Raw genomic sequence first — 49,148 nt, 5'->3', positions numbered from 1 at the left:
TACCGCTGAGTTTGATAAGCAAAACAATCGTCCAGAAGTGTATTGGCGTGATATGAGCTTTAAACAACAAACCGAAATTTATGATGAGCTATATGCTGAGGCATACAAAATAGATTGGTATAACGATGCCCCCCAGCCCGAAATCACCAAACCTTGGCAACGCTGGACCCCTGAGCCTGAACGTAAAGAAACCTTAAATTGGAAATACAAAGCCAAACGGTTATTTATCCAGCTAACCTGTGGGATACCTTAAGTACTATTCTAAGCTAAAAACTGTCTAGAGAAAGCTTGGAAGTCAAAAGCACTTTATTTCATCGATATGAATAATGCGCTTGTTGTCATTTAGTTATCGGTGGATTGTTAGCAAATTTAAAATAATGCCGTGCTTTTCTAAGTTTACGAATTGCGAATATCCCCCATAAAGTACCAAAAGGAAATAATAGCAAGGCGATAACTGCAATAAGCCAAACACAATTAAACGCTAATTTACTATTTTGATAGAGCTTAAAACATACAATGAACTGGCTTAATACGAGCATAAAGTTCTGAAAGTTTGAGGGGCGAAATAGCAGACCGTTTAGTGTTGTAAACAAAGAAGCACAGAAAGTAACTAATAGGGCAAAACACCACATCATAAACAACGCTTTTAAAGTAAAAAAGCTTGTTTTAGCTGTTTCGTACATTGCGATTTCGTCTTTAGAGTATCGATTAAGGGCACTGATACCACCTTGTACCGCTGATAGAGGTTTATAGTTAGGCGTTTCATTATTAATGTATTCCAAGATTGAGTCTAATGCGTTTGAATTTACATACTCTTTTAGTGTTTCTTGTTCTTCTTGCCATAAAAATGTGTTGTTTAATAATATTATTGATTGAGTTCCCAGCCCTACAGTTGAGTATTTTGCATGGGGTTTGCCATCACCGACCGCCTTAATTAAAGAGTAAAATGCATTAATCAAATATAAGCTTACTTTGAAGTGAGTTTTTTTATTGAGTAGTGTGTGTTTCTGGCTGAATTGATTCCAGCGCTGATATTGAACATGTTCATCGTCTTCAGATAGTATATCGTCACATATTTGTAATATGTCATCTAGGTTTTCAATTGTAATTTGCTGGTTATCTGACAAGTCAGGAGTTGGTGTTTCTTCTAAAACATTTTGTTCGTTTTTGTTAATTAGATTGTGAAATGAGTTCTCAATAAATACTTCATGATGCTGATGGCAATTAGTATATGATTTACCCGCGCCTTGCTGATCTGCAAGGTATTCGTTTTTATTAAAAAATGGAGTTTTCTCACCAGGTAAATGAGCTTGCTCATCTTGTTTTGATAAAAACGTTTGGTCTTCGTATGTGGCTATTTCCTGATTCATAGCACTTTTTGCGTGCTGAATAGCGCTTTTGTATGCATTGTGAAGTGCAGAAAACTCCGTAGCCTTTTCGTCAGGGCGAATAACTTTGACACGAGCAGCATAAGCTTTTTTAATTAAATCAATATCGCTTGTTGGTTCTATTTGCAGTAATTCCCAGTCAATCATTAGAACCAACGTTCGCTATCAAACGAGTCTAAAGCTTCGCTAAACACTACCTGAGCTTGTTGTATCTCTCTTGGGTTTTGGTTATCTAGTATATGTTCAAAACGAGAGATTAGTTGACCAACGTCTTCTCTTTTAGAACCAAGAGAGCAACTGTAAATACGTTCGGCTCTTGCTACTAATGAGCGATTTTTTTCGCTGTCTCTAGGGTGAAACTTTAGCTGACTTAGCGTTGCTTTAGCACGACTGATTTGCTCATCAGTTAATGCGCCTGGGGCGTTATTAATTACTTTGTTGTAAGTTTTTCCGGTACTTTTTACTTTAACGTCGACCTCTAGCAGTCCGCTCATATCGTAGCTGTAACGAACTGTAACAGGTTGTTTTCCTACTTTGTCTTTGGGCACGCTTATTTTTAATTCACCCAAACAAATATTTCTATGTACTTGTCTGTGTTCGCCTTGATATATGTTAACTCGCATTGTCGTTTGATAGTCTTTGGATGTGTATAAATCTCGTTCAACACTAATAGGTACAATAGAGTTGCGTTCAATAATTGGAAGCATTTGGCCTGGGTTATCAAAATCATCAAGTATCTCAGTGCCCAGGGTAAAGGGACATACATCGGTTAAAACAATGTCATCCAAGGCTGTGTTTTTTTCTACCAGTCCAGCTTGAACACCAGCGCCTATTGATACGACTAGCTCGGGGTTTAAATTGCAAGAAGGTAAACGCCCAAAAAGTTTACTCACCATAGATCGCAGGGCTTTAAGCTTGGTGGCCCCTCCAACTAAAATTACGTCATCAATGTCATTAGGGTGTAAGTTGGCGTCGCATAGGGCTTGATTAATAGGGTGTTGCGCCCTGATTAACAGAGGAGTTATTACACGATAAAACCAATGTTGCTCTATTGTAAGTTTATATGTTTTGTTTTGATACGGTAGTTGTAGTTGATGAACTAAGTCATTGTCAATATTGCACTTTATGATTTCTAACTTCATAAATGTTTGTTGTCGTTCTTCGCGAGAAAACTGTTGTTTATCAAAGCTATTATCTAAACATAGCTGTTCAAACATAGCATAAACGAAGTCTTCACCACCTAGGTAATTATCTCCGGCACTAGCATGAACCTCCATAACGCCCTCAAAGTACTCTAATATTGAGACATCAAATGTTCCGCCACCCATATCTAAAATCATAAAGGTACCTCGCTGGCGATCATTTAAACTATAAGCCATAGCCGCTGCTGTTGGTTCGTTTATTAGCCTTCTTACGTAAACTCCTGCCAGCTCACCTGCCAATTTAGTTGCGTATCGTTGGTTTTCGTTAAAGTAAGCAGGAACACTAATTATTGCCTCTGTTACTTTTTCGCCTAAAAATGCTTCTGCGTCTTCGATAAGTGAGCGCAAGATAAAAGAGGATAGCTCGGGGGCAGTAAACGCATGACTACCAATTTCTATCGAATGCTCTGTGCCCATAATGCGTTTGAAGACTGCAACTGTATTCAGCGGGTGACTGATCAACCTCTGTTTGGCGGTGGAACCAACGATGATATTGTTTTCATCGTCAATAGTGACGACTGAAGGAGTCAAAAATTTATTTAAACGATTGGGAATTTGTATTAACTCTGCGCCTTTCCAAACGCAACATGCGCTATTAGTTGTGCCTAAATCAATTCCTATAATGGCCACGTTCAAGTTCCTTTTGAATTATTGAAAGTTCAACTTTGGATACCGTTATTATCAGCGTAAAAGGCGCTATCAATAACTATGCAAGTAGGTTAAATGTAACACGTGATAAACCGCCGAAGTAGGCAGAAAATTAATAATTAAAAGCATTTACTACCATCTGGTTCAGCTGTCATTTGAGCATGTTGGTTTAGCTAAACGTTGAATTTTTTGTCTTTTGACATAAAAACAAGATTGCCTTACTAATTTTTTCATATTTAAACTTAAAGGTTAAGTTTTAATTGTTTTGGTTTTTATTTTAATGAGCCTTTTTAAATATCAATAAACCAAGTTTTCATTAAGTGTGGCTATGATCATAAATTTATAATCATCATATATAAAGACTTAAGATTGCGATTTTAATGTGGTTTTTTAATTATTAATGTGGAATGTTTAAGTTATATTGTTCTGTTTTTTGGTATAATAAAAGATGTTTCATTTTTACTTTTAATAGGTTTTTTATTGCCATATTATCAATAAATTTTTTGTTATATTAATGTTGTTTTTTTGAAATGGTTTGTATAATTCTGCGCGGGATAAAAAATAAACATTAAAAGGATGAAAATGAATACTTTATTAAAAAAAGTTTTAACTACACTAACTCTTTCTAGTACTTTGATATTAACAGGTTGTATGACAACTGATTTAAAAGTTAATGACAAATACGAACAACCAATCAATTTATCTACTAATAACCCAGCTTTGATTTTTCCGGTTTCATTACATGGCGTGCCAGGTAACAGCAGTGAAGTTGGTTTAGCTATTACAGCGGGTGTTGCTGGTCAATATGGCGCTTCAGTTATTTCTGCTCAGCAGCTATACAGTGTTGTAGGCAACCTTTCTTGGACTTTAGGTGAAAGTATTCGCCGTGGTGCAAATAAAGGTGACTATAAAATAAATTACTACGGCGAAAGAATTGCTACTGATTTACAGTATTCTATGGAAAAGTTAACTAAAGCACTTAAAAGCTCGGGTGTTATAGATGATAAAGACTTTTCTTTTGAAAATGTAATTGTATTGCACGTAGATAGCACCGGTGGTATCCCAGTACCAGGCGTAAGACGCGTAACGGCTTTTGGTGGCGTAATTAACGTTAAAGATTTAGAAGTTGTGTCTTTTATTGAAAAAGATCTTGTTTTAGCAAATGATCATGACGCTATATTGGCTCAAATGCCTTTAGAAATGAATGCGATTGTTAAAGAGTTAACAAGTAAAAAATAATTGCTTTGGCCTTTCTAAATAAATTTTAGAAAGGCTTTTTATTCTATATAATCATTGTTGCAATAATAAAAACATCAAGATTTTACATATTAATTATTCCTCTTTTCACCTCGCTTAATTAGAAATAAATTTATTTAACTTTAAAATTTATTATAGTTTACTTTTTAACAATACTGCTCCACTTTGCTCACTCCCTAAATGATCGTCTTTATTATAAATAGGGCAACTTTTGAGTGATAAACACCCACAGCCAATACATCCATCTACGCGGTCGCGTATACGTTGCATATACGCTATGCGTTCATCTAGTTGAGCTTGCCAGCGTTTTGAAAGCGCAGACCAATCTTTTTTAGTGGGCGTACGGTTATCGGGGAGTGAGGCAAGTGTATTTTTAATATCGTCTAGTGTAATGCCCATGGCTTGTGCTGCTTTTATTACGGCCACTCGGCGAAGTGCATCGGGTTTGTAGCGGCGTTGGTTACCGTTATTTCGCCAGCTTTTTATTAATTGCTTGGTTTCGTAAAAGTGTAATGTAGACACCTTCACACCACTTCTTTTTGCGACGTAGCCTACTGTTAAAGTAGCGTCGATAAGTTTTTTTTGCTCAGCAAACATTAATTTTATTCCATGTATTGACCTCAATATAACTTGAGGTTTTAAGCTTTCTTCAACATTAAAAAAGGAGCTGAACAAATGCAACAAAAACTTAGTCGTAACACCGTTATTATTTATTCATCGGCACGACAAAATGGTAACACAGCCGCGCATGTTAAAAGTTTTGCTGAGCAAAATGAGCTGCATGTTGTGTGTTTAGATAAATTTAAAATACCGCCTTACAGTTACAGTAAAAACTACAGTGATGATGAGTTTTTCTCGCTTTTTGAGTCACTTTTACATTACGACCATTGGGTATTTGCCTCGCCAGTTTATTGGTACAGCACCACAACACAAATGAAAACATTCATAGATAGAATTACCGATTACATGGATGACGAACATTTAAAACCAAAGTTGCGTTTACTGCGCAGTAAAGATTTTTCACTGTTGTCTAATGCATCGTCAAGTGAGGCGCCAGATGCCTTTGTTGCGATGTTTAAAAATACATTTAGTTATTTAGGGATGCAGTTTTTAACGCACCACCATAAAAGTTCGCAAACTTTAGCGTGAATAACTGCCTTTTGTTCAACGCATCTGGTACTTTATTTATAAGCAAAAAAACAAACGGATTGTTTATGAAATACTTACTGTTATTTTTAATATTAAGCCCATTATCTTTCGCTAATGAGCAGCCTATTAGTGGTTTTGGTTATTATTATAACGTGCCAGAACATGCGCAAATTAATAATTCGACTCAATTCAAAATAGCGTTTGATGTGGCCGATGCCGCTAAAAAAGGGGAGCAAAATAATGCAATGAACTCACTTGCTCGCTTTATCAATATGCATGTAGCACATGGCGTTAAACCAGAGAACATTAAATTAGCGTTAGTTATTCATGGTGGTGCAAGTGAGGATGTTTTATCGAACGATGAATATAAAAAACGCTTTAACGTTAATAATAAAAACGCAAGCTTAATAAAACAATTATTGGCAAACAACACGCAGGTATTTGTATGCGGGCAGTCGGCTACGCATTTTAAAGTAGCGCCTAAACACCTAATACAGGGTGTTACCATGTCTTTATCTGCTATGACCGCGCATGCTCAACTTCAGCAGCAAGGCTACACTTTGAATCCATTTTAATGAAAAAAGCTATTTTATGTTTTGGTGACTCAAATACATGGGGGTTAAACCCCGTAACGGGAAAGCGTTTTGAGGGCAAGGTTAGATGGCCGTTGGTGTTAGCTGAAATGTTGGGCGATCAATTTACAGTAATAGAGGCGGGACAACCTAACCGTACGCTTGTAAATAACCCGCCATTTATTGGGGAGTTATCGGGTGTAAGTTATTTAAAGCCGCTTTTAGAAGCGCACTCTTTGGCTGTTATAATTATTGCCTTGGGTACTAACGATTTAAAACAGCGCTTTAAATTAACGCCTGAGCAAATAGGTCAAGGCTTAACAAACTTACTAGACAGTATTGAAGAGTTTTATGAAGGTAATAAACAACCCAAGCTTATAATTTTAAGCCCTGCTTATGTAAAGTGTGTAGGGCAATATAAACATGTTTACGAGGGCGCACCGAGTAAAAACGAGGCATTAAAAAAAGAGTTTGAAAATATTGCCCGTGCTAAAAAAAACTACTTTTGTGACTTACAGCAAAGTATTACTGTTTCAGCTATTGATGGGGTGCATATTGATGCTGATGGGCACGCTAAAGTAGCGGCTTTGATGTGTAATTTAATAAATGAAGCTTATGCGTAATGAACGCTAACGTTTAAATTATGAGTATGCTATTTACTATGAATATTGTGAGCTTATTTGCATTTAAGGCTGATTATGCAATGATGGAGAACACACTGATAGTGAATGCTTTATAGGCAATAAGGACATAATGAAAAAATACCAACAAAAGTCATTAATTGCAGTTTTAACCGGTGTTTTGGTTTTTGTAGTGGGTAGCTTAGTTTTATTGTATTTTGCTGGGCACAAATTAGCAGCTGCAATACAAAAAGATGCAAAACAAATTGTTAGCCACATAGATGCAGCTGTCAGCGAGCGTCGTCAAATTCTTTTTCCTTTAAATTCATTTAATTTCTCAGAATGTAGCAACGAAAACCTCCTTGAAATGCGACGTGCACTTTTTGATGCCAAGTATGTTGTAGATATTGGCTTTTTTAAAAATAATCAGCTTGTCTGTACAACGGGCTCGGGTGTACTAAAAACCCCCATAAACGATAGAACCCCCGACTACATTCGCAACAACCTCGAAAGTAATAACGACAATAACATTAGAGTTCGGTTTGAGCCTAAGTTGAAAATTTTACTTTTTGAAGAACGAATAATGCAGGTCGTGATAGTTAGGCAGGGTAACTATAATTTAATTATGGATACCGCGGCTATCAGTCGCAGCAATATTGCAGCTCCGTATTGGGAAATTACTTATAAGTCGGGTTCAGATGCATTTCATTTGGCGGGTAAAAGCGGATTAAGTAAAGAGCTTGCAAACCACAAACAAATACCATTTGAAACCGCATTTATGTGCAGCGAAAAAAATAAAGGATATTGTGTTGCAGTTAGAACGCCATGGAGTGAGTTTTTCGCTGACAATCAATTTTTGCTGATTATTTCTCTTATATTAACCTGCCTAACGGGGGTGTCGAGCGCGCTAATAGTGGATTATCAAATAGCCGCTCGTCGCTCTACTAATAATAGAGTGCGTAAAGGCTTAACAAAGGGCTCATTTTATTGGACTTACCAACCTATTATTTGTTTGCACACAGGTAAAGTAATTGGTTGTGAGGTGCTAGCTCGGTTTAAAGACAAATACGGGTCGCTTTACCCTGATGAATTTATTCCGGTGATACGCAAGAATAATTTAACGTGGTCGTTTACCCAATCAATGGTAGCAAAAGTAATTGAAGAGCTTACAGTATTAGATGATTTACCAACGGGTTTTAAAGTGTCTATTAATATATTTCCTTGTGATGTAGAGCTGGGCAATGTATCGCTGTTGACACAAGAGCCTGCACTTATTAATTCGCGATTTACTATTTGCTTAGAAATAACAGAAGACGAGTACCTCGATACCAGTATTGCCCATGCGCATTTTAGAACATTGGTTGAGTCTGGTTTTAACTTGTCGCTTGATGATTTTGGAACGGGTTACTCCAATTTGAGAAACTTACAAAATTTAAGTTTTCATCAGTTAAAAATAGACCGCACCTTTGTTCAAGATATAGCAACACAAGGTTTAAAAGCGTCTATGATCCCGAATATTATGGAGTTAGTGCGTAAGTTTAACTACACCTGTGTAGCTGAAGGAATAGAAACAACAGAGCAAGAGACTATGTTAAAAACAGCTGGTGTGCATTACGGTCAAGGGTGGAAATATGGCCGGCCAATGAAGGTCGATAAATTTAAACATTATATTGCGCAGCATGCGCTTTAAAAAAGATCGACGATCTTTTTTAAAGCGTATAAGCAGTTAAATTTATTATAAAAACAGGCTAATTAGAATGATTAGATCAATATTTACAATGCTTTTGTTACTGTTAATAACAGGCTGCGCATCACAATACCCAAATCAGCAAGTTGTCGGAAAGCAATTTCCAACAATCACTGGTGAAAGTTTAGAGAAAAAAGAATTTGTTATTCCGAGTGATTTTACCACTGAAAAAACCTTGCTGCTTATAGGCTATAAACAAGACAGCCAGTTTGATATTGATCGCTGGTTAATTGGCCTAGATATGGCCGGTGTAACACTCCCTACTTATGAGCTACCTACCATTGCGGGCATGGCACCACGTATGTTTAGTACGTTTATTGATAATGGTATGCGCAAAGGTATTCCAAAGGAGCTGTGGGGCGGAGTTATTACCATTTATGAAGATGGAGAGGCAGTACAAAAATTTACGGGCAATCAAAACCCAAATAATTCTCGTGTAATTTTAATTGATAAAGCAGGTAAAATTTTGCATTTTTACGACCGTGGTTTTTCGGTTGACGCGCTTAATAAACTTAAAGAAAAAATAAAATAAAGGGAGCTAAGCTCCCTTTGTTATTAAGTGGATTTAAAATTCGTAACTTATACTAAAGCGCGTAGTACGAGGCATAATATAGCGACCGTTTGGTGCGTCGGCATTACGTGGGTCACCCTCAGTAATACCTTGCTCATCAGTTAAGTTATCAATAGCTACTTGAAGCTTTATACCTTCCATTGGCTCTAAAATTAAGCCTAAGTCTACTTTTTCGTAGCCATCAAGTGTCACTGTGTTTTCGTTGTTACCAAAACGGTCATCAACTGCCGAAAGTGTACCGTATAACGTGGCGTACATACCTTGTAGCTCAAAGTCGTAGCTTGGCGTTACACGCACTTGCCATTTAGGCTGGCGCTGCGATGTATTGCCTTCATTTGTAGGGCTTTGCGTAATTTCGGTTTCTTGTAGTGTGGTATTTAAATTAACCGAAAAACCCGACTGATGATTAAAGTTATAATCAAGCTCAACACCATATGCTTCATTTGTTAAAATTTCAGCAGGTACGCCTGGGCGGCGTACAAATGTGTCGCCTTTTACTTCATTCACAAATAAAGTGGCGTAAAAGTCGGTAGAGTCTGAAATAAGTTTGTAGCCAAATTCACCTTGAGTTACTTCTTTAATTAGCTTTTCGCCGCCTTCATAAGCGCTAAAGTTATCTCTAAAGTCGTCAAAGTAAGGCATTTTATAGCCTCGGTTAACACGGGCAAATACGCCCATATCATCGTTAATAGAGTAGTTAATACCGGTTGTCCACGAGGTCTTACTTTCATCGTAGTTAACAGTCTTTGTGATTATACCGTTTAGGCCTTCATCAACACTGTATTCTACTTCATGGTTTTCGTGGCGAATGCCTACATCTAAGGTAAAGTCGTCGGCAAATTTATATTGAGTGGTAATATAAAATGCGTTGGTGCGTGCATCACCTGTTGAACTTATATCGTAGTTAAAATCGCAGCCGTCGGTGCTTTGATTACACTCAATACCAGTCAACGACTCACCGCCTGCTTCTAATACGTGGTAAGCCGTATTACCTAAACTCCACCAATCGTTTGCCGATGTGCTTGCTGTGTAGTAACCAAACGAGGCTGATAAGTCATCAAATTGCTTTGAAAACGCTAAATCGTTAGTAAATGAGCTAATTTCTTTAAGTACAACCCAGCGTCCAAGTTGTTGCACCGGGGTGTCGCTTGCGTACTCTGTATTGGTTATTGCGCCAAACGCGGTTTGGCCGTTATCAGCAACGTCCCCAACTGTTGTAGCAGAGCCGCTAGGCACTAAGCCAAATGTATTCGCATCGCCTTTAGTGATGTTAAAACGATCTGATAATTGCCAACCATTATCAAACTCTAATTTAATGCTACCGCCGGAAACATGTCCATCCCAGCCTCGGCCATCACCTAGGTCTATATCATGTGCTTGTGCATCAGGCCCGGTGAATATTGTTGCTTGGCGGTTTAATGTGCCAAGTTGTGTGTACCCTGCATCTATCCCTTCTATATTTAATGGGGTAGGTAGGTACCATGCACCGTGGTCATCTGTTTGGCGAGTGTAAAAGTTAAGCTCACCGTTATCTAAATCTTTAGTTATATTAATTGTGAATTGGCTGCCTTTCTCAGAGGTAAAGCCTGCATCACGAATACCGGGTGAGCTTTTAACATATCCACCTACCATAAAGTATAAATCGTCGGTGATTTCGCCGCTCATAACTGCATCTACACGCTGTAAGTCGTAATCTGATGTGGTGTATTTAAATAAGCCTTCGGTATCTTCGCTGCCTCTTTTTAAGCGAAAATTTGTTGTTAAACCTGGTTGCCCGTTAGATAAAACAGGGTTTGGACCACCGCGTAAGGCTTCCATTGTCTCTATAGTTTCATCAATTCTAAACAACGATGAATTTTCTAAAAAAGATAATGTAGGGGCAGGGTAAACAGGCGAACCTTCAAGACTTAGCGTTAAAAACGGGGCGTCACCGCCGCCAGGAAAACCACGTACAAATACATTCGCGCCCGACTCACCACCCGAGCTTTCTACCCATACACCCGGCACGGCTTTAAAAAGGTCGGCGGTGCTTTTAGGTGACAGTTTAATAATTTGCTGGCTATCAATATTTGTTACAGCGTAGCCGGCATCAATTTTTCTGATACCAACGCCAGTGGGCGTGCCTGAAACAACAATGCGCTCAACCTTGGTTTCTTGTGCTTGCTCTTGGGCAAACGCAGCGTGTGAGCTTAGGGCTAAAGTTATGGCACACGCTAGTGTGCTTTTTGCTTTATTGAATTTCATGTGTGATCCCGTTTTTAGTGTGTTAAACAGTGTGTTTTTACAGCGCCATTAGTAAAAGTTAATGTAAACAGGCTGTATATGGTGAAACCTTAGAGATAAATGCAAACGTTTGCAATACTTATTTGTAAATTATTTATGAATTTAATTTGTTGGATTATTAAGCGTAATACCAAATAAATTGATTTTTTGTAGCTGGAACGCGCCAGTAAAAATTAATAATGCTATATTGTCAGCTAGTTACAATTTATATTAGCGAACTCAAAGCGGCTCAAGGTTTTCATGAACAATAAAAAAATTAAATTAGCTGATTTAGCGAAATTAGCAGGCGTATCTACCTCTACCGTTTCGCGCGCATTAAATGACAACCCATTGATAAAGCAAGAAACACGCGACAAACTTCAGCAGCTCGCAAAAAAGCATAATTTTAGCCTAAACACGGCAGCCAGTCGTTTGCGCACCCAAAAAACAAATGTAGTTGCTGTTATTATTAACCTTGATGTGCAAACAGAGCAGTCAATTAGTGATCCGTTTTTATTAAAAGTAGTCAGCGAAATTAACCTAGCACTAAATCAACAAGGGCTAGAGCTTTTATTATCTAATTCCATAATGGCGCAACACGATTGGGCCAATTATTTTATTAACGGACGCAGAGCCGACGGAATCATTGTTGTTGGACAAGGTAAAGACCAGCGCAATATAGAGGCTGCCGCTAAAGCTGGTATTCCATTAGTGGTGTGGGGAGACCCTAAAACAACTAGCAGCTACCCTATAGTAGGCAGTGATAATTACCTGGGCGGCATGCAAGCAACGGCGCATTTAATAGAGCATGGTGCTAAAAATATTGTGTTTTTAGGTGACCCAGAACACGGCGAAATTAGCGAAAGACACCGCGGCTACGCTGCTGCGCTTTCAACACATAAACTAAAGCAACACGTTGTTTCAATTGATATTACAAGTGGTTCTGCTTATCAAGCAGTAAACCATTTACTGCGTGAAAAAGGCCTGTATTTTGATGCTATTGTTGCCTGTAGTGATATGGTTGCACTCGGGGCAATGAAAGCCTTAAAAGAGCGTTATGTGAGTATTCCAAACGATGTTGCTCTTGTTGGATTTGACGATATTGCAATGGCAGATATAAGCCACCCATCACTTTCTACAATTAAACAAAACACCCAGTTAGCTGCCTCTTTGATAGTTAAAAAGTTGATGCAACAATTTTTAGGCGAAAAAGTAGAGTCTCAAGTTATTGATATAGAATTAATAACTCGCCAGTCTAGCAAGCGCTAATTTATAGCTATGTGTATTAATTGTTAAAGTTAAAATGCAAACGATTGCAATGAATTTTATTCTACACTACACTCAAGCTTCACTGACACACACACGCTAATACCCTAAGGTCATTAGCTTATAAAGTTACAATGCATTGCGTTGTAAGTAGGGCAAGCTATGAGTAAAACAAAAATCACACTGGCAATTGCTGCAAGCTATTTTATTTTTGCAATATTATTAAATAGCGTAGGTACCGTTATTTTGCAGGCAATAAATACGCTAGGCGTTAGTAAAACAGAAGCATCGGTACTGGAAGGATTTAAAGATTTATCGATTGCGATAATGTCTTTTGCTCTTGCATCGTTTATCCCTAGGCTGGGTTATAAACTCGCTATGCTTGGCGCATTAACTGTGGTTGCAGCGGCCTGTGTAAGCACCGCAATGATTAGCGACTTTTATATGTTTAAAGCGCTATTTGCGGCTATTGGCTGTGGTTTTGCTGTAGTAAAAGTCTCTGTTTATTCAATTATTGGCCAAGTAACAGACGATGCAAATAGCCATTCGTCGTTATTAAACACCATAGAAGGTATTTTTATGGTGGGTGTATTAAGCGGCTACTGGATTTTTACGGCATTTATAAATCCCTATGAGCCTAGTGCATGGCTAAATGTATATTATGTACTGGCGGCACTTACTTTAGTTGTGATTGTAAGCGTTGTAGCTGCACCTATTAAGCCTGCGCTTCAAAGCGATAAGAGTAGTTCGAGCTTAAGTGACTTTGTGGCCATGTTAAAGCTAACTTACCAACCACTTGTTGTTATTTTTATTATAAGTGCTTTTTTATATGTACTTATAGAGCAAGGAGTTGGAACTTGGTTACCAACCTTTAATAACCAAGTATTACAGTTACCTGTAGCTATAAGCATTCAGTTAGCTAGCATATTTGCCGCCGCTCTTGCGCTGGGTCGATTAGTTGCAGGGCAGGTGCTTAAACACATTAATTGGTTTTTTGTTTTATGTGGCTGCCTTGTTGCGATGGCATCACTTATTATTATTACGTTGCCGCTTACTGAAAACTTACCAACTGCTACTGCTGCGGTTAAAAGCTTATTTGACGCTCCGTTAGCGGCATTTATTTTGCCTCTTATTGGCTTTTTTATGGCACCTATTTACCCAGTATTAAATTCTGTGATGTTAAATGCGCTACCAAAATATCAGCATGCGGCCATGACTGGTTTAATCGTTGTATTTTCTGCATTGGGTGGCACAACGGGTTCAATGATCACAGGCTATGTGTTTGAGCACTTTAGCGGGCAACATGCATTTTACCTTTCTTTAATACCCATTAGTTTGATTTTTATTAGCGTGATTATTTTTAAAAAACGCACCCATGCCATTTCTCAACATACAGCTAATGCTTAAATTTTTAGGATTGTTATGAATTTTTTTGATAGCCAATTATTTAAAGATGTACAAACACAGCATATTTTTAGTGACTGTAAAACATTTGCAGATGCTACCGCACGTACCAATTGGCAAAGTGCGTGTGAAAGTTACGAGCAAGTAGCACCACTCAGCAACATTGATCTTAAAGAGTTTGTAAACGCTCACTTTTTAACAACCTCGCTATTAAAAATGAGTACTGAGGTAAATACTTCAAGTGTAAAAAGTTACATCAACTCGCTGTGGGATGGTTTACGCCGCGAAGCAGACACGCCTAAAGCCGATTCATTATTAGCACTTAAGCACAGCTATATTGTACCGGGTGGGCGTTTTCAGGAAATATACTATTGGGATAGTTACTTTACAGCGCTTGGCTTAATTGACGCTAATAAAGCCGACATTGTTGAAGATATGCTGCAAAACTTTATTGATTTAATAAACGATTTTGGGTGCATTCCAAATGGTAACCGTCGCTACTATTTATCTCGCTCCCAGCCGCCAATTTTAGCGCTTATGGTGCAATTATTATGGCAACATGTGCACTGCAAATCGAATAACTTAGCCTGGCTTAAAAGTTGTGTTACCGCGCTTGAAAAAGAGTATGCGTTTTGGATGCAAGGTGCAGATAATTTAAATACTGACCAAACAGCCGTTAAGCGTGTAGTAAAGCTCAATTGTGGTGGCGTTTTAAATCGTTACTGGGACGATGAGGCTGCTCCTAGGGCCGAGTCGCTTAGGGAAGATTTAGAGTTAGCCCATGATTTTGCAGATCATGAAAAGCCTGATTTTTATCGCAATATTCGTGCCGCGTGCGAATCGGGGTGGGATTTTAGCTCTCGCTGGTTAGCCGAGCCGCTTTCGCTAAGTTCAATACAAACAACAGATATAGTGCCAATTGACTTAAATTGCTTAATGTACAACTTAGAAAATCAGCTTAGTGAGTTTTACACTTTATTAGGTAATAACACGCAAGCCGAGGTATTTAATACCTATGCCGCTAATAGAAAACAGCTTATAAATAGGTACTTATGGAGCGATGAGCATCACTTTTTTGTTGATTACAATCACAGTAAAGCGAGTCAGTCTGACGTATTAAGCGCTGCAGCAAGTACAGCCCTGTTTGTAAATGTGGCTTGTGATGAACAAGCTAAGCAGGTTGCTAAACTTATAGAGCAAGACTTTTTAAAAGATGGTGGTGTAGTGACCACTATTACAGATACGCCACAGCAATGGGATAGCCCAAATGGTTGGGCTCCGCTTCAATGGTTTAGCGTAAAAGGGCTTAATAACTACGGCTTTAGCGGCCTTAGTAAGCGTATTATGCAAAATTGGTTAACTATGGTCGAGCAAGACTTTGCTCAAAATAAGTGCTTACTAGAAAAGTATAATGTGTGTGAGCCACAGCTAAAAGCAGGTGGCGGAGAGTATGCAGTACAGCAAGGTTTTGGTTGGACAAATGGCGTAACTTCGCGCTTTTATACGCTCTGTGATGACTGATCAGAGCAGTTGTTTACTATACAAAATTCAAATGAATTTATTTAATTAATTGATTTTTAATAAATTAATATTACTTATAAATTTTTATCGTTTTCATTTAATACCAAAATCGCATTGTAAGTTGTTTTTAAATTAGGTAGTGTGGTGTAAATGTTTCAAGGATGAAATTTATGCTCAAACCTCACACTGTATTTGTAAAAACAACCTTTCAATCTTCTTTTCATTGTGAAAGCTATACCATTATACTAAAAACAATGCAGGCTATTTTTGGTGACATAAAAATGGATGATGCATTACCTAAACAAGACGCACGCGACAAGTTTGATTTATATTTAATTGATGGTGCTAAAAATAATTGGTTAGATTTACTTCCTGCTGATTTACTCTGTTTGGCTAAAAAGCATAAGGTTGTTTTATTTAATGTAGAGCAAGAAGCCGTTTGCGAAAAAAATTTATTAATGAACCACATAAATGGCGTTTTTTATAAATCGGACGCCCCAGAAGTTATTTTTAAAGGGTTAGTTAGGGTCACATCGGATGAATTGTGGTTTACCCGAAAAGTAATTTCTAAAGCGTTTAGCGATATTTTATTAGTTGCTTCATCTTTTAATTCTTTACAAGACGATATTAGTTTAAAGCAGGATGACTACGCTCATTTAACTAAGCGAGAAAAATCGGTTATTCATTTAATAGCTCAAGGGGCTAGTAATAATATAATTGCGGATAAACTTAATATAAGCGATCACACTGTTAAAACGCATTTATACAGTGCTTTTAAAAAAACAAATTCACGCAATAGGGTAGAGCTTGCAAATTGGGCCCAGCGGTATGTGGCAGTATTATTGCCAATGGCAAAGTAGCTAGTTGCGGCAAAAATTCAGTAACCATTAAATTATAAAGGCTACATTAAGTAGCCTTTATAATTTTAAATTTAAATATTACGCTGCTTTTTGAGCCCACAACCCTTTATCGATTCCTTTTGTAACAAGGTCGGTTAGTGCTTTTTCTATTGCTTGAGTAACGCATATACTCATGGGTTCGTTGTCGCTAAAGCCACCTTCAGCTTCGGCTAGGCGCTTGTAACTTACATATCTAAAAAAGCCTGCTCTCATTTCTTGGCTTAATACCTTTTTGCTGGTGGCAACGCTCAAGAGTACTTGCCCTGTTCGTACGTCTACAGCACGTAAATATATTGATATAGCATCTTCTCTGTAAAGTTCAGAAGCACCAATACCAAAATATTCCATCCCTAAACCACCTGTTTTTACGTTGGTATCGTAGCTTATAATACCCCCTTCTAAAATTATTTTAGCGGTGGTTAATGGAGGGAGTTCAACACTGTTAGGGTTTTCTGATTGGGCTGCTCTAATTATTTTTCTTTCTGTTAATATATTTTGCAGACCTTCACGTTCGACCGGCGTAAACCAATCTGACTCATGAAGCGCTTGCACTAAAATAGAATTAGCCCCTTGTGTTACGGCAGTAGAAAAAGAGCTTACATTTGTTTGTGGTTTGTATTGGCCTGTTTGATCTCTAAATGAGTAAACTGATACGGGTATACTGCCTGCTGGTTTTGGTAAGTTTTTTAAGTCGCTAAATATTTCTGTCGGCTCAAGGCTCATGGCACTTTGTTGAGAAGGCGGAATTAATTTGCCCAGTGTTGAGCATCCGCTTAACAGTAATAGTATTGCTATTGTTATTATTTTTTTCATTATCCAAACCTCGGTACTTCAATAATCACGACGGTGTCATCAATAATATTTGTTATTTTGACTGTAATGGTATCAGCGGTGCTGGTGATGACTTCAATTTGATAATCGCCACTCATAAAAATTGAGTCTTGGTCAAAAATACTATCTTCTATGTCTTCTCCAAAGGCCATGTCTGTTATTTCACGAACCATACGGTTTAGATAGGTGCGCTCAAGCGAGTCCTGAAATTGCTCAGCATAGCCTTTTTCGATTGAAGGCGCTTTGTGTTTATTTTGAGCTTGCGCTTTACTCAATAACATATTGGCATTGAGTGGGTTGCCACCAAAGCTAGGGTTTATAGGGGTGTAAACCATTTCAGTTGCTGATGCGCAAAAGGATAATGTTGTTATTATTGTAAATATTATTTTTTTCATTTTACCATCCATTTAAAGCCATATCTTTAGAAGATGTAGCCATGTTTGAGCGAGCCATTGCATCAATTACCGTATAGACCGCTTGTTCAACGCGTGCGTCTAATGGCTCTAATCTGCGTCCTAAATAGGTTGCATATATAGTTTGATTGTTCATTACAAGAGTAAGCTTTGTGCCAGCTTTGGGTATTACCGTTTCTTTGATTTCAATGTTAAAACCAGCGGTTGAAGGCAAGTCTCGCCAGTAATTTGAAAATTCATAGTAAAATTGATGACCAAATCGGCTAATGCTTCTATCAAGTAATAACCCGTCAATTTCAAGTTCATCTGCAGCAACACCTGGAGGGGCCAAATACAAAGCGAGTAAGAGCAGGAGATTGATTTTTTTATTTATTTTCATAGTTTAAAATAGGGGAGTTGAAGCTCCCCTTTATTGTTATTAATTACATTTGTGTAATTGTGGCTGTATTACCGTCACCAATTTGAGTAACCGTTACGGTACTATTAACACCAATAACACCCCCTTCAACAATATTGTCATTGCCTAGCTGAGTGACATTGAATGTGACGTTCTCACCACCTACTAAAAACGGTGATTGTTCAGTACCTACAACCCAGTTATTTTCACCTTCTTGTGAAATATCTATGCTGTGGCCACTGCCTTCTACCATCATGTCGATAAGGTTAAAGTCGCCATTTTGCGCAATATCAATTTGGTTGAAGTTGCTATCAAGAATACCTGCAAGTGTAACCATGGTTTCATTTTGCAGGCCGTCTTGCGTAATTTCGATGTCGTTTTCGTTAGATGTTAGCGAAACGTCAGGGTAAGACGATTCAACAACCGCGATGTTTTCTTCACCCAGTTGGGTAAGGTTTACATCATTTTCTAAGCCATTAAAGTTCACTAAATGAGCAGAGTTAACGTCGCCAAATTGGCTAATTGTAAATTCATTATCTGAGCCTAACACGCCCATGTATGCTTCATTCTCGCTACCATTTTGAATGGCTGTAAGTTCGTTATCATTACCAATTAACTCAGCAGTTGTTGTATTAAAGTCACCATTTTGCATCGCCATTACTTCGTTGTTTTCGCCTTCAAATAAAGCTGAATCAACATTATTAGCCAAGCCTTCTTGGTCTATGCCTACTTCGTTATCGTTACCTACAATAGCAGTGAAATTAACAGTGTTGTCAGCACCTTCTTGCTCAACACCAAACTCATTATTGTCACCGTAAAGATCTGTAAGTGTTACAGCATTTTGATCGCCGTCTTGTTCAATATCTAACTCGTTATCGTTACCTTGTAGCGAGGACACTCTGAATGTATTATAAAAGCCATTTTGCTCTACCATTACTGCATTATCGTCGCCTGTAGCGCTTGTAATTACAGCTTCATGCCATTCACCAGTTTGTAATGCACTTACCTCATTGCCACTGCCTTGCATGTCCATGTTGTAAAACCAATGACCACCTGTACCTTGTTCAATATCAACAGTATTGTCATCACCCACAATAGAGTTGATCGCTTCATTGTTAAAAAATAAACCTTCGCCTTCTTGTGAAACATAAAGCTGATTATTGTTGCCGGTGACCGTAGTTAACGCACCATTGTATAAACCATCTTGTGAGTATGTTTGCACATTATTGTCGCCAACGGTGGTTACTTCTACAAAGTTACCTGTTTGGAATTGCGACACCTCGGTCGTGTTGTCGTTGCCAATAGTGGTAACTTGCATTGTATTACCATCACCATCTTGTAAAAGTAATGCTGTATTACCTACTTGAGTTTGTGCAAGGACCATTGAATTGCTCGTGCTTTGTACAGATACTTTTGTACTTAAATCAGATACTGACCCTGATTTAGTTGCTGTATCTGCAAAGGAAGAGAAGCTTGTGCCCATTGCAATTGCTACTGCACAGCTTATAAGTGATTTGTTTAACTTCATTATTATTCTCCTTGAAATAAAAAATACTGAATGCTCTACGTTATTTTGTTTTTATAGAGTATTCGTAGTTCCAGCATGCCGTGCCGGTATAATGTTGTGATCAAACGTTATTCAATGTTGTGTCGCGTTTTCTAAATGCACATTCACTGTATTCTTGAATTATAAATTCTTAAATCATCTTTTTTTACCGATTTTTATATCTTTTAAATACAATTAGTTATGCTGTTTTTATTTTTATTTTTAGTATTTTTCTAAAAAACTAGTAAAAATTGTTGAGCTACTTGACTGGCTGCTTGTAATTAATAAATTCATAAAAAAGGCTGCCTTGAATGTTTTTTTAATGACGACTCTGGTCAAAAATGTTGATTTTTTGTTGTTTCCAATTTAAATACTTGAGTAATTTTTGATTTGTTAGTTTGCTGGGTAAATGCCATGTGATCTTTCTTATTCGATGTTGTCAGTAAACTTGCTTAAAATTTTTTAAGCTCAATCAACTATGGATAGAACAATGAAAACAAAATTATCTATTATTACACTTGCGCTTGTTCCTTGTTTGGCTGCTGCGCAACTACCTGAAACAAGTATTAAACAATCAGTAACTGCAAGCAGTGATTCACTTATTGTTAAATACAAAAAAAATGTGTCAGCTAAAATGCGTAAGCAAGCTCGTTCGTTAGTGAGAGCTAAAATCTCTGACATGAACAGCGATGAGGTTGATGATAACTATAAGTCTTTACTTTCAGGCCGCTTAGCTAAATTTAAAGTAACGGGTATGAGTACTAAAGAGGCAATAAAACGCCTTAAAACTCATCAGGCTATTGAATATGTTGAACCAGACTACCGTGTAAGTATTGCCACTACGCCAAATGATCCGCGTTTTGGTGACCTATGGGGTTTAAATAACGAAGGTCAAACCGGTGGTGTAGCTGACGCCGATATTGATGCACCTGAAGCGTGGTCAATTTCTACGGGTAGTAGAGATGTGGTTGTTGGTGTGATCGATACCGGTGTTGACTATAATCATGCCGATCTTTTAGCTAATGCTTGGGTAAACCCGGGTGAGATTGCTGGCGATGGAATTGATAACGACGGTAACGGTTATGTTGATGATGTTCATGGCATCAATGCAATTACTAACTCAGGCAACCCAATGGACGATCAAGGGCATGGTACGCATGTTTCAGGAACCATTGGTGCAAGTGGCAACAATAACGAAGGTATTGTGGGTGTAAACCATGATGTATCTATCGCTGGTTGTAAATTTTTAGATGCTTCAGGTAGTGGTTCAACGTCAGATGCCATTAAATGTATTGACTACATGGTTGGTCTTAAAAACTCAGGTGTTAACCTTCGCGTACTAAATAATAGTTGGGGTGGAGGCGGTTATAGCCAAGCTTTAGCCGATGCAATAACGGCCAGTGAAGACGCAGACATTTTATTCGTAGCAGCAGCAGGGAATGACGCAGTAGATAACGATGTAAACCCGCACTACCCATCTAACTACGAAAACGACAGTGTACTATCAATCGCAAGTACAGATAGCAGTGATAATATGTCTGGTTTTTCGCAGTGGGGCCTAGAAAGTGTTGATATGGGCGCGCCGGGTAGCGCTATTCTTTCAACTATTCCAGGTGGCGGTTACGCTACTTATTCTGGCACTTCAATGGCAACACCACATGTTGCAGGTGTGGCTGCTCTTGTTCTTTCAGTAAACCCAGATTTAACAACAGTAGAGTTAAAAGAGCTGCTAATGAGCAGCGGCGATGCTAATACTGCTTTAACAGGTAAAACAGTTGCAGGTACGCGTTTAAATGCAAACCAGGCATTATTAGATGCTGATCCTACACCTGGCTTTAAATTATCGGTTACTCCTACAACTCAGCAAGCAACCGTAGGCGATACAGTTACCTACACGTTTGAGATTGGTTCGATTGCGCAATGGGATGGCGATGTAGCGCTTTCGCTTAGTTCTAGTTTAGAGGGGGCTTCACTTAGTGCTTCTACGGCACGCCCAGGTGATGAGGTTGTTTTAACTGTAAATACGTTTGATGACACGCCTTGGGGTAATTATGATTTTACGGTTGAGGCAAGTACAGATCAGCAGTTAAAAACACAAACTGTGTCATTAATGCTACAGCCTGCAGGCTTAAACGATTTTACATATAGCAGTGATGATAACGTATCTATTCCAGATAACGATCCACAAGGTGCAAGCTCTGTAATTACTGTTGCTGATGATTTAACTATTTTTGGCACTTCTGCCGATGTAAATATTACACACACTTGGTCTGGTGACTTGGTATTAACGTTAACATCGGCTCAAGGTTCAGAAGTTACGTTACAAAGTAACCAAGGTGGCAGTGACGACGATATTGTTAAAACATTTACATCAAGTGCCTTCAACAGTGAAGTTGCAACTGGTGATTGGACGTTACACGTTGTAGATACAGCGGGTGCTGATGTTGGTAACATCAATGGTTGGTCTCTTACATTTAGTGCGATTGGAGAAGTTACTCCACAGCCACCACAAGCGAGCTTTGACACTGAAATAGAAGGCTTAACGGCCATGTTTACAGATGCAAGTACTGATGCCAACAACGATATTACACAGTGGAGCTGGAGCTTTGGTGATGGGGCAACATCGTCTGATCAAAATCCAACTCATGTGTACGCAGGCTCTGGCAGCTACAACGTTGAATTAACCGTAACAGACAGCGAAGGTAATACTAGCACGTCAATGCAAACGGTTGTTGTCAGCGATGTAGATATTGAGCTTACATTAAAACGCGCTAATAAATCACGCTTGGGTACTATGCGTGTAGATCTTAGCTGGGACACAGTGGGAGCTGAATCGATGAACGTTTACCGTAATGGTGAACTAATTGATACTACGTCGGATAACGGCCGCTACCGTGATTATGAGCGTGGTGCTTCACTATCAAGCTACGATTACCAATTGTGTGTTTCTGAAAACGTATGTTCTAACATCGTAACAGTAACATTTAATTAAGTAACACCCCCTTAGAGTAACCAAAGCCCAGCTATGCTGGGCTTTTTTGTTTTAAGTTACTAAAGTGTAATTTTAAATAGACTACATCTAGGCTTTTTTATAGGGGTGGGTTTTAAGCCAGTGCTCGGCGATTTGCTCGCGCGTGGCAAACCACACTTGCTCATGCGATTTAGCATACTCTAAAAACCGTGCGAGGGCTTTAATGCGCCCTGGGCGGCCAATTAAGCGGCAATGCAGCCCTATCGACATCATTTTTGGGGCGTTTTCACCTTGTGGGTCGCCTTCTTCATAAAGCGTATCAAAGGCATCTTTTAAGTAATTATAAAATTGATCGCCGGCATTAAAGCCTTGCACCGCAGCAAAGCGCATGTCGTTTACATCAAGGGTGTAGGGCACTATTAACTGTGGCTTACCTTCTTTAATACTGTAAAAGGGTAAATCGTCGCTGTAATCGTCGGCGTCATATAAAAACGAGCCATTTTCTACCACAAGGGCTGCAGTATTTGGGCTTGTGCGCCCGGTATACCAGCCTTTTGGCTTTTTACCTGTGAGTGTTTGAATGATCTCAATGGTTTTTTGCATGTGCTCGCGCTCGGTTTGCTTATCTATATGTTGATAATTAATCCAGCGCAGGCCGTGGCTTGCTATTTCGTGCCCTGCATCTACAAAGGCTTTAGCTATATCGGGGTGGCGCTCAAGGGCCATTGCCACAGCAAAAATAGTGACAGGTATATCGTATTTTTTAAAGAGTTTAAGTAAACGCCATACACCTGCTCGCGAGCCATATTCGTAAATGGACTCCATGCTTATATGGCGGTCTTCTACATGCGGGGCACTGACTATTTCGGATAAAAATGTTTCGGCCGCTGCATCACCATGGAGTACACAGTTTTCGCCGCCTTCTTCGTAATTTAATACCACTTGCAGAGCAATGCGGGCTTTATTGGGCCAATTTGCATGGGGCACCTGTGAGCCATAACCAACTAAATCGCGCGGGTAGTGTTTAAATTGCTCGCTCATGTTATTGCTCCTTTTTAATTGCTGTGAGCCAAGAGCCTAGTGTTTCTCGCTCTGCATCAGTCATTTTGGTCATATTTGCCAATGGCATGTCTTTGGTTATAACCGCGCGGGTATGAATAAGCGTGCTGGCTTTTTTTACATCATTAATAGAGTCGAGCTTAAAGCCAAGCGGCGCTGTTTGAAAAAGCTTTGATGTAGGTGTTTCACTGTGGCACTGTGTGCAGTGCTTGCTGATTATATCCCACGCTTGAGTGTCGGTAATGCTGGCTTGTAAAGGCGCGCTTTCGCTTGTATTTGTTGGGCTGCTAGGCCATGGAGCTATAGCCAGCATGAGGGCAAAAAAAGCGGCAATACCACTTATAAGTACCGAAGGTTTATTAATACCTTGGTGCTTTAAGTTAAAGTAATGGCGTATCCACATGCCAATACCAAATAGCGCAATTAATATAAGCCAGCCAACGCTGTGGCTGTAGGTATATGGAAAGTGGTTGCTTAGCATAATAAATACCACAGGTAACGTGGCGTAGTTATTATGAATAGAGCACAGCTTTGCTTTTAAACCCGGTGCTGAATCAGGAATACGGCCAGCTTCTACTTCGCTTACCATGTAGCGCTGCCCTGGCATAATAATGTGGTACACATTGCCAACCATACACGTGCCAATAAGGGCACCTACGTGAATATACACAGCGCGGTCACTAAATAGCTGGTCAACCCCGTAAGTCCAAAGGGCCAATAGGCCAATAACCACAGCAATAAACGCGTTGCCGTTTTCAACCAGCGGGGTTTTACATAATAATCGATAAACACCATAACCTAAGCCAATAAAGCCAAGCGATGCACTAATAGCTGCAAATTTACTTAGCTCACTTTTACTGTTATCGATTAGGTAAACATCGGCGCCAACATAAAAAAGTAGACTAAATAATAAAATACCGGTGATCCACGTTGTGTAGGCTTCCCATTTAAACCAATGCAGAGTGTGGGGCATTTCTTCAGGGCCATTTTGATACTTAGCCACTTCGTAAAAGCCACCGCCGTGCACGGCCCATAAATCGCCTTTTATGCCTTTGTCTTGTTTCCATTGTGGCGGGGTTTGTAAGTTATTATCAAGCCACGCAAAATAAAACGACGCGCCAATCCACGCAATGCCAGCAATTACATGAAAAAAACGAAGCACTAAATGAACAAGCTCAAATAAATAGTTTTCCATTAGGTTAAGCCTCTTCTAACTGCGGTGTGTGGGTGGCTGTAAACTGTTTTTTATCATCGCGTTTATAAACGCTTTTACCCATAATGTAGGTTTGTTCAATACAGCGATCATCGCCTAGCATCATCATGGCAAAAAGTTGCTCGTGTAGTGTTTTAGCATGGCCAATTCTAAATTTTAAAAATGAAGTAGCCGCGTAATCCATGACTATAAAGTCGGCTTCACAACCGATTGCAAAATTTCCTATGGTGCCTTCTAAATCCAGCGCCCGTGCGCCGCCAAGCGTCGCTAAATATAGGCCTTTAAAAGCCGAGAACTTTTGACCTTGAAGCTGTTGAATTTTGTACGCTTCATTACCTGTTTGTAGCATAGAAAAACTTGTGCCTGCGCCAACATCGGTGCCCATACCTACGTTTATTCCGTGCTCTTCACAGGCTTTTAAATTTAATAAGCCAGAGCCTAAAAATAAGTTAGAAGTAGGGCAGTGCGAAATAGCCGCGTTGTTATCTGCAAGGCAGCAAAGCTCGCGCTCAGATAAATGAATACTATGAGCAAATACCGAGCGTTTACGTACCATTTTAGCTTGCTCGTAAACACTCAAGTAATCATCAGCGCCCGGGAATAACCCTTTTACCCATTCGCACTCGTCTTTGTTTTCAGATAAGTGCGTATGTAGGTAAGTGTCGGGGTATTCTTCTAATAGTTGAGTGCATTTTTGTAGTTGCTCAGGGGTTGATGTAGGCGCAAAACGTGGTGTTACCGCATAGCTTAACCTATCAACATTGTGCCATTTTTCTATGAGTGCTTTTGATTGATCGTAACTGGTTTGCGCGCAATCAGATAAATCGTCAGGGCAGTTTCTGTCCATCATCACCTTACCGGCAATCATGCGTAAATTACGTTTTTGAGATTCGCTAAAAAAGGCATCCACCGATTGCGGGTGCACCGTGCCAAATACCAATGCAGTGGTGGTGCCGTTTCGTAATAACTCATCTAAAAAGCGGTTTGAAACCTCACTTGAGTACACTTCACTGGCAAACTTTTTTTCGGTTGGGAAGGCGTATTCGGTAAGCCAACTTAAAAGCTGCTCGCCATACGCGCCGACCATTTCGGTTTGCGGCAAATGTATGTGCGTGTCTATCATGCCGGGCATTACCAATTTGCCATCGTGGCGAATAAGAGTGGCTGACTTATCAATGCTTGGCAGTATGTCTTGCTCGTAACCAAGGTTAACCACTTTACCGTTTTGAATAACTAACGCGCCTTTTTCAAAATAGCGATGGGCGGTGTCGCCCGCTATGGCTGGGTCGTCAACAAAGTCGAGTATGTTGGCACAAATTACGGTTAATTTATTATTGTTTTGCGTGCTCATTGTTAGCTGCCTCTGTACGTTGAGTAGCCAAATGGGCTAAGCAATAATGGGATGTGATGATGTTTTTGATCTTGTAATCTAAAGGTTATTTGCGCTTCTGGGTAAAACGCTGGGGTAGGTTGGTTTTCATAATAGCTATCTAAATCAAATACTAACTTATAGGTGGCAAACTCTACGTTTTTATTTAGCCAGTCGGTAATACGCCCGTCGCTATTTGTTTTACCTTGGGCAATTAATTCCCACTTGTTATTAGTGTATACAAACAATTGTACAGCTACATCGGCTGCAGGTTTGCCTGTGCTGGTATCGAGTATATGGGTAGTAATAGGGCTTTTGTTCATACTTTTATTCATATCAGGGACTCCAATCTTATTTTTGTTATTTTGGCTTGTTCGCCTGCGGCTATATTGAGCTCTGTGCTGCGGGTGTTGTGTATACGCTGCTCAATAAGTTCAAGCATTTGCTCAGCACTTTTGCCGCTGGCACACACAATAAATATAAAGCCAAATTTACTGAGGTATTCTTTATTTAGCGCAATCATTTTTTTAAGGGTTTGCTCGTTTGCTTTGCTCATTCCTGATTGTTCGTGCCCCGCTTTTTGTGCAGTAGCTGCGTACTTTTTACTTAATGTTGATAAATCGCCTATTTGCGGGTGGCCTTCAAAAGCGGCTAAATAGTCGCTCTCACCTAGGCTATCCCATACGCTTTGCGCGCTCTGAAAAAGCTGCTCTTTATTTTTAAATGGCATGGTATTTAGCATACCGCTCACCCAATTAGGGGCGGCGCAACAATGCTCTAATGCTTGGTACGCTTGCGCTTCATTTAGGTTATTAATTTTTAAGCGACTCATGCGTTTTCTTCCTCTTGCGCGGTGCTAATTAGAGCATTTTTAAGTGCACGCCATTGCACACTTTGGCGTTTTGGCGCATGGGTTTGCATAGCTTGATAAAGGCCAATTAACTGCCCACTAATTGATATTGCCACTTCCATAGGGAGCTTGCCCGTTACATTTTCAAGCCCAACAGGGCAGGTCATTTGCTTTATTTGCTCGGTGGTAAAATCGCGATGAGCTAAGCGCTGCTTAAAGCGTTTTGCTTTGGTATCTGAGCCAATTACGCCAAGCCAATTGGCATCAGCGCGTTTAATAATGGCTTGTGTGAGTGCAAAGTCGAGCTGGTGGTTATGGGTTAATATTAAGTAATTATTAGCTTTGGGCGCGCGTTTAACTTGCTCTGTTGGCTCTTCATCAACCACTTTTATAACGTTATTAGGAATGTTCTGTGGGAATACATCGGCGCGGCTATCTATCCAACGTATACGCATAGGCAGCTGTGCCAATATACCAATAAGCGCTTGTGCTACATGGCCTGCGCCGTATATGTCGAGGGTAAAGCGCTCGCATTGCATGCACTCAAGCATCACGGTGGCAGCTCCGCCGCAGCATTGGCCTAAATTTGCGCCTAGGTTAAACTGCTCTATCACTTGCGCCGCCTCACCTTTGGCAAGCAGTTCGCGGGCTTTTTCTATTACTACGTATTCAAGGTGACCACCGCCAAGGGTGTCGTAAATATGCTCGCCGCTTATTACCATTTTAGAGCCTGTGCCACGAGGGGTTGAGCCATTGGTTCCAAGCACTGTCGCAATAACATAGTTAGTGCCGCTTTGTTCGTGCTCGTTTATAGCTTGCGCCCAGTTTTGAGTATGAAAACCCTGAAACGACTCATTTAAATTAGCCATGTTGCTGCTCCTCAAACCAGCTAGCGGTTTGCACAATTGCGTTTAATACACGCTCAGGTGTTGCAGGCGTATCGAGTGGGGCGGTGTACTTGTAATCAGCCACACTGCTTATCGCATTACGAATCGCACTCCACACACTAAAGGCCAACATAAACGGCGGCTCGCCAACTGCTTTTGACCTAAATACGGTGGTTTCTGGGTTGGCAGAGTTATATAAATTGACGTTAAATTCGGCAGGGGTATCGCCAATAGCCGGAATTTTATAGTTAGCGGGGCCAAAGCTTGCAAGCTGGCCTTTATCATTCCATTGTAAGTCTTCGGTGGTAAGCCAGCCCATACCTTGCACAAAGGCACCTTCAATTTGGCCTATATCAAGTGCTGGGTTAATTGAGCTGCCCACATCGTGCAGAATATCTACACGCGTTACGGTGTTTTCGCCTGTTAGCGTATCGATTTCTACTTCACTGAGTGCTACGCCGTGAGCGTAGTAAAAAAATGGGCGGCCTTCGCCTTTCGCTCTGTCGTAATGTATTTTAGGCGTGGCGTAATAACCCGTTGATGAAAGCGATATACGGTTCATGTAAGCAAGGTTTGCAAGTTCGCTAAAGCTAATTTCACCTTTGTTAAAGGTAATTAGGTTATCTTTAAATACAACACTTTGGCTGTCTACTTCAAAGTGCTCGCTTATAAAGTTTATTAAGCGTTCTTTTATGGTGTTTACGGCGTTTAGCGCTGCCATGCCGTTTAGGTCAGTCCCGCTTGAGGCGGCGGTTGGCGAGGTGTTGGGTACCTTGTCGGTACGGGTAGCACTAATACTTACCGCGTTAAAATCGACCCCAAAGCCATGGGCCACAATTTGCGCAATTTTGGTGTTTAGTCCTTGGCCCATTTCGGTGCCGCCGTGGTTTAAATGTATAGAACCATCGCTGTATACATGTACTAATGCACCAGCTTGATTTAAATGCTGTACCGTAAACGAAATACCGTATTTAACCGGCGTCATCGATAGCCCTTTTTTAATAATAGGGGATGTGGCATTAAACTTTTTAATTGCAGTTTTACGCGCCCAGTAGTCACCCGACTCCTCAAGCTGGGTTATCATATCTTTTAAAATATGTTGCTCTACGGTTTGATGATACGGCGTGGTGTCGCGGCCTTTTTTGTATAAATTAAGTTTTCGGATCTCAAGAGGATCTTTACCTAATTTGGCTGCTATATCGTCCATTATTAGCTCGCCCATAATCATGCCTTGCGGGCCACCAAATCCTCTAAATGCAGTATGGCTTACGGTATTTACTTTACAGCGATTACCCTTAATTGTGGCGGCTGGGTAGTAATAGGCGTTATCGGCATGAAACATGGCGCGGTCTACAATTGCATCTGATAAATCTGGGGAGTAGCCACAAAATCCGTTTACGGTAATGTCGGCACCTTCTATTAAACCATTTTCGTCAAAACCAACATGATAGTGATTATAAAACGGGTGGCGCTTACCGGTTAATTTAAAATCGTCGCTACGGGCTAGGCGCATTTTAACTGCGCAGCCAAGGTAGTAAACTGCAAGCGCTGCAAGGCAAGCCCACGGTGCGCCTTGAGTTTCTTTACCGCCAAAGGCACCGCCCATACGGCGGGTTTCTACGTTTACAAAGCTAAATGGCTTTTTTAAAATTTTAGCAACTAAGTGCTGCACCTCTGTTGGGTGCTGCGTAGAACATTGCACATGGATCCCGCCGTCGTTATCGGGCTGAGCAAGTGCTATTTGTCCCTCAAGGTAAAAGTGTTCTTGCCCACCTATGTGTATTTCGCCTTTGAGCTTGTGGGCTGCTTTATTTATGGCTTGTTCGCTATTTCCGCGGTTAAGTGAATGGGGCGGCCTTACCCAATGCTCTTTTTTTATGGCTTCTTTAATATCGAGTATGGGTGTGGTTTGCTCGCACTCTATAACCACTAAGCGAGCAGCGCGGCGAGCAATGGCGTAGCTGTCGGCAACGACTACCAGCACAGGTTGCCCGTGGTATTGAATTTCGTGATTGGTCAGCAGTACATCACCTGGAAATATAGGGCCAATATCAAGCTTACCGGGTACATCATCGGCCGATAAAATACGTATAACACCTGCCACTTCAAGCGCTTTACTTGTATCAATTGATGTAATAAAGCCGCTAGTAATAGGCGCAAGCACAGGGTAGGCGTGTAAGCAGCCATGGGGCTCTGGGTTATCGTCGGCGTAGTTTGCATTGCCACATACTTGTTTAATTGCGCTTTCGTGGTACTTAGATTGGCCAACGCTTCCGCCTTGGGCTTTTAGTTTATCCATTTCAAAGTGACGCATGTGAAATCCTCGTAATGGCAATGTTGTTATTATTTTTATTGCTACTAGGCTGTGCACCGCAAAACTCAATACCAATACGTTGTAGCAAGTTTTTGCTTACCGTAGTGCGATAATGTGCGCTGCTACGTACGTCGCTCATGGGGGTAAAGTCATCATTTATAGCATTAGCGGCATCTATAAACGTGCTTACTTGTAAGGGCTGAGCATTAAGCTTTTGCTCTATGTGTGCGGCGCGTTTGGGGATTGCAGCCATACCGCCCATGGCGCAGCGGGCATTGCTAATTACACCTTGTGCTTGCTCAATAGCCAGTACTAAACACACGGTAGATATATCATCTTCAAAGCGTTTTGAAATTTTATGGCACGCAAGCTTTAACGAGTCTGAGCGTTTTGGCACTGTAATTTTGCTAATTACTTCATCGCTTTTAATGACTGTTTTTTTGTAATCAACAAAGTAGTCGGCCACGTTTATAGTGCGTATGCCTGCTACGCTTAATAAATCCATAGTGGCATTAAGTGCAATTAATAATGGGGCTGGATCGCCAATAGGAGAGGCATTTCCTATGCTGCCACCTAAGGTGCCACTGTTACGTACTTGGTTAGAGCCAAGGCGTTCAAACAGCTCTTTGGACTCAGGGTAGTAACTGTAAAAAGCGTCTACAAACTGGCTGTAAGGGAGTGCTGCACCAATATGTAGCTCGCCGTTGTTATCGCTTAATGTGCACAGCTCTTTAGCTTGGCTTAGGGATATTATTACATCGGGTAATAACATATTTTGGCTAAGCTCAATGGCAAAGTCAGTGCCACCAGCAACCAAGTGTGCATGCGGGTAAAGCGCTTTTAGTTCAACAAGCTGCTTAGCATTTTGTGGCAAGTAGAATTTGCGAGGGCCATTTTTTAAAAATGGAACATCGTCATCATATTGCGTATTAAGTGAGGCTTTAAACTGAGCTGCCATGGCTGAGTAAGGCTCATTTTTGCGCTCGTAGCTATAAGCTTTTTCTACCGCTAGTAAAATAGGGCTGTAGCCGGTACAGCGGCACAAGTTGCCTCCTAAAGCATGAATAGCGGCTTTTTTACCTGGGTAACTCGGATTATTAATATAAAGCGCCAACATGCTCATTATTATACCTGGGGTACAAAAACCACACTGTGAACCATGGCACTCTACTAATGCGCGTTGTACTGGGTGTAAGTCATCAAGGGTTGGGTAAAGCCCCGTTGTTACAGCCTCTACAGTTACTATGTGTTTTGCGTGTGCATTGCCTAATAAAAGCAGGCAGCTGTTCATGGTTTGGTAGTGCCAAACTGGGTTACCGTTTGAGTTTGTTTTTTCTTCGCCGACTAAAATTGTGCACGCGCCGCAATCGCCTGTAGCACACCCTTCTTTGGTGCCCACTTTCCCTTTTTTGGTGCGTAGCCAGTCCAAAATGGTGAGACTTGGCGAACATTCTTGTACTTCTATTGGCGTGTCATTTAATAAAAACTGAATCACACAGACCCCCTTAGCTTTTTAACACCTTGTTTTTAATAAGGTTTATTGTCTGCCTTTTCGTATTGTTATTGCGCAAATAAGAAAAAAGCTGTTTTATTATAATGAGTACTTTGCAGTTAACATGCCAAATCTGACCGATCGGTTAGCTTTTTGCTTTTTAACAGGGGGAATAAGGATTAAAGAGAAGTTTATAAAGTTATAAAAAGGTTTTAAGTTGCTTATTTTAATTGCTTTTATTTGGTTTTTATTGAGTGGCTAAGTTTTAATTTGTTATTTTTTGCATGACTTTTTAATCACTTTTATGTGTTAACTTGACCAATAGGATATGTTTTCTCTTGTAAGCTATGTGCTTTTAAAAAGTGCATTTATATAACTATTTAAAATTACATAAGCGAGGATTCTTTTAACTAGTTTGAATGCTTTTTAGGAAAAAAGAGGTCTTAGTTAGCCATTACAGATTTAATAGGCACATAATGAACTTAACACACACAAATAACGCACTGATCACTTTACTTGCTCTTAGTTTTGGATTGCTTGGCGTATCGTTTGCTTTGGGTGCAAACCCAAATGCACTTGTAGCAACATTTGAATTTTATGGGTTCAATACTTCACTAAATAATAAAATGATAGGCTTGCTAACCGGAAGCACTATGATTGCATTAGCACTTGCCACTCTAGCCGCGCATTTAAAATTAATAAAGCCTACACCAGCATTGGTTCTCGCGTTAATTGTTAGCATAGTGCCTTTACTTACTTTATTAGCCAGCAATCGTTGGATGGCCCAGTTAGGCGGCTTTCCAATTATTGGCAGTGGGCAAGGCATTATTAAATACTTTGCAGTCATCCCTTTGTATTTATTTTTGTTTTATAAAAATAAGCTTACAGACAAACAACACGTACTTTTAAACTTTATGCCGATTGCTATGGTTTTACTGTGGATTGGTGGCATGAAGTTTTATGAGTTTGAAGCAAAAGCCATTGTAAGCCTAGTAGAAACCTCACCGTTTATGTCGTGGTTATACACAGTCTTTAGTGTACAAGGCGCATCAAACGTAATTGGTGGGTTTGATGTATTATTTGCAGTGCTACTTGGCATAGGCATTTTACTTAACAATAAAAAGCTTATTATTGTTAGTGGCTTAGCGTGTTTAAGTGTGTTTTTAATGACCCAAACATTTTTAATTACCGCTACAGGAGCATTGAGCTCAAGCACATTATTAGAGCGTTTAGGGCAATTTGTAATTAAAGACTTATGGTATGTAGGCAACTTAGTTGTTATTGCCACTTTAATGCTATTTAAACCAGCTAAATAAAGAGAACTGTATGATCAGTTGCCACCAATACGACTACATCGAAACTGCCTGTATGCACCATTTAAGCATTGAGCTTATATTAAAAAATGGCGATGTTGTGTGTGGCGTAGCAACTGATACAAAACGCAATGCAAATAAAGACGAATGCATAGTTGTTAACGTAAACAGCGAGCTGCAACTTATTGTACTTACTACAATTAGTGTACTTAAAGCATGTGAGACAAATCCTTACTTTGACCACGTGAACTTTGATGTAAAGTAAATACCTTACCTATTCGTTTTATCATAAATACCTCAGCGAGCCTGTATCATCAATATGATAAGGCTCGCTTATCTAGCCAATGCTTCAACTCATACGTGCTAAATATACAAAGCCAAAATTTCCCTTTAGAATGAACTGTTCACATAAACAGCTATTTTGACTTTGTCCGATAACATTATTAAAAGTCGTTTTGGTGCAAAGTAACAAAGGCTTTTTCGCTGCATGCCTAATTGCTTGTTTACATTGCAGTTATTTAGTGGAATTATTGGGCGATGTAATATGCGCCGTTTTGGGATGTTATAACCCCTCAAAGTGGTGTTCAATAATATGTTATACGTACAAGGAGGTTTAGTGAATAAATTAATTTATGTGGTATTTATCTTTCTTTTGAGCGGCTGTGCTTCCACTGAAAATGAAAGTCTTGGTTACAACGGCAAAAAAAAATCATCCTCTGAATCCCCAGGAGCTTTGAAAACATTAGAGAACCTTAAAAGTAATCCTGACGCTACATTTAGAAATGCAAATGGCTGGACAATTATAAATATTGATAACGGTTTAGAAAAATCAATATACTCGTTTACGCCTGAATCCCATGCTGCATACCCAGCTATAGTAAAAAGAGAAATAATAGAAAAAGATGGCTCTATTCATATAGAAATGACTGCAAAGTGTGGAGCAACAAAAGATGTTTGTGATGAGCTCGTCCAACAGTTTGTAGCTCTAAACAATAAAATAAGACAGTCTTATCAATAGTACGTATAACAAGCCAATCAAGACGGGACTGCTAACAGTTTGCTCGGTTCCGCTTCGCTTCACATTTTAGCAAACTGTTATCAGCCTCTTATTGGGGCGTTGAGAGGCTGTAGAATTACTCTTTTTAAAGAAAATCGGCCTGTTTTATGGGTTCCAAATGCATTACCTAATGCTTTAAAAGCGCTTAGAGTTAATTCCAGAAGCTCGTTTGTTAATTGAATTTAGCTGTTGGGTTATTCTAGAGTCTCGTTATATTTTATGAGTATGATTAGACTACCGTTTATATTTTTGAGTGTGTTTCTATCTAGTTGTGCTTTATTGAGCAGTGCATCGTTTGAAAGTGATGTTGTCGTTAAAAATGGTAAAATAAAAAGATATGAGCTTATTTTGAAAGGCAAAAGGCCAAATATGGTTCACGACGAATCTCAAATGTTTTGGCCTACTTACCACGATGTGTTTTATAAAATACATATCGATCAATTGTCCGGTGAGCTGACTGAAAATAGTTTTAAGATAACCTATAAAAACAAATTACAAATATTAAAATCTTACTCTGGCTCCATAACACTTAGAGGGAATAACTTAATTGTAAATTTGCGTAATTGTCCACATCAAGACAGTTGCTTCAATGCTGTATTTAATGGTTCTTATAAATTGAAAAATAAAATATAACAAACCATTTAACCGGGTGAAGATTACCTAGACTTACGGCTACTGCTTGTGCTGTTTAATAGAGGCGTTAGGCAATTAGATCAATAACCTGAGCACTTTGCTCTTAATTAACTATATATATTACAAGGATATTTAATGAAATCATTAGTACTCGCAATAATAACAACGGTATCATTAGCAGGCTGTTCTTCTGTTCCAATGGAATCTAAAGAAACTGAAAATATTGCAAAAGAATTCAATGCTCCATCTAAAGATACAGCTGGAATTTATGTATACCGTAAAGATACTTTTGTCGGAGCAGCTCTAAAAAAAGATGTCTGGATCGAGAAAGAATGTGTTGGCCAAACAGCTAAAGGAGTTTTCTTCTATAAAGAAGTGCCAGGAGATGAAAAACTTGAAATATCAACAGAATCAGAGTTTTCTCCTAATACGTTAACAATTAATGCTAAAAATGGAGAATTGTATTTTGTTGAACAATTTATAAAAATGGGTGCTTTTGTTGGCGGTGCAGATCTTGAGCTAGCAAATACTGATACAGGTAAGTCTGAGGTTCAAAGGCTTGGTATGGCTAAAAGTGGAAATTGCGACTCTAAACTAAAATAACTTCCTCAAAAGATAATTGGACTCTCAACCTCTACATTTAAGTAAAAATTAATCTTGGGGGTTCAATTATGAATAAGTTCAGAATTGCTAATGGCTTATTTTTATTAGATGAAAAGAAGGCGTCCCAGCAAAAAAGACAAATTCAGAACCTGTATGGTAAATTTAGTGACTCATTTTTGTTTGTTATATTAAAGTGGATGTCCAGTTTAGTTGTAATTTTGTGCCGTTTACGGCAAGCGTCATATCCTTTATTTAGAGTAGTTGATGTTAAAGTGTAGTAAGTGCAAAACAAAAAATAGTTTTAAAACTGACTTTTGGATGTCAAAAATCGATATGGTGGGATTTCTTTTTCTTAGCATTTGTTTATCTATTCCAATAGGTTTCTTGGCTTTTTTAGCTGAAGAGTCACAAGGTTTTGCTTACTTTGTAGCTTTTTTTACATTTTTTATTGCGGTAATTGGTAAGCACTACAAGGTTGTGGCACTTTTATTTGTTGAGTTGTGTATAGATTCAGCACTCTACGAAAGTGGTGCTTATGAATTTAGTTTTATGGTGGCAACAGCGTTTGTTCTTACGTTTATAAAAATTGGAAGTAAAGTGTATGGCTTCTTTTTTCAGTGCGTTAACTATAAGTTCGAATTAGATATCACCTGTGGTAAGTGTAAGAAAGTTTATAAGCAATTAAAATTACCGCAGCAGGCATAGTCAGCATATATCAAGCGCATTAAAAATGGCGTTAAACGCTCTTTTGAGGCTCATTCTCTGCTAATTATAGCCAAGTATTCCCCGCATTATATGCGGGCGTTAGCAACCATCAATCTTAGTAAGGAGCCAACATTTGAAAAAAGTTATACTCGCTGTTGCAGTTTTAATGTCGAGCATTTCACATGCATCGGAAAATGCGAAAAGTTTTTTTGATGAATATATGAAACTAGGTAGTAATTTTGACGTGAAAGTTGCTTCTTTATATTCAAACGATGGCAAAATTCAATCCTATCGCGTTTACCCGCATGGTGCGGAGCGTCAAATGGAAATTACGGGTGAACAGTGGAAGGTGCTTGTCCAACGTGTAATGCCATTGGCAAAAATGAAAAATGACAAAAGCACATTCAAAAACATAACAATAAAGTCTGAAGGCAATAGCTATAAGATCAAGGCACACCGATATTCTGAAAATAAATGTTACACCGATAAAGGCTATTATATGCTTCTAAAAAGAACGGAGATGGGGCAGCTGGAAATTGTGGAAGAATACATGGAAACACAGCCGCAATCTGATTGCTAACAAGCGGATTAAGTAAAGCGACTAATTTAGTTATGTTTAGCTAAATATAACTATAAGCTATCATCTGGCTCTTTGCGGGCATCAAAATTGTAGAAAAACTTTTTGAAAAAAGCCGTTTATTTATGGTTTTCAAAGGCAACACATTGTGTTTAAGGTACTGAGAGTTAATTACATAAACTCATTATTAGATTGAATTTGACTGTTAGCGCTATTCTACTACCTAATTATATTACTAAAGGATTATTGTGAAATACTCTAGGGTTTTACTCTTTTCAGCCGGCTTGTATCTATTACTAGTTGCTTTATCAACAATAGCCACAGAGATTGTTGGTTTTGATGAAATGATTCAAAGTACACCATACGCTTCTACCCATTACGCCATCGGGTTTGTAACCTCTTTAATCGTTTATTGTTACTTGGGGTACAAGCAAAGAGTGAGTCCCTATAAACAAGCCTTTTTAGTTGCGGCTGTTTATTGGTTTATTAACTTAAGTGTCGGTGCCTTACTCTATATATTGTTAGAAATAACAATGGAGCCTTTAATGTATTTAATTTCAGCTTTGCTGCATGTTATTGCAGTTTTATTAGGGACTCTACTTGGTATTAAATTACGTTATAAAATAAGGTTGGATGTGAATGCAACATGACAAATAGCAAAAGAGGGTGTTGCCGTAAATACGCCGTTTAAATATGCAGTAACATTAAAGTTTAATATACAAAAGCAGGTACTTTAGTTCCTATAACTGCTTTAACTCACCTTGCTGGTATGCGAGTAAAACCTCACAAAGTTAATCGTTAAATAGAACAATACTTACATTTAACCTCTGCATTATTTATTAGTTCACTCTTTTTGTAAGGTTTGAGTAAAAAGCACAAGCGCGCTGTACATCACACATAGAGCTTTTGTTACATCGCTGTCGATAACGGCTTCTGCTGGGTGATGGCTTATGCCGCCAGGGCTGCGTATAAAGAGCATACCAACAGGGCAAATAGGGGCTATGGCCATTGCATCGTGCCCTGCGCCTGAGGCAAGAGAAGGTGAAGCTTGGTTATTAAGTTTGCATGCGCTTGAAAATGAATGCTGAATGTGAGTATCGCACGCTACGGCGTCGGCCGCATGTGTCCACTGCCAATCGAGCGTTAAATTACGCGATGTTGCAATTTGATCTGCGCGTGTGCGAATTGCACTAAGTAATATGGCTAGGTCGTCATCGTTTTGAGCGCGTGCATCTAGGCTAATGGTGGTTTTACCGGCAATAACATTTGTAGCGCCTGGGCGTGCTTGAATTTGGCCAACGGTGGCTACTTCGCCATTACTCGCATTTTTTGCTAGTTGCTCTATAGCAAGCGTCAATTCGGCGCAGCCTGCTAACGAATCCTGACGTAAATTCATAGGCGTGGTACCAGCATGGCCGCTTTGACCTGTTAGGGTGATCATAGCGCGCTTTGCTCCTGCAATGGCAGTGACAATGCCTAACGCCTGATTTATCGACTCAAGCACGGGGCCTTGCTCTATGTGGGTTTCCCAGTAACCAAGTAACTCGTTTTTATTAAGTGCTGCTTTTGCATAGTTTGCAGGGTTTAAACCAAAATCCAGCATAGCTTGGCGCATGGTAATGCCGTTACTATCTTGTATATTTAACCATTGCGGGTCAAACTCGTTTGCCAGTGCTTTTGAGCCAATTAATGTGGTGGCAAAGCGAGTGCCTTCTTCATCACAAAAACCCACAACATCTAAATGAAACGGTAAATCAAGCTTAAGTGTATGCGCAAGGGCGGCTATTTCAATACCGAGTAATACTCCTAAAATGCCATCAAATGCACCGGCATTGGGTACGGTGTCTAGGTGTGAGCCTATAATTAAGCGTTTAGCGTTTGGGTTAGATGACGCTAAACGCCCCCATAAATTGCCTACTTCGTCTTGCCACGATTGCATGCCCGCCTCAGCCATCCACGCGGCAGTAACGCTATTACACTCTTTGTGCTCTTTAGATAAATACACGCGGTGAATGCCGCCTTGCATTTGCGATAGGCCACTGAGTGTTTTACAACGCGCTAAGGCGCGCGCAGCATAGGTGTTAGCTAGCTCATTATTTAATAATGGCGCTAAAGAGGGGCTTGCAGTCGTCATGCTAAATCCTTTTTATTATTTATAATGAGCAAGGGCGGCAATAGCGGCTTCGCCTTTAGGGCCTTTATAGCCGTTGGCATGTAAGCAGGCATCTAGGCTTGCCAATGTTTGTAATACGGCATCTTTACGTGCGTTGTAACCCATGGTACCAATACGCCAAATTTTGCCATGCAGTGGCCCAAACGAGGTGCCAATTTCAATACCAAAGTCGGTTAGCATTTGTCCGCGTACATGGTCGGCGTTAATACCTTCGGGAATATACACACCCACTACGTTGTTCATCTTATTACTTATGTCGCCAAATACGTTTAAGCCCAGTGCTTGAATACCCGTTAGCATGGCATCGCCGTGTAACTTGTGGCGGGCAACGCAGTTATCTACGCCTTCTTCAATAACAATGCGGGCGCATTCTGATGCGCAATACAGCATGCTGGTGGCTTCGGTGTGGTGGTTAAGGCGCTCCTCCCCCCAGTAATTCATGATCATACCTAGGTCAAAGTAGTTTGAACGCACATAGGGCTCGGTACCGTCTGTATGCTGTGCGGTACGAATACCCGCTTCTACTTTTTTACGTTTTTGGATCCAATCGGCGCATTTGTCGCTCAGTGTTAATGGCGCGGAGCCAGACGGTCCGCCTAAACATTTTTGTAAACCCACCGAAAGCGCATCGAGTTTCCACTCATCGGCGGGTAAATCGTTACCTACAATTGAGGCGGTGGCATCGCAGTAAAATAATACATCGTGCTTTTGGCAAATATCGCCTATGTGTTCAAGCGGTTGGTTCATGGTTGTTGAAGTATCGCCTTGCACCATGGCAAGTACATGGGGTTTTACGTCAACAATGGCTTTTTCTATTTGTTCTGGGGTAAATACTTCGCCCCACGGTACTTCTATGGTGTGCACTTTTGCGCCAACGCGCTCGGCTATTTCAGCAAGCAAGTGGCCAAAGCGGCCCATAATTGGCACAAGCACTTTATCGCCTGGGCGTAAAATAGAGCATAAAACGGCTTCTATTCCTGCGCGTGATGTACCGTCAACTAACAGGGTCCATTCATTTTTGGTTTTAAATATTTCGCGATAGCGGGCCATGGTTTCGTTCATAAAACCGGTCATTACTGGGTCGTATTGGCCAATTAGCTGCGCCGACATAGCACGCAGTACACGTGGATCTGCGTTAATTGGGCCTGGCCCCATTAGTAAACGCTGCGGCGGATTTAAGGTTTGAATTTGCGTGTTGCTAAACATGTTTTAGGCTCCCAGAGTCTGAATAAGCATGCGAATACCCGTTATCATTAAGACAACGGCAAAAGCGCGTTTTAATTGTTTTTGATCCAGCTTGCTACCAATTTTTACGCCAATAGGCGCAAACAAAATAGTCAGCGGAATAATAAGAAAAAAGGCAGGGAGGTTAACTAACCCCCACGTACCTAGGGGAGCATCGGTTGGCGTGGTGCCAATACTTAATAAGGTAATTACGCCCGGTAGCGCAATCAATAAGCCAAATACGGCTGCAGTGCCTACGGCAACATGGGCACGTACGTTAAATGCGTTAAGCATGGGCACACCAATTGTGCCGCCGCCTATGCCGATCATGACAGATAAGCCACCGACAATACTTGCCATTATGCCTTGGCCAAATTTACCCGGTAATTGATTTACAAGGGCAGGGGCGCCGGCTCTAAATAACATGTTAAGGCTAACTAAAATAGCAATACAAGCAAACATAAGTACCAGTGCATTACCGCGTATTGAGTGCGCTAAGTAGCTGCCTACAACGGCCATAACTAAAATAAACGGCGCCCAGTATTTAATTAAAGCAAGGTCAATGTTGCCCTTTGCATGGTGCGAGCGAATAGACGAAATAGAAGTAGGCACTATGGTGGCAAGCGATGTAGCCGTGGCTATCATCATGGCCGACTCAGGGCTTACGCCAAAACCTTGCAATAAAAAGTACAGCACAGGCACAATGACTATACCGCCGCCAACACCAAATAGGCCTGCTAAAATACCTGCAAAAATGCCGGTTGCTATTAAGGCCGCAATAATGGGCCATTGATTCATTATTTCTGTCATGTGTGTTCCTACTGCGTTGATGAAACAGTTGCACGGCCATCAGAGCGAGGGTCCGTTGCAGCTTCAAGGGTTGTGGGTGTATCTAAAATTGCACCTGCATGGCCCATCATTTCGTTGTTGTTTTCAACGCTTACCCAATCGTGGCCGCGTTGATTTAACTCATCTTTTATTTGCAAAGCGAGGCTGCGCTCTATTTTTAAGTTAGTGCTTGTATCGCCCCATGTGCGGCCAAGTAACCAGCGCGGGTCGCTCACCGCTTGGGTAATTGATTTATTACGCCACGCGTAGCCTGCAAATACAGCGGCTTGAGTTTGAGGCTGGCCTTCACCGCCCATGGTGCCGTAGGCAAGGCGTCTGCCATCTTCAAACTTAGCCATCGCTGGATTAAGTGTATGTGCGGGGCGTTTGTTAGGTGCCAGCGCATTGGTATCTTGGTTGTTTAAGCTAAAGCTTAGCCCGCGGTTATTCCATACAAATCCGCCTTCGCTCATGAGTATTCCGCTGCCAAACTCCCAATAAATACTTTGAATAAAGCTCACCAATTGGCCGTTTTTATCGCGTGCTGCCATCCAAACGGTATCGCCGGGCTCAGTATTGAACGGCCAGTTTTTGGCTTGGCTCATATCAATATTGTTGGCAAGCTCGTTTAGGCGATCATCGGTTAGTGCATTTTTGTAATCATCGCCGAGTGCTTCTGGGTCGGCCCAAAGTGTAGGGCGGTGAGTGAAGCTTTGTTTGGTTGCCTCTACAATTAAGTGGGTCCAGTCGGCTTCGGTGTCGGCGTTGTGTTTTAGTTTATTAACCGCGCCAATTATTTGCAGCGAATGCACCCCTTGTGTAGGTGCCGGTAAGTTATAGCAATTAATACCCGATAAATTAGCGCTCAGTGGGGCAACTACATCGGCTTGTGTATTGGCAATATCGGCTGGAGTAATAATGCTACCAGCGTTTGCTAAATCGGCCGCAAATGAGTCAGCTAAAGGCCCTTCATAAAACGCATTTAAGCCATGTTTTGCCAAATGTTCAAATGTATTGGCTAGTTTTGGGTTTTTAAAGTGTTGCCCTGCTTGTAACGGTTTACCGTTGGGAATGTATAGCGCTTTAAAGGCATCATTGGTATTAGCAACCGTTGCTAGTTTTTCGCAACCTGCTTGAAGGCTTTTTGTAACAGTAAACCCTTCGCGGGCAAGCTTAATAGCGGGGGCTAAAATGGTACTTAATGGCAGGGCTGCGTGCTTATCTACCTCAAGGGCTTTTTGCCAGCCGCGGAGCGTAGCTGCTTGAGTAAGCGCACTTAAACCGCCACGCTCAGGCATTTGGTTGGCATTTTTATAGGCATCTATGTTTTTAGGTGCGCGCCCGCAGGCATCAATTGCTGTGGGGGTATTTTGATTTGGGTTATCAATAAGCCAAAAGCTGTCGCCGCCAATCGAGTTCATATGTGGGTAAACCACGCTAATAGCTGCGGCTGCCGCTACCATGGCCTCAACGGCTGTACCACCTTGTTTTAGTATTAGGGTGCCCGCCTCTGTTGCAGCAAAGTGCGGGGCAGTAAATGCAATGTTGTGTGCGTTCATGTGAGAGTTTCCTGTTTAAAATATGCAGCTAATTGTGTTGTGCAGGCAAGTAGGCTTTTATCGTTGTTATGGCTCATCATGAGTGAAAACCCATAAGGGTGGCCATTATCTAAATTAGCCAATGGTAAGTGAACTTGCGCCGAGCGGCTCAAGCCCGCAATAGCAGATAAAGTTATAATTTGCATGCGCAGTGCGCTTGTGTCGGCGCCCAATTTAGGTGCGGTTGTTGGCGTGGTTGGCAAAAATAAGCAGCTGTTTGAGTTTAAGTTCTTAGCGATTAATGTTTGCCACTGGGTTTGTATAGTAAGTGCTTCTTGTTCTTCTTGGGCAGTGAGTGCCAGTGCCATTTTAAAACGGGCAGCAATTGCCGGAGCAAACTGGGGAGGGTGCCCTGGCAATTGAAGCCAATCTTTATGCGCTTTAGCTATAGCACGACCTTGCAGTATTCTAAAGCTATCGGCAAGTTCGCTTAAAATGCTGCTTTTTGGCAGCGCAAATTCTTTGTGGTGTTTAAAATAAGGTTTGGTTTTTTCTAGTAGTTGCTTAATAGGTGCTTGCAAGTCTGGGCTTACTAGCTGAAATAACGGCTCGCAAATCACCAAGGTATTTACGCTACTCACCGTTTGATTTGGTAGCAATACGTCGCCTACTTGTTCTAATAGTTCTGCGCTTTGGGTAAGCCAACCAATAGTATCATAAGGCGGTGCTAGCGGGATTAGGCCGTCTTTTTCAATCACGTTATGGCTTGGCCTAATACCAAATAAGCCGCAATAACTTGCGGGTATTCTAATTGAGCCTCCGGTATCGGTGCCCAACCCAACGTCAGCTAAATTGCCGGCTACCGCGGCGGCTGAGCCCATACTTGAACCCCCACACGCGTGCCCTTTTAATTTAGGGTTTTGTGCTGCGCCATAATGAATATTATTACCTTCTAAGCTGTAAGCAAGTTCGTCGGTGTGGGTAAAGCCTGTAAAAATACAACCCGCATCCATTAATTTGTTTACGCTACTTGCGGTTTGTTTAGCTGGTGGATGTGTTTTAAACCAGCGTGGGTTACCGGCACTGTTTTTATGCTCTTTAACAGCAAATACATCTTTTACGGCTAGGCGCTTAGTGTTTAGTGTGCCTGTTTGACTTGATTGCCAATTACTCGGTCCATGGTCACAAAATATGCCTGTGTTTTTAGTTTTTGATTGCGTGTTCATTTTGTAACCCATCGAAATAAAACTGACCAAATGGTTATTTACTAATTTTAAATTGATTAAAAAAGACTGTTGTCGTTATTTTTTTAAGTTCATTGCGTAATATATTATTTTTATTTACACAGCATTAATGCACTTTTAATTGGTGACTTTGGTTTTAGCAAACTTAGTATAAGCAAAACAGATGCCAAAACTTTATTCTTGTCCGATTGGTCAGGTTTTTGGGCGTTGCAGAGGGGTATTTATAATTTTAACGTTTAAGAATGGGTGTTTTTAAGCGTAAAACAAACCAGTTTGGTGCAATGCTGCACCAAGTTGGTTTGTTTTTTACATGAACTTATTAAATAAGGGGGGTTTTACTAATTATTAGGCCATTAACGTCGGCGTACAACCAATCGTTTGGCGCTATTGCGGTGCCTAGCATATTAATAACTTGATCTTGATCGCCAAAACCGCGCTTAAGTGTGCTGCGAGGGGTTGAACCAAGGGCCATGACCGGTAAATCCATTGTTGCAAGTATTTCTATATCGCGGCAACAACCATTTATTACAACACCTTCCCAGCCATTTTGTAGCGCGCGTTCGGCCATAATGTCGCCAATAAAAGCAAAGCGTTTGCTAGCAAATCCATCAATTACTAACACTTTACCTTTGCCATCTTTATGTAAAATATCGGCGGCAAACGAATTGTCTTCTGGGCAGGTAACGGTCACTGCTTGGCCACTAAAGGTGGTTTTGTTACCAAAGTGATGCAAGCCACTATCTGCTACTTGAACCGAGTTGCGGTGATCGTCGAATAGGTCGGGGGTTGTAAAGTTTTCCATGTGTTAGCTCTCATTTTGAACGGGTATTTTTAAGCCAATACCTTTTAAAATTATGTGGGCAATTGATTGTGTTATTTGTGCCACGTCGGTTTCGTCATATTCAAGTTTATTCATTACCAAAAGTACTTCTGCCTGAAAGTCAGCGTAGTATTGTGTTGTTGACCAAATAGTAAATAAAAGGTGATGGGGGTCTACTTGGTCTATTTTTTTTGCGTCCATCCAGGACTGAAACACATCAATTTTTTGTTTAACCCAAGGGCGGGTATTTGTTCTAAAGTAGTTTTGTAAATACGGTGCGCCCCGTAAAATTTCATTGGCAAATAAACGAGATTGTAGAGGTTGGTTTACAGCAAGTATCACTTTACTTTTTATGTAGTTATAAAGCACTGCAGCAGGATCGTCTTCAGCGGTGACGTTATCAAGGCCTAAGTTCCAGTTTGCTATTATGCGGTCTATCACGGCTTCGTAAAGGCCGTCCTTGCTTTTGAAATAATACAGTATGTTAGCTTTAGGCACGTTCGCTTCTTTTGCAACCATACTCATGCTTGCACCGTCATACCCATTAAGAGAAAACAATTGCTCGGCAGCATTTAAAATAAGCAGTTGGTTTTTTTCCCGAGTGACTTCTTTTTTATTTGGTTTTGTTTGTGTGGTCATTATTTATTATGCGAGTTTAACGTGTTGATTGATTGTAGCTTTACTGACCGAAAGGTCAATTACTAAAGTAGCTTCAACACTTAAATACACACATTAGCTAATGCTTCGGCTAATGACGTTTACTAATTTATTTTGAACTTTACTAAGCCCACTGGATTACAATTCTCGCGCCCTGATCAAATAACGGCCAGTTTATAATCGTGTTAATTCACAAAGATCAACAGCCCCTTGTTATTTCTTTTCATTATTTACCTGCGCTAACAAGTCGAGTACTTTTTGTTGGCCAAATGTTTGTGCAAATTGCTCGGCTGTTTGACCGGCTTTGTTTTGATGCGCGTTATCGCAATCAAGGCTAACGAGTGTTTTAGCTATGCTAAATTCGCCTCTAAATATTGCGGCCATTAGCGCTGTGTTACCGCGGTTGTCTTCAAGGCAGGCATTAGCGCCTAATTGCAGTAACGTATTTACGGTGTTTTTATTACCATGGTAGGTGGCAATCATAAGTGCGGTGTAACCTTTATTATTGTAGCTATCAATTGGTATACCGGCATCAACAAATTGTTCTATTACTTGTGTGTCGTTTGTGCGTGCTGCGGCAAAATAGTAAGCAAATAAGCTGTTGTATTGGGTTTGTGCTGAGTCTTGGTTTTGAGCCGTTGAAGTAGGGGCATTTTGTGCCTGCAAGTGTGTGCTTATGCCCAGTAATATGACTGTTATGAATATGAGTTTACGCATAATTAGTTACCTTTGAAAAAGAGGAAGGAGAAGTCCTTCCTCTGGGTTGGGAAAATTATTAAAGTTTAGCGGCTAATTGTTTAACCATTTTAATATCGCCATTTACGGCTTTAGTTAAACGTGTGCCGTACTCGCTATCGGCTTTGTAAAAGTGGCTTAGCATTTTGTGTTTAACACTGCTGTTTTGCACTTTGCCTAAGTCGCCAGCTAAGTTATTGACTAAGTTAGTGCGTTCTTGTTTGCTAAAGCCGCGGTACAACACACCCGCTTGTGCAAAGTTTTGCTGCTTTTTAATAGCGGCTTGTTGTACAAAGCCTTTAAGCTCGGTGTTACTTCTGCGTGCAATTGGGTTTTCTACCACGTTTTCGTGACTTGGTTGGTAGTTCACGTTACTTGTTGTATTGCCGTAATTCATTGCGCCGTCTTGGTTGTAGTTAACTACATCAACTTTTGCACGGTTAATTGGCAATTGCTGGTGATTAGCACCTAGGCGGTACATTTGTGTGTCAGAGTATGAAAACACTCGCCCTTGTAATAGGCGATCTTCAGATGGCTCAATACCTGGAATTACATTTGCCGGCGCCATTGCAACTTGTTCTGTAGATTGGAAAAAGTTAGTTGGCATACGGTTTAGTGTCATTGTGCCTACTTTAGTTTCTTTAACGTCTAACCACATTTTTGTTGCATCCAGTGGGTTGTAGTCAAAGTCACCTAGTTGCGATGGGTCAAGCGTTTTAATATACAGATCCCACTTAGGAAAGTTGCCTTTATTTATTTCTGTATAAAGGTCGCGTGTTAGATGTTGAAAGTCTTTACCTTGCACTTCGGTTACTTCTTTTGCATCAAGGTTGTCGATTCCTTGTTGGCTTACCCAATGAAACTTAACGTATTTTACATCACCTGATTTATTAATCATTTTATAAGCATGCACACCCCAGCCGTCCATTTTACGTAGGCTTGCTGGTGTGCCATAGTCGCTGTATACCCACGTTAACATGTGAGTAGAGCCTGGTTCGTACGAGAAAAATTCAAATAAACGGTTAGGATCTTGAATGTTATCAACCGGCGATGGCTTTAACGAGTGAACCATATCTGGAAATTTAATTGCATCTCGAATAAAAAATACTGGCAGGTTATTACCCACTAAATCCCAGTTTCCTTGGTCTGTATAAAACTTTGTAGCAAAACCACGCGGGTCACGGAGTGTTTCTGGGCTGCCTTTTGAGTGGATCACAGATGAAAAGCGAACAAAAACCTCTGTTTCTTTACCCGCTTCAGTAAATGGCGCTGCAATAGTTAAGTCGTCTAGTTCTTTAGAAGCAACAAAAACGCCATGTGCGCCTGTACCACGGGCATGTACTACACGCTCAGGAATACGCTCACGTGCAAAACGTTGTAATTTTTGAATTAGGTGCACGTCTTCGAGTAATACACTGCCACGCTCACCTGCAGTAATTGAGTTTTGGTTATCGCCAACAGCTGCACCGTTATCTTTAGTAAGTGTCGTGGCAGCGCTTGCAGGTAATGCCATAGCGAGTGCTAATGCACTTAAGGTTAATTTAGTTTTTGTTGTGTTTATTTGTGTTTTCATTGTCGACCTCGTTATTTAAATGTGCCGGCAGTGTTGCTGGCTGTTTAACTGTTAACGAGTGTATGGGTAAAATTAACTTCGGTAAAATTGATTGTTTAGATTGTAATAATCATAAAAGTAGATTGGCGTCTGCAGTAAATACACTTGCTGTGAATACGGCATGCGATTTTAGTCGTAACAGCTAAAATCAAAACTAATGAAAATCAACAGCTTTTTTATTGAGTTGTTGATTATTTAAGCTATGTAGCGAGCTTTTAAGTTCACAACGTGTTGACATATTATAATAATAAAGAGAATATGCTCACTTGCTGGGCTTATGCTCAGATTTGTGTTTGCATAAAACTAAATGCAATAAGGTAGAAAAATGAACCCTAAAATTGAACTGGTTATTTTTGACTGTGATGGCGTTGTAATTGACAGCGAAGTTTTAAGTGCGCAAGTGCTCATCGATATGCTTGTAGATAAAGCTGTGTTTATTGACCGTGCTTATGTACAAGAACATTTTTTAGGATGCAATTTTAAAGCGGTTACTCAAAAGATAGCTGATGCATTTAATGTTGAATTGCCTGAGCGATTTGAAGCTGATTATAGAAATGCGCTTTTACATGAGTTTGAAAGAGCCCTAATGCCCACAAATGGCATTAAAGAGGTGTTAGCTAACTTAGCTATGCCTAGCTGTATTGCAACAAGTAGTAGCCCAGCACGAACAGAGAAAGCGTTAAATGTTGTTAAGTTGAGCCATTATTTTGACGAGGTGTTTACTTCGAGTGAAGTAAAAAATGGAAAACCTGCGCCGGATTTATTTTTACACGCCGCTAAAAAAATGGGCGTTAACCCAGTTAATTGTTTGGTAATAGAAGATTCAAAAGCCGGTGTGAGTGCTGCGATCGCTGCAAATATGCAAGTACTGCATTACAGCGGTGGAGGGCATATGCAAGGTGCAATTAATTTTGTGCACAAGGCATACCCAGATGTTGATCACCTAACACATTGGCACATGTTTTATGAAATGTATCCAACACTAAATGTATAGAAAAACAGCGTCAATTTGTCCCACACTGACACGAATGACGTTGTAAAAATTAACAGTGTGAGTGCTTAGCTGCTCACTCGACCAAATACACTGTATTTGGCAAGTTTTACTGTGTTTATAAATAGGAAGTACCATGGCAACGAGTCCACACACACACACATTTAAAGATGTAAACGAGGAGCAACTTCCGGTTGCTAATAATAAGCTTCATGGTTGGAAGCACTTTGCGGGCTTATATGCAGGAGAACATGTTGCAGCCACAGAGTTTGTTATTGGAGCAACGTTTGTTGCACTTGGCGCATCTACTATCGATATTTTATTAGGTTTATTAATTGGTAATTTATTAGCTATGTGTTCTTGGTGGCTAATTACCGCACCTATTGCCGTAGAAACGCGATTAAGTTTATATAACTATCTAAATAAGATTGCCGGTAACTCAATGACTAAGCTCTACAACTGGGCTAACGTCATTATTTTTAGTGTTATATCGGCCGCAATGATTACTGTATCGTCTACGGCGGTGCGGTTTTTATTTGATATTCCCGCACAGTTAGATTGGTACCCAAATAGTTTAGCGTTTGTGGGTA

General features: G+C 40.3%; 46 protein-coding genes and 1 pseudogene (1 of these 47 only partly in view). 22 read left to right on the top strand and 25 right to left on the bottom strand.

All coding sequences use genetic code 11. The features are described from left to right. Positions 1-253: pseudogene (locus AC27I2_RS09730) on the top strand (hypothetical protein); the annotation flags it as partial. An 85-nt stretch (positions 254-338) separates the two neighbouring features. Here AC27I2_RS09730 and AC27I2_RS09725 read toward each other — a convergent pair. Both AC27I2_RS09725 and AC27I2_RS09720 read right to left on the bottom strand, forming a co-directional pair. Beyond that, positions 339-1,535 carry a hypothetical protein gene (locus AC27I2_RS09725; RefSeq protein ID WP_487204145.1) on the bottom strand — a complete coding sequence of 399 codons (1,197 nt, stop codon included), beginning with the start codon at positions 1,533-1,535 and terminating at the stop codon, positions 339-341. After that, positions 1,535-3,220, bottom strand: a complete 1,686-nt coding sequence (locus AC27I2_RS09720; protein ID WP_487204144.1) for an Hsp70 family protein — start codon at positions 3,218-3,220, stop codon at positions 1,535-1,537. The genes AC27I2_RS09725 and AC27I2_RS09720 overlap by 1 nt, the downstream gene beginning before the upstream one ends. 600 nt (positions 3,221-3,820) lie before the next feature. Between AC27I2_RS09720 and AC27I2_RS09715 the strand changes: the two genes are divergently transcribed. Continuing rightward, a complete protein-coding gene (locus tag AC27I2_RS09715; RefSeq protein ID WP_010556879.1) occupies positions 3,821-4,477 on the top strand; it encodes a hypothetical protein in 657 nt (218 codons plus the stop codon). Positions 4,478-4,627: 150 nt separating this feature from the next. Here AC27I2_RS09715 and soxR read toward each other — a convergent pair whose 3' ends face one another. Next, the gene (gene soxR, locus AC27I2_RS09710; protein WP_487204143.1) at positions 4,628-5,092 is read right to left on the bottom strand and encodes a redox-sensitive transcriptional activator SoxR; all 465 of its coding nucleotides are present in this window, start codon (positions 5,090-5,092) and stop codon (positions 4,628-4,630) included. 78 nt (positions 5,093-5,170) lie between these two features. On the opposite strand from soxR, the gene AC27I2_RS09705 reads away from it, so the two are divergent. The 5 genes from AC27I2_RS09705 to AC27I2_RS09685 all read left to right on the top strand — a co-directional run bounded on the left by AC27I2_RS09705 (position 5,171) and on the right by AC27I2_RS09685 (position 9,115). Further along, the gene (locus tag AC27I2_RS09705) at positions 5,171-5,644 is read left to right on the top strand and encodes a flavodoxin family protein (RefSeq protein ID WP_058404749.1); all 474 of its coding nucleotides are present in this window, start codon (positions 5,171-5,173) and stop codon (positions 5,642-5,644) included. 65 nt (positions 5,645-5,709) lie between these two features. Continuing rightward, positions 5,710-6,219 (top strand): DsrE family protein, encoded by a 510-nt coding sequence (locus tag AC27I2_RS09700; protein ID WP_138529669.1) that lies wholly within the window; start codon positions 5,710-5,712, stop codon positions 6,217-6,219. Then, complete coding sequence (locus AC27I2_RS09695; RefSeq protein ID WP_138529671.1) at positions 6,219-6,839, top strand: SGNH/GDSL hydrolase family protein; 621 nt, start codon at positions 6,219-6,221, stop codon at positions 6,837-6,839. Before AC27I2_RS09700 ends, AC27I2_RS09695 begins: the two co-directional genes overlap by 1 nt. A gap of 130 nt (positions 6,840-6,969) precedes the next feature. Beyond that, a complete protein-coding gene (locus tag AC27I2_RS09690) occupies positions 6,970-8,526 on the top strand; it encodes an EAL domain-containing protein (RefSeq protein WP_487204142.1) in 1,557 nt (518 codons plus the stop codon). Positions 8,527-8,593: 67 nt separating this feature from the next. Then, positions 8,594-9,115: a hypothetical protein gene (locus AC27I2_RS09685; protein WP_487204141.1), complete on the top strand. Its 522-nt coding sequence runs from the start codon at positions 8,594-8,596 to the stop codon at positions 9,113-9,115. 33 nt (positions 9,116-9,148) lie between these two features. Here the strand turns inward: AC27I2_RS09685 and AC27I2_RS09680 are convergent, their stop codons facing one another. Further along, the gene (locus AC27I2_RS09680; protein WP_487204140.1) at positions 9,149-11,398 is read right to left on the bottom strand and encodes a TonB-dependent receptor; all 2,250 of its coding nucleotides are present in this window, start codon (positions 11,396-11,398) and stop codon (positions 9,149-9,151) included. Between the two features lie 246 nt (positions 11,399-11,644). Between AC27I2_RS09680 and AC27I2_RS09675 the strand changes: the two genes are divergently transcribed. The 4 genes from AC27I2_RS09675 (at position 11,645) to AC27I2_RS09660 (ending at position 16,467) form a co-directional block, all read left to right on the top strand. After that, the gene (locus AC27I2_RS09675; protein WP_487204151.1) at positions 11,645-12,685 is read left to right on the top strand and encodes a LacI family DNA-binding transcriptional regulator; all 1,041 of its coding nucleotides are present in this window, start codon (positions 11,645-11,647) and stop codon (positions 12,683-12,685) included. A 159-nt stretch (positions 12,686-12,844) separates the two neighbouring features. Then, on the top strand, positions 12,845-14,089 hold the full coding sequence (locus AC27I2_RS09670; RefSeq protein ID WP_487204139.1) for an MFS transporter: 1,245 nt from the start codon (positions 12,845-12,847) through the stop codon (positions 14,087-14,089). Positions 14,090-14,104: 15 nt separating this feature from the next. Continuing rightward, positions 14,105-15,607, top strand: a complete 1,503-nt coding sequence (locus AC27I2_RS09665; protein WP_487204138.1) for a trehalase family glycosidase — start codon at positions 14,105-14,107, stop codon at positions 15,605-15,607. A gap of 170 nt (positions 15,608-15,777) precedes the next feature. Next, complete coding sequence (locus AC27I2_RS09660; protein WP_058404740.1) at positions 15,778-16,467, top strand: helix-turn-helix transcriptional regulator; 690 nt, start codon at positions 15,778-15,780, stop codon at positions 16,465-16,467. Positions 16,468-16,545: 78 nt separating this feature from the next. On the opposite strand, the gene AC27I2_RS09655 is transcribed toward AC27I2_RS09660, so the two are convergent. Genes AC27I2_RS09655 through AC27I2_RS09640 form a run of 4 tightly spaced genes read right to left on the bottom strand, consistent with a single transcriptional unit; the run spans position 16,546 to position 19,675 of the window. After that, the gene (locus AC27I2_RS09655; RefSeq protein ID WP_219423320.1) at positions 16,546-17,319 is read right to left on the bottom strand and encodes a CsgG/HfaB family protein; all 774 of its coding nucleotides are present in this window, start codon (positions 17,317-17,319) and stop codon (positions 16,546-16,548) included. Beyond that, the gene (locus AC27I2_RS09650; RefSeq protein WP_006792599.1) at positions 17,319-17,744 is read right to left on the bottom strand and encodes a curli assembly protein CsgF; all 426 of its coding nucleotides are present in this window, start codon (positions 17,742-17,744) and stop codon (positions 17,319-17,321) included. The genes AC27I2_RS09655 and AC27I2_RS09650 overlap by 1 nt, the downstream gene beginning before the upstream one ends. Next, entirely contained in the window at positions 17,734-18,129 is a 396-nt protein-coding gene (locus AC27I2_RS09645) for a curli production assembly/transport protein CsgE (RefSeq protein WP_058404738.1), read from the bottom strand. The genes AC27I2_RS09650 and AC27I2_RS09645 overlap by 11 nt, the downstream gene beginning before the upstream one ends. Before the next feature lie 43 nt (positions 18,130-18,172). Further along, positions 18,173-19,675: a curlin repeat-containing protein gene (locus tag AC27I2_RS09640; RefSeq protein ID WP_138529683.1), complete on the bottom strand. Its 1,503-nt coding sequence runs from the start codon at positions 19,673-19,675 to the stop codon at positions 18,173-18,175. 508 nt (positions 19,676-20,183) lie between these two features. On the opposite strand from AC27I2_RS09640, the gene AC27I2_RS09635 reads away from it, so the two are divergent. After that, the gene (locus AC27I2_RS09635) at positions 20,184-22,685 is read left to right on the top strand and encodes a S8 family serine peptidase (RefSeq protein ID WP_487204137.1); all 2,502 of its coding nucleotides are present in this window, start codon (positions 20,184-20,186) and stop codon (positions 22,683-22,685) included. 87 nt (positions 22,686-22,772) lie between these two features. Here the strand turns inward: AC27I2_RS09635 and puuE are convergent, their stop codons facing one another. Genes puuE through xdhA form a run of 8 tightly spaced genes read right to left on the bottom strand, consistent with a single transcriptional unit; the run spans position 22,773 to position 31,851 of the window. After that, positions 22,773-23,705 carry an allantoinase PuuE gene (puuE, locus tag AC27I2_RS09630; RefSeq protein WP_487204136.1) on the bottom strand — a complete coding sequence of 311 codons (933 nt, stop codon included), beginning with the start codon at positions 23,703-23,705 and terminating at the stop codon, positions 22,773-22,775. 1 nt (position 23,706) lies between these two features. Then, positions 23,707-24,918, bottom strand: coding sequence for a urate hydroxylase PuuD (locus AC27I2_RS09625; RefSeq protein ID WP_058404734.1), 1,212 nt, complete (start codon positions 24,916-24,918; stop codon positions 23,707-23,709). A 4-nt stretch (positions 24,919-24,922) separates the two neighbouring features. Next, positions 24,923-26,287, bottom strand: a complete 1,365-nt coding sequence (guaD, locus tag AC27I2_RS09620) for a guanine deaminase (RefSeq protein WP_487204135.1) — start codon at positions 26,285-26,287, stop codon at positions 24,923-24,925. 2 nt (positions 26,288-26,289) lie between these two features. Further along, on the bottom strand, positions 26,290-26,640 hold the full coding sequence (gene uraH, locus AC27I2_RS09615) for a hydroxyisourate hydrolase (RefSeq protein WP_487204134.1): 351 nt from the start codon (positions 26,638-26,640) through the stop codon (positions 26,290-26,292). Then, complete coding sequence (gene uraD, locus AC27I2_RS09610; RefSeq protein ID WP_487204133.1) at positions 26,637-27,137, bottom strand: 2-oxo-4-hydroxy-4-carboxy-5-ureidoimidazoline decarboxylase; 501 nt, start codon at positions 27,135-27,137, stop codon at positions 26,637-26,639. Before uraD ends, uraH begins: the two co-directional genes overlap by 4 nt. Further along, entirely contained in the window at positions 27,134-28,024 is an 891-nt protein-coding gene (xdhC, locus tag AC27I2_RS09605; protein WP_487204132.1) for a xanthine dehydrogenase accessory protein XdhC, read from the bottom strand. Before xdhC ends, uraD begins: the two co-directional genes overlap by 4 nt. Beyond that, positions 28,017-30,356, bottom strand: a complete 2,340-nt coding sequence (xdhB, locus tag AC27I2_RS09600) for a xanthine dehydrogenase molybdopterin binding subunit (RefSeq protein ID WP_487204131.1) — start codon at positions 30,354-30,356, stop codon at positions 28,017-28,019. Before xdhB ends, xdhC begins: the two co-directional genes overlap by 8 nt. Continuing rightward, entirely contained in the window at positions 30,343-31,851 is a 1,509-nt protein-coding gene (gene xdhA, locus AC27I2_RS09595) for a xanthine dehydrogenase small subunit (RefSeq protein ID WP_487204130.1), read from the bottom strand. The genes xdhB and xdhA overlap by 14 nt, the downstream gene beginning before the upstream one ends. 473 nt (positions 31,852-32,324) lie before the next feature. Here xdhA and AC27I2_RS09590 point away from each other — a divergent pair, with 473 nt between their 5' ends. The 8 genes from AC27I2_RS09590 to AC27I2_RS09555 all read left to right on the top strand — a co-directional run bounded on the left by AC27I2_RS09590 (position 32,325) and on the right by AC27I2_RS09555 (position 37,386). Beyond that, positions 32,325-33,164, top strand: a complete 840-nt coding sequence (locus AC27I2_RS09590; protein ID WP_487204129.1) for a DUF417 family protein — start codon at positions 32,325-32,327, stop codon at positions 33,162-33,164. Between the two features lie 10 nt (positions 33,165-33,174). Next, a complete protein-coding gene (locus AC27I2_RS09585; RefSeq protein ID WP_487204128.1) occupies positions 33,175-33,426 on the top strand; it encodes a Rho-binding antiterminator in 252 nt (83 codons plus the stop codon). A gap of 351 nt (positions 33,427-33,777) precedes the next feature. Next, on the top strand, positions 33,778-34,179 hold the full coding sequence (locus AC27I2_RS09580) for a molecular chaperone DnaJ (RefSeq protein WP_487204127.1): 402 nt from the start codon (positions 33,778-33,780) through the stop codon (positions 34,177-34,179). Positions 34,180-34,497: 318 nt separating this feature from the next. After that, positions 34,498-34,851 carry a hypothetical protein gene (locus AC27I2_RS09575; protein ID WP_487204126.1) on the top strand — a complete coding sequence of 118 codons (354 nt, stop codon included), beginning with the start codon at positions 34,498-34,500 and terminating at the stop codon, positions 34,849-34,851. A 135-nt stretch (positions 34,852-34,986) separates the two neighbouring features. Beyond that, on the top strand, positions 34,987-35,454 hold the full coding sequence (locus tag AC27I2_RS09570; RefSeq protein WP_487204125.1) for a DUF2846 domain-containing protein: 468 nt from the start codon (positions 34,987-34,989) through the stop codon (positions 35,452-35,454). Between the two features lie 318 nt (positions 35,455-35,772). After that, on the top strand, positions 35,773-36,159 hold the full coding sequence (locus AC27I2_RS09565; protein ID WP_487204124.1) for a hypothetical protein: 387 nt from the start codon (positions 35,773-35,775) through the stop codon (positions 36,157-36,159). Between the two features lie 133 nt (positions 36,160-36,292). Beyond that, positions 36,293-36,739 carry a hypothetical protein gene (locus AC27I2_RS09560; RefSeq protein WP_487204123.1) on the top strand — a complete coding sequence of 149 codons (447 nt, stop codon included), beginning with the start codon at positions 36,293-36,295 and terminating at the stop codon, positions 36,737-36,739. A 245-nt stretch (positions 36,740-36,984) separates the two neighbouring features. Next, positions 36,985-37,386 (top strand): hypothetical protein, encoded by a 402-nt coding sequence (locus AC27I2_RS09555; RefSeq protein WP_487204122.1) that lies wholly within the window; start codon positions 36,985-36,987, stop codon positions 37,384-37,386. A 194-nt stretch (positions 37,387-37,580) separates the two neighbouring features. Here AC27I2_RS09555 and AC27I2_RS09550 read toward each other — a convergent pair whose 3' ends face one another. From AC27I2_RS09550 to AC27I2_RS09510, 9 genes are all read right to left on the bottom strand, one after another. Further along, complete coding sequence (locus AC27I2_RS09550; protein ID WP_487204121.1) at positions 37,581-38,870, bottom strand: allantoate amidohydrolase; 1,290 nt, start codon at positions 38,868-38,870, stop codon at positions 37,581-37,583. A 15-nt stretch (positions 38,871-38,885) separates the two neighbouring features. Beyond that, complete coding sequence (locus AC27I2_RS09545; protein ID WP_487204120.1) at positions 38,886-40,115, bottom strand: pyridoxal-phosphate-dependent aminotransferase family protein; 1,230 nt, start codon at positions 40,113-40,115, stop codon at positions 38,886-38,888. A gap of 3 nt (positions 40,116-40,118) precedes the next feature. Continuing rightward, positions 40,119-40,943 (bottom strand): sulfite exporter TauE/SafE family protein, encoded by an 825-nt coding sequence (locus AC27I2_RS09540; protein WP_487204119.1) that lies wholly within the window; start codon positions 40,941-40,943, stop codon positions 40,119-40,121. An 8-nt stretch (positions 40,944-40,951) separates the two neighbouring features. Further along, positions 40,952-42,520, bottom strand: coding sequence for a gamma-glutamyltransferase family protein (locus AC27I2_RS09535; protein WP_487204118.1), 1,569 nt, complete (start codon positions 42,518-42,520; stop codon positions 40,952-40,954). Further along, on the bottom strand, positions 42,517-43,725 hold the full coding sequence (locus AC27I2_RS09530; protein ID WP_487204117.1) for an amidase family protein: 1,209 nt from the start codon (positions 43,723-43,725) through the stop codon (positions 42,517-42,519). The genes AC27I2_RS09535 and AC27I2_RS09530 overlap by 4 nt, the downstream gene beginning before the upstream one ends. A 337-nt stretch (positions 43,726-44,062) precedes the next feature. Then, positions 44,063-44,545 carry a putative 4-hydroxy-4-methyl-2-oxoglutarate aldolase gene (locus tag AC27I2_RS09525; protein ID WP_058404883.1) on the bottom strand — a complete coding sequence of 161 codons (483 nt, stop codon included), beginning with the start codon at positions 44,543-44,545 and terminating at the stop codon, positions 44,063-44,065. Positions 44,546-44,548: 3 nt separating this feature from the next. Then, on the bottom strand, positions 44,549-45,202 hold the full coding sequence (locus AC27I2_RS09520; RefSeq protein ID WP_219422155.1) for a TetR/AcrR family transcriptional regulator: 654 nt from the start codon (positions 45,200-45,202) through the stop codon (positions 44,549-44,551). Positions 45,203-45,433: 231 nt separating this feature from the next. Beyond that, positions 45,434-45,937: an ankyrin repeat domain-containing protein gene (locus AC27I2_RS09515; protein ID WP_058404885.1), complete on the bottom strand. Its 504-nt coding sequence runs from the start codon at positions 45,935-45,937 to the stop codon at positions 45,434-45,436. A gap of 58 nt (positions 45,938-45,995) precedes the next feature. Beyond that, positions 45,996-47,528 carry a catalase gene (locus AC27I2_RS09510; protein ID WP_487204116.1) on the bottom strand — a complete coding sequence of 511 codons (1,533 nt, stop codon included), beginning with the start codon at positions 47,526-47,528 and terminating at the stop codon, positions 45,996-45,998. Between the two features lie 364 nt (positions 47,529-47,892). On the opposite strand from AC27I2_RS09510, the gene AC27I2_RS09505 reads away from it, so the two are divergent. After that, positions 47,893-48,561: an HAD family hydrolase gene (locus AC27I2_RS09505; protein WP_487204115.1), complete on the top strand. Its 669-nt coding sequence runs from the start codon at positions 47,893-47,895 to the stop codon at positions 48,559-48,561. Between the two features lie 133 nt (positions 48,562-48,694). After that, positions 48,695-49,148: the 5' end (the start) of a purine-cytosine permease family protein gene (locus AC27I2_RS09500; protein WP_487204114.1), read on the top strand. 1,268 nt of this gene lie beyond the right edge of the window; only the first 454 of its 1,722 coding nucleotides appear in the window; its start codon is at positions 48,695-48,697; its stop codon lies off the right edge, out of view.

It is taken from the genome of Pseudoalteromonas sp. NH0006-46 (genome assembly GCF_057547735.1).
The sequence above is the reverse complement of the archived record's forward strand: the minus strand, read 5'-3'. Positions and strand labels throughout refer to the sequence as shown.

Bases quoted from the DNA above. Each gene is read 5' to 3' on its own strand.
- AC27I2_RS09685 (WP_487204141.1), top strand. From the start codon at position 8,594: ATGATTAGATCAATATTTACAATGCTTTTGTTACTGTTAATAACAGGC.
- AC27I2_RS09585 (WP_487204128.1), top strand. From the start codon at position 33,175: ATGATCAGTTGCCACCAATACGACTACATCGAAACTGCCTGTATGCAC.
- soxR (WP_487204143.1), bottom strand. From the start codon at position 5,092: ATGTTTGCTGAGCAAAAAAAACTTATCGACGCTACTTTAACAGTAGGC.
- AC27I2_RS09525 (WP_058404883.1), bottom strand. From the start codon at position 44,545: ATGGAAAACTTTACAACCCCCGACCTATTCGACGATCACCGCAACTCG.
- AC27I2_RS09650 (WP_006792599.1), bottom strand. From the start codon at position 17,744: ATGGATGGTAAAATGAAAAAAATAATATTTACAATAATAACAACATTA.
- AC27I2_RS09510 (WP_487204116.1), bottom strand. From the start codon at position 47,528: ATGAAAACACAAATAAACACAACAAAAACTAAATTAACCTTAAGTGCA.
- AC27I2_RS09515 (WP_058404885.1), bottom strand. From the start codon at position 45,937: ATGCGTAAACTCATATTCATAACAGTCATATTACTGGGCATAAGCACA.
- AC27I2_RS09640 (WP_138529683.1), bottom strand. From the start codon at position 19,675: ATGAAGTTAAACAAATCACTTATAAGCTGTGCAGTAGCAATTGCAATG.
- AC27I2_RS09505 (WP_487204115.1), top strand. From the start codon at position 47,893: ATGAACCCTAAAATTGAACTGGTTATTTTTGACTGTGATGGCGTTGTA.
- xdhC (WP_487204132.1), bottom strand. From the start codon at position 28,024: ATGGCTAATTTAAATGAGTCGTTTCAGGGTTTTCATACTCAAAACTGG.
- AC27I2_RS09660 (WP_058404740.1), top strand. From the start codon at position 15,778: ATGCTCAAACCTCACACTGTATTTGTAAAAACAACCTTTCAATCTTCT.
- AC27I2_RS09590 (WP_487204129.1), top strand. From the start codon at position 32,325: ATGAACTTAACACACACAAATAACGCACTGATCACTTTACTTGCTCTT.
- AC27I2_RS09540 (WP_487204119.1), bottom strand. From the start codon at position 40,943: ATGACAGAAATAATGAATCAATGGCCCATTATTGCGGCCTTAATAGCA.
- AC27I2_RS09530 (WP_487204117.1), bottom strand. From the start codon at position 43,725: ATGAACACGCAATCAAAAACTAAAAACACAGGCATATTTTGTGACCAT.
- guaD (WP_487204135.1), bottom strand. From the start codon at position 26,287: ATGAGCACGCAAAACAATAATAAATTAACCGTAATTTGTGCCAACATA.
- AC27I2_RS09665 (WP_487204138.1), top strand. From the start codon at position 14,105: ATGAATTTTTTTGATAGCCAATTATTTAAAGATGTACAAACACAGCAT.
- AC27I2_RS09655 (WP_219423320.1), bottom strand. From the start codon at position 17,319: ATGAAAAAAATAATAACAATAGCAATACTATTACTGTTAAGCGGATGC.
- AC27I2_RS09625 (WP_058404734.1), bottom strand. From the start codon at position 24,918: ATGGAAAACTATTTATTTGAGCTTGTTCATTTAGTGCTTCGTTTTTTT.
- AC27I2_RS09715 (WP_010556879.1), top strand. From the start codon at position 3,821: ATGAATACTTTATTAAAAAAAGTTTTAACTACACTAACTCTTTCTAGT.
- AC27I2_RS09695 (WP_138529671.1), top strand. From the start codon at position 6,219: ATGAAAAAAGCTATTTTATGTTTTGGTGACTCAAATACATGGGGGTTA.
- AC27I2_RS09635 (WP_487204137.1), top strand. From the start codon at position 20,184: ATGAAAACAAAATTATCTATTATTACACTTGCGCTTGTTCCTTGTTTG.
- uraH (WP_487204134.1), bottom strand. From the start codon at position 26,640: ATGAATAAAAGTATGAACAAAAGCCCTATTACTACCCATATACTCGAT.
- AC27I2_RS09550 (WP_487204121.1), bottom strand. From the start codon at position 38,870: ATGACGACTGCAAGCCCCTCTTTAGCGCCATTATTAAATAATGAGCTA.
- AC27I2_RS09545 (WP_487204120.1), bottom strand. From the start codon at position 40,115: ATGTTTAGCAACACGCAAATTCAAACCTTAAATCCGCCGCAGCGTTTA.
- AC27I2_RS09535 (WP_487204118.1), bottom strand. From the start codon at position 42,520: ATGAACGCACACAACATTGCATTTACTGCCCCGCACTTTGCTGCAACA.
- AC27I2_RS09520 (WP_219422155.1), bottom strand. From the start codon at position 45,202: ATGACCACACAAACAAAACCAAATAAAAAAGAAGTCACTCGGGAAAAA.
- puuE (WP_487204136.1), bottom strand. From the start codon at position 23,705: ATGAGCGAGCAATTTAAACACTACCCGCGCGATTTAGTTGGTTATGGC.
- AC27I2_RS09570 (WP_487204125.1), top strand. From the start codon at position 34,987: ATGAAATCATTAGTACTCGCAATAATAACAACGGTATCATTAGCAGGC.
- AC27I2_RS09705 (WP_058404749.1), top strand. From the start codon at position 5,171: ATGCAACAAAAACTTAGTCGTAACACCGTTATTATTTATTCATCGGCA.
- AC27I2_RS09700 (WP_138529669.1), top strand. From the start codon at position 5,710: ATGAAATACTTACTGTTATTTTTAATATTAAGCCCATTATCTTTCGCT.
- AC27I2_RS09645 (WP_058404738.1), bottom strand. From the start codon at position 18,129: ATGAAAATAAATAAAAAAATCAATCTCCTGCTCTTACTCGCTTTGTAT.
- AC27I2_RS09565 (WP_487204124.1), top strand. From the start codon at position 35,773: ATGTCAAAAATCGATATGGTGGGATTTCTTTTTCTTAGCATTTGTTTA.
- AC27I2_RS09680 (WP_487204140.1), bottom strand. From the start codon at position 11,398: ATGAAATTCAATAAAGCAAAAAGCACACTAGCGTGTGCCATAACTTTA.
- AC27I2_RS09725 (WP_487204145.1), bottom strand. From the start codon at position 1,535: ATGATTGACTGGGAATTACTGCAAATAGAACCAACAAGCGATATTGAT.
- xdhB (WP_487204131.1), bottom strand. From the start codon at position 30,356: ATGCGTCACTTTGAAATGGATAAACTAAAAGCCCAAGGCGGAAGCGTT.
- uraD (WP_487204133.1), bottom strand. From the start codon at position 27,137: ATGAGTCGCTTAAAAATTAATAACCTAAATGAAGCGCAAGCGTACCAA.
- AC27I2_RS09670 (WP_487204139.1), top strand. From the start codon at position 12,845: ATGAGTAAAACAAAAATCACACTGGCAATTGCTGCAAGCTATTTTATT.
- AC27I2_RS09690 (WP_487204142.1), top strand. From the start codon at position 6,970: ATGAAAAAATACCAACAAAAGTCATTAATTGCAGTTTTAACCGGTGTT.